This window comes from Streptomyces sp. NBRC 110028, assembly GCF_001417735.1.
GTDB lineage: Bacteria > Actinomycetota > Actinomycetes > Streptomycetales > Streptomycetaceae > Streptomyces.
Map to the genome: position 1 here is coordinate 1 of NZ_BBUZ01000027.1, position 57,671 is coordinate 57,671.

The following is a 57,671-nucleotide window of genomic DNA, read 5'->3' on the forward strand; positions in this document are numbered from 1 at the left end:
GCCTCGGTGAGCAGTCGCACATGGCCGGTGGTCCAGTCGATGTGCGGGCTGGGCTCGTCGACGTGGAGTGTTTTGGGCAGGGTGGCGTGGCGCATGGCCTGGATCATTTGATGACGCCGCCGATGCCGGCGGCGGCCTGTGCGTGGCCGATGTTGGACTTGAGGGAGCCCAGCCACAGTGGTTCGTCGCGGTTCTGTCCGTAGGTGGCGAGCAGGGCTTGTGCCTCGATGGGGTCGCCGAGGGTGGTGCCGGTGCCGTGGCCCTCCACCGCGTCCACCTGGTCCGGCGTCAGCCCGGCGTTCGCCAGGGCGGCGTTGATGACGCGTTGCTGCGACGGTCCGTTCGGCGCGGTCAGGCCGTTGGACGCGCCGTCCTGGTTGACGGCCGAGCCTCGGATGACGGCCAGGACGGGGTGGCCGTTGGCCCGGGCGTCCGACAGGCGTTCCAGCAGGACCATGCCCGCGCCCTCGGCCCAGATGGTGCCGTCGGCACCGGCCGCGAACGACTTGCACCGGCCGTCCGCGGCCAGCCCGCGCTGCTGCCCGAACTCCACGAACATGCCCGGGGTCGCCATCACCGTGACGCCACCCGCCACCGCCAGCCCACAGTCCCCGACGCGCAGCGCCTGCACCGCCTGGTGCATCGCGACGAGCGACGACGAGCAGGCCGTGTCGATCGTCACCGCCGGGCCCTCCAGACCGAAGGTGTAGGCCAGCCGTCCCGACGCGACGCTCGCGGTGTTGCCGGTGAGCAGATAACCCCCCAGCCCGTCGTCGCCCTCGTGCAGCCGCGGGCCGTACTCCTGCGACATCGCGCCCACGAACACCCCGGTGCCGCTGCCGCGCAGCGTGCCCGGATCGATCCCGGCGCGTTCGAACGCCTCCCAGGTGACCTGCAGCAACACCCGCTGCTGCGGGTCCATCGCGGTGGCCTCGCGCGGGCTGATGCCGAAGAACTCCGCGTCGAACCCGGCGGCGTCGTCCAGGAACCCGCCGTGCCGGGTGTAGGTCTTGCCCCGCACCCCCGGCTCCGGGTCGTACAGGGCGTCCAGGTCCCAGCCCCGGTCGGTGGGGAAGCCCGAGATGGCGTCCACACCGCCGTCGACCAGCCGCCACAGCTCCTCGGGCGAACCGGCGCCACCGGGGAAGCGGCAGGCCATGCCGACGACCACGATCGGGTCGTCGGCGTCCACCGCGCGCGGCGCGGACGTGGCGGGGGAGATGTCCTCGCCCAGGGCCAGTTCGCACAGCTTCCGCGCCAGCCGGGACGGGCTCGGATGGTCGAAGACGACGGTCTCCGGCAGCGTCAGCCCGGTGGCGTCCACCAGGTTCTGCCGCAGCTGGACCGCCATCGTGGAGTCCATGCCCAGCTCACGGAACGCCCGCTCGACATCGACGGTGTCCGTGCTCAGGTGGCCGAGCACGATGGCCGTGCGCAGCCGCACCAGCTCCAGCGCCGCACGGTGCCGCTCGTCCTCCGGCAGCCCGGCGATCCGCTCCGGCCACGTCGTCGTTCCGGAGCCGGATACCGGGGCCTGCGCGCGCTCGGCCTCTTCGCGCGGGGCCGTGGGCTCGTACGCGGCGGACACCTCCGGCCAGTGGCGCTCGCGCTGGAAGGCGTACGTGGGCAGCGCCACGCGGCGCGGCGTCCGCCCCGCGAACACGGCCGGCCAGTCCACGGACAGGCCGCGCACATGAAGCTCCGCCAGGGAGGTCAGCAGCGGCGGCCACGGCGCCTCGTTGCGCCGCAGCGACCCCACGACCAGCGCCTCCGGCAGCGTCTCGCGCAGTCCGAGGGTGAGGACGGGATGCGGGCTCGACTCGAGATAGGTGCCGAAGCCCGCCTCCGCCATGGCCCGGAGCGTCGCCTCGAAGAGGACGGGCTGACGGAGATTGGTGTACCAGTACCCGGCGTCCAGCCCGGCCGTGTCGATGGCGCCCGCCGTGACCGTCGAGTAGAACGCGATGTCACACGAGCGCGGCCGCACCCCCGCGAGCTGCTCCAGCAACCGCTCCCTGATGGCCTCCATATGCGGTGAGTGCGAGGCGAAGTCCACGGCGGGGACGGCCTTCGCCCGGATCCCGTCCGCCTCGCAGCGGGCCAGCAGCGCGGCCACCACCTCGGGGGCCCCGGACACCACCGTGGTGCCGGGGCCGTTGACCGCGGCGATGCTCAGGCCCTCGCCGAAGCCGGCGATGTAGTCCGCGACCCGGTCGACCGGGAGCGGCACCGACGCCATGGCCCCGGTGCCCGCCAGCGTCATGATGGTCCGGCTGCGCAGCGCCACCACCCGGGCGGCGTCCTCCAGGGTGAGCGCTCCCGCGATGTGCGCCGCGGCCACCTCGCCCTGCGAATGCCCCACCACCGCGTCCGGCCGCACGCCCAGCGACTCCCACACCCGGGCGAGCGACACCATCACCGCGAACAGCACGGGCTGCACGACATCCGCGCGGTCGAGGGACGGCGCGCCGGTCCGGGCGGTCAGCGTGTCCAGCAGCGACCAGCCGACGTACGGGGCGAGCGCCGCGTCGCACGCCTCGATCGAGGCGCGGAAGACCGCCGACGTACGCAGCAACTCGCGCGCCATGCCCTCCCACTGCGACCCCTGCCCCGGGAACACCAGCGCCACCTTGCCGTGGTCGCCCGTGACACCCGTGACCAGCCCCGGCACCTCGGCCCCGGTCCGCAACGCCTCCAGCTGCGCGTCGTGGTCGAGCCCGAGGGCCACGGCACGGTGCTCGAAGTGGGTGCGGGTGCGGGCCAGCGACCAGCCGACGTCGTACGGATCCGAGCCGCCGTCAGGGGTACGCCGCTCCAGCAGCCGCCCGGCCTGGGCGCGCAACGCCGCCTCCGTACGCCCCGACACCGGCCACGGCGCCAGCGGGATCACCGGCTCGCCGCTCCCCGAAGCGTCCTGCACGGCCCGCTCCGGCCCCTCGCCCAGCACGACGTGGCAGTTCGTCCCGCCCACGCCGAAGGAGCTCACCCCGGCCAGCAGTGGCCCGTCCGGCCACGGGCTGCACACGGTCTGGACGCGCAGGTTCAGCGCCTCGGGGTCGATGCGCGGATGCGGCGCCTCGTAGTTCAGGCTCGCCGGAATCTCCCGGTGCCGGATGCTCAGCGCCGTCTTGATCAGCCCGACGATCCCCGCCGCGCCCTCCAGATGCCCGACGTTGGTCTTGGCCGAGCCGACGAGAACGGGCGAGCCCGCGGGCCGCGCGCTGCCGTACGCGGCGCCCACGCCCTCCGCCTCCAGCGGATCGCCCGTCGGCGTGCCCGTCCCGTGCAACTCCACATAGCGCACCCGCGCCGGATCCACCCGCGCGTCCTCGCACGCCCGCCGCGCCACCGCCGCCTGGGCCTCGGCGCTGGGCACGGTGAGCCCGGCGGTGGCGCCGTCGTTGTTGACCGCGCTGCCGAGGATCACCCCGTACACCGTGTCCCCGTCGCGGACCGCGTCCGCCAGCGGTTTCAGCACGACGACCCCGCCGCCCTCGCCGCGTACGTAGCCGTTGGCCCGCGCGTCGAAGGTGAAGCAGCGCCCGTCCGGCGACAGTCCGCCGAACCGCCCGGCGACCTCGGCGCTCTCCGGCGCGAAGTTGAGCGCCACCCCGCCCGCCAGCGCCAGGGTGCACTCGCCCTTGCGCAGGCTCTCCACCGCGAGGTGCACCGCCACCAGCGACGACGACTGCGCGGTGTCCACCGCCAGGCTCGGGCCGCGCAGACCCAGCGCGTAGGAGACCCGGTTGGCGATGACCCCGCGGTTCAGCCCGGGCAGCGAGTGCTGGGTGATCGCGCCGCCGCGCTGTGCCAGCGCCGCGTAGTCACTGGCGATCGCCCCGACCATGACGCCCGTCGCCGTGGAGCGCAGCGTCTCCGGGACGATGCCCGCGTCCTCCAGCGCCTCCCAGGCGAGTTCGGCGAACAGCCGCTGCTGCGGGTCGATCGCCACCGCCTCGCGCGGCGAGATGCCGAAGAACGCCGCGTCGAACGCGTCCACCCGGTCGAGGAACCCTCCGTGGCGCAGCCCGGCCCGATGCCGTTCCCCCTCGTCCGGCAGCACCGCGTCCGGGTCCCAGCGGTCCGGCGGCACCTCGGTGATCGCACTGCGGCCCGCGCGCAGCAACTCCCAGAAGGTGCCGGGGTCGGGCGCCTGGGGGAGGCGGCACGACACGCCGGTGATTGCGATGGCATCAGTACCGTGAACAAGATCACTCGTCATGGTGGCGAGTGCCTCCCTCATCGCGCGCTGTCGAAAACGCCGGGCTGGCGTTCGTCCTGAGGCACGATCGTCGGCTTCGCCACCCGCCCCTAGCTACCCGTAGAGCCCCCTAGGGGGTGTCTTTCGGATCAGGCCCGCGAGCCCGGCATGATCCGCAAGACACCCCCTGGGAGACCGTGTCCCATACGGCGAGGGGGCCGCCGGAAACAGCGCGTCCGCCCGCCCGTCGGAAAACGGGACGGGCGGACGACACCCCCTCGCCGAGGCACGGCGGAACGGGTCAGGCGGACTCGTAGCTGACGGCGTGGGCCCCCTGCAGCAGCTGCTCGCGGTTTCTGATGCCCATCTTGCGGTAGACCCGCGTCAGATGCTGCTCCACGGTGCTGACCGTGATGAACAGCCGGTCGGCGATCTCCCGGTTGGCGTACCCCTGGACGGCCAGCATGGCGACGCGCCGCTCGGATTCGCTCAGCCCGCCGAAGCTGTCGTGGTCGGCGCGGTCGCCACCGCGGGATTCCGCGCTCCCCCGGGGGCCGATGCTCCGCGGCGTGGACGTCGGGAGCAACTCCTGGCACAGGGGTTCCGCCTGGCAGCTCTTGGCGAGCCGCCACGCCCGCCGCGCCGTCGGCCGGGCCCGCTTGTCGCCCAGCTGCTGGTACGCGCGGCTGAGATCGGCCAGCACGGCGGCCGCCTCGTACCGAGCGCCACTGCCCTCCAGCAGGCGGAACGCGTCCCGCAGGATGGGCGGTTGCTGGGTGACCGGCTGCACCAGGGCCAGGCCGTGCAGCGCCATGCCACGCGACCGGGGGAGCCCGGAGTCGGGCCTGGCGAGCTGCTTCTCCACGAGCCGGACCGCCCGCTCCCGGTCGCCCAGCCGCAGCCACGCCTCCGCCTCGCCCAGCCGCCACGGCGCCACGGCGGGCGTGTCGACCTTCCAGCGCCGCATCAGGCTGCCGCACCCCTGGAAGTCGGACAGCGCCAGATACGTGTTGCCCGTGGCCAGATGGTGGCGCCCGCGCGCGTACAGATAGTGCAGCCCGGCGCGGGTGAGGAACAGCTCGGGCGGCGGCTCCGGCGTCAGGTACCCGGCCGCGGCCTGGTGGTCGCCCATCGCGGTGTGCGCCTCGATCAGTATGGCGAGCGCCAGCGCGCTGCTGACGTTCCACCGCGGCCCGGACAGCCGGGCGTACGCCGTCTCCGCCTGACGCACGGCGTCGGCCAGCCGTCCGCGGCGCAGCGAGACGAGTGCGCCGACGCAGGCGATCTGCGCCCGCCAGCCCGGGGCGTCATGGCGTCCCGCGTCGCCCGCCAGAAGGTCGTGCCACGTGGCGGCGGCGTCGATCCGATCCGCGTAGCACAGGGCGAGCAGCGCCTTCGGCAGGCTGCTGAGCTGCGAGGTCGCCGCGTTCTCACGGCTCTGGAGCACCTGCTCGGCCAGGGCGATGGCGTACTCGTCGGCGCCCCGCTCCAGGACCAGGGCGAGCGCGTGCCGGGCCCGCAGCTCGGAGTGGGACGTGGCCGGGGCGGCGGAGGCCGGCAGCGGACGGCTCAGCCGGTCGAGCACGCCGGGGACCTCCGAGGCCATCAGCATCCGCGTGCCGTGCAGCGCGGTCGCCATCTCCTCGTCGTCGCCGTTGAGCTGGTCGACGGCCTCCAGCGCCTCGTCGAAGCCGAGGTGGAACAGCATGCCCTCGGCGGCCCACAGCGCGTCGACACCGGTCAGCTTGCCTTCGACGATGGGCCCCTTGAGCGCGAGAAAGTGCGGGGCCGAGTCGGCGGGCCGCAACTGCCACTGCCCGCAGGCGAACTGCGACTTCACCGACAGGCGCTGCGTCTCGTCCACGCAGCATTCGCGGGCCAGCTCCAGGCACCGGATGCCGCGCTGGACGTCCCCGTCGTCCAGGGCCCGGCAGGCGGCCTCGCGCAGCACGCCCAGCACCCAGTCCTCGTGCAGCGGACCGACGCCGAGCAGATGCGCGGCGACCGCCTGCGGCGGCGCCCCGCTGTCGTACAGCAGACGGGCGGCGCGATACCGCAGCTGCGTGGCCTCCTCGTGCGGCATCTCGCCGAGGACCGCCTGCCGTACGCCCGCGTGCCGCAGCCGCGCCCCGCCCAGCACGCCGATGCCGGTGAGCAACCGGAGATAGCGTTTCAGCAGTTCGGTGTCGATGCCGCTCAACCGGCTCAGCAGCAGCGGCGTGGCCGCCTCGTCCAGCAGCGCGACACACCGGGCGAGCAGCACCGCGCGCGGGCCGATCCGGTGCAGATAGGCGAGGACCGCCTGATGGAAGACCGGCCCGATCGCCACCCCGCCCTCGGGGAGCGGCGCGGCCCCGTCGCCGTCCGACGCGGCCGCCCCGGTGGCGGATTCGGGCGCGGCGCGCAGCCTGTGCTCCTCGATGAGCGCCTGGGCCAGCAGCGGATTGCCGCCGCTCAGGGTGTGGACCTCGGTGAGGAACCGGTCCGACGGAGAGGACGAGGGCAGGTTCGCGGCCAGCTCCCTCATGCCCACCCGCGAGAGTGGCCCCAGGTGGAAACGGCGCACGCTCGTCCGGTACAGCAGGTCGTGGAGGATGCGCGGCGGCTGCTCCTCCACGGAGACACCGCGCGTGAAGACCAGCGCGAGGGGGAGCCGGTTCAGCCGCTGCGCCAGGTAGCGCAGGCAGGAGAGGCTGGCCGTGTCGGTGTGCTGGATGTCGTCCACCGCGATCAGCAGCGGATGCCGGGCCGCCAGGTCGGCGATGATCTGGTACGTCTGCCGCGCGACGGCCACGGAGTCGTCCTCCGCCACGGGCGGGACCGGCGTGGCGGCTCCGTCGGCCCCATCCGGCCGCGGGCCCCGCACCGCGTGCACCGCGTGCAGGAGCTGGGCGAGCGCGCTGTACGGGACGTCGCGCTCGTGGGGCGAACTCACCACGGCGAGCACGGTGCTGCCCGCCGCGGTGGCCCGCTCCGCCAGCGCGTTGAGCACCGTGGTCTTGCCCATCGCCGTCGAACCGCTGACCGCCGCGACGGCCCCCCTGCCGCGCGCGGAGTGCGTGAGTAGATCATCGAGCTGTTCCAGTAATTTTCTTCGTTCCACCAACACTGCTGAGCTTCCCCCTGTCGGCATCTTTGATCGCGAAGCCGGTTCCGATTTCCAGCACGCCCGGAACGGAACAGATCCGTCTTGCTGGAAGTTCGCGGCCTTCATTCGGCCACTGTCCGGGCGGTAGGATATTCGGCGCGACGCCGCGGAACACCCCTTGGGGGTGTTCCTAGGGGAATCTTAGTCCGCGGTCCCACGGTTTCCGGGAAGGAGACTCGGCCGGGTCTTTCCGGAGCGATGAATTCCTTGTGTGCGCCGTGAGTCATGCAAATACCAAAGCCGTAGAGAAACAGGGTATTTTGTTGTAGACACCTGTCACGCATCGATACCAGAAGGCATGGTCACGGACAGGGACGCGGCACAGTGAAAGGCGGACGGCGTGTCGTCGCCCCTGCCGTCGTATACGTAGTCGTTGCCGACCGCGGGCTTCCCGGCGTTCTCCCGAAAGGCACCGGACGGCAACCCCGCCAGGCGGGCCGCCGGACCGGTCAGAGATGGAGAAGCGCGATCGCCGGGGGGCGAGACATACTGCTCGAAGCCGGTCGGGCCGAGCCAGGCGACGCCGACGCGGGACCGCGACGGCGGGCCCCTCGCCTACCAGGGAGACAGGATGAGCATGACCATGAACACAGGCACGCAGTCGCCTGCGCCGCACGTCGCCGACAGCCATGACCTGATCCGCGTGCACGGCGCGCGCGAGAACAATCTCAAGGACGTCAGCATCGAGATCCCCAAGCGCAGGCTGACGGTGTTCACCGGTGTCTCCGGCTCGGGCAAGAGCTCGCTGGTGTTCGACACGATCGCCGCCGAGTCCCAGCGGATGATCAACGAGACCTACAGCACCTTCGTGCAGGGCTTCATGCCGACACTGGCCCGGCCCGAAGTCGACGTGCTCGACGGGCTGACGACCGCGATCATCGTCGACCAGCAGCGCATGGGCGCCGACCCCCGCTCCACGGTCGGCACCGCCACCGACGCCAACGCGATGCTGCGCATCCTCTTCAGCCGGCTCGGGCAGCCCCACTTCGGCCCGCCCAGCGCGTTCGCCTTCAACGTCCCCTCGGTCCGGGCGAGCGGCGCGATCACCGTAGAGCGCGGCAACAGCAAGACCGTGAAGGCGACCTTCAGCCGCACCGGCGGCATGTGCCCGCGCTGCGAGGGCCGGGGCACGGTCTCCGACATCGACCTCACCCAGCTCTACGACGACTCCAAGTCGATCGCCGGGGGCGCGTTCACCATCCCCGGCTGGAAGTCCGACAACGTGTGGACCGTAGGGCTCTACGCCCAGTCGGGCTTCCTCGACCCGGACAAGCCGATCCGGGAGTACACCAAGAAGGAAATGCGGGACTTCCTCTACGGCGAGCCGACCAAGGTGAAGGTCAACGGCGTCAACCTCACCTACGAGGGGCTGATCCCCAAGATCCAGAAGTCGTTCCTCGCCAAGGACCGGGAGGCGATGCAGCCGCACATCCGGGCGTTCGTGGACCGGGCCGTCACCTTCACCGTCTGCCCCGAGTGCGACGGCACCCGGCTCACCGAGGGCGCCCGGTCCTCCCGCATCGGCGGGATCAGCATCGCCGACGCCTGCGCGATGCAGATCAGCGACCTGGCCGCCTGGGTTCGCGGCCTGGCCGAGCCGTCGGTGGCGCCGCTGCTCGCCGCGCTGCGGCACACCCTCGACTCGTTCGTGGAGATCGGACTCGGCTATCTCGCGCTCGACCGGCCGTCGGGCACGCTGTCGGGCGGCGAGGCGCAGCGCGTCAAGATGATCCGCCACCTCGGCTCCTCGCTCACCGACGTCACGTACGTCTTCGACGAGCCCACCATCGGGCTGCACCCCCATGACATCCAGCGGATGAACAACCTGCTGCTGCGGCTGCGGGACAAGGGCAACACGGTGCTGGTGGTGGAGCACAAGCCGGAGACGATCGCGATCGCCGACCATGTCGTCGACCTCGGCCCCGGCGCCGGTACGGCGGGCGGCGGCGTCTGCTTCGAGGGCACCGTCGAGGGGCTGCGGACCGGCGGCACCATCACCGGCCGCCACTTCGACGACCGGGCCGCGCTCAAGGAGACGGTACGGAAGCCCACCGGCACGCTGCCGATCCGCGGCGCGACGGCGCACAACCTGCGCGATGTCGACGTCGACATCCCGCTCGGGGTGCTGGTCGCCGTCACCGGCGTGGCCGGTTCCGGCAAGAGCTCGCTCCTGCACGGCTCGCTGGTGGGCCGTCCGGATGCCGTCGAGGCGGGTGTGGTGGCGGTCGACCAGAGCGCGATCCGCGGCTCCCGGCGGAGCAACCCGGCGACGTACACCGGACTGCTCGACCCGATCCGCAAGGCGTTCGCCAAGGCCAACGGCGTGAAGCCGGCGCTGTTCAGCGCCAACTCCGAGGGCGCCTGCCCCCACTGCAACGGCGCCGGTGTCATCTTCACCGACCTGGCGATGATGGCCGGGGTCTCCACCACCTGCGAGGAGTGCGACGGGAAGCGGTTCCAGCCCTCGGTGCTGGACCACCGCCTCGGCGGCCGCGACATCAGCGAGGTGCTGGCGATGCCGGTGGCCGAGGCCGAGGAGTTCTTCGGCGCCGGAGAGGCGCGCACCCCGGCGGCGCACCGCATCCTCGGCCGGCTCGCCGACGTCGGGCTCGGCTACCTCGGCCTGGGCCAGCCGCTCACCACCCTGTCCGGCGGCGAGCGGCAGCGGCTCAAGCTGGCCACGCACATGGGAGAGAAGGGCGGCGTCTACGTCCTCGACGAGCCGACGACCGGTCTGCACCTCGCCGATGTCGAGCATCTGCTCGGCCTGCTCGACCGGCTCGTCGACTCCGGCAAGTCGGTCATCGTCATCGAGCACCACCAGGCGGTCATGGCGCATGCCGACTGGATCATCGACCTCGGTCCCGGCGCCGGCCACGACGGCGGGCGGATCGTCTTCGAGGGCACCCCCGCCGACCTCGTCGCCGCCCGTTCCACCCTCACCGGCGAACACCTGGCGGCCTACGTCGGCGCCTGACCGGCGTCGCTCCGGGAGAACCGGGCGCGCAGCTCCGCCTCGAGCACTTCGAGCGTGCGCCCCCGGGTCTCGGGGACGCAGGCCTTCACGAACGCGAGCGCGCAGACGCCCGCGCCCACGAAGAGGAAGAAGGTGGTGGAGATCCCCATCGCGGACACCAGCGACGGGAAGACCAGGCCGATCAGGAAGTTGGTCAGCCACAGCACCACGGCCGCGATGCCCATCCCGAACCCGCGCATGCGGGTCGGGAAGATCTCGGAAAGCATCAGCCAGGTGACCGGCGGCCCGGACTCGCCGGCCGCCGATCTGGACGCGCTGGGGCGGCGCACGGTCGCCGTCTCCGTCGGCCGCCGCGTGCCGGGCGCCCGGGTCGACACCGTCCACACCTCGGAGGGCAAGGGCGTCCGGCAGGCCATGGACCATCTGGTAGCGCTCGGCCACCGCCACATCGTGCACATCGACGGCGGCCGCGGGCCGGGCTCGGCGGAACGCCGCCGCGCCTACCGCGCCGCGATGCGCCGCCCCGGCCTCGCGGCCGGGGCGCGGGTGATCCCCGGCACCCACACGGAGGAGTCGGGCTCCGCGGCGGGCCACCTGCTGGTGGCCGAGCGCGACCGCGGCCACCCCCTGCCGACAGCGGTGCTCGCGGGCAACGACCGGTGTGCGATGGGCCTGTTGATGACGCTGGCGCGGGCGGGCGCCGACGTCCCCGGCGAGGTGTCGGTGGTGGGCTACGACGACAGCCATCTGTCGCATGTGATGCCGGTGGGCCTGACGACGGTCCGTCAGGACGCGGTGCGCATGGCCGAGTACGCGGTGGGGTTCGCCGTGCGGCGACTGGAGGACGATGCGGCGGAGCCGCGGGAAGCGGTGCTGGAACCGGAGCTGGTGGTGCGGGACACCAGCGCACCACCCCGGTCGCAGGACACCCCTCAGCGCTCCGTCAGGGCGGTGACCAGCCCGTCCAGCCCGCCGAACTGCCCGTCGAAGACATCGGAGCCGGTCGGCGGATCGCCGACCGGCCGTCGGACGTAGGCGGTGCGCATGCCTGTCGCCTGGGCGCCGCGGAGGCCCCGGGCGTGGGCGGCCACCATGAGCACGCGCTCCGGCGGACATCCGGCGGCGTCGAGGGCGAGCCGACAGGCGCTGACCCGCCGTGGCCCCGGCCACGGCCGAGTTCGGGATGCGGCTCCGGCAGCCGTACCACTCCGGGCTCCACCGGCCGCGTTCCGCCGGACAGCCGCAGGACGTCGGCGTAGCCGCGCGGCACCATGGGGGCGGCGACGTCGCGCTCGGCGCAGACGGCGGCTCCGGCGGCCCGCGAATACCCCTGAGCTGCGACCAGTTGATTCCCTACACCTGCGCGGATCGGGGCCCCCGAGGGGAGTTCGCCCTGCACCCAGTGAGACGATGCGCCCGCCGAAACGATGTTTTACCGAAACGGAGGGCGAATGCATAAACGTCGTGGAACCGTGACCCGCCGCTGGAAGGTGGCGGCGGTCGCGTCCACGGTGGCCGTGGCGATCGTGGTCCCGGTGGCGGTGGCTCAGGCCTCGCCCGAACCACCGGAGGTCAACGCCAAGGGCGCGTACCTGCTCGACACCGGCTCCGACGAGGAGCTGATGGCCAAGGACGCCGACACCAAGCGTCCGATGGCGAGCACTACGAAGATCATGGCCGCGCTCGTGGTACTCGAGTCCGAGAACGTGGATCTCGACAAGCAGATCACCGTCAAGCAGGACTACCGTGACTACGTCACCAAGACGGAAGCCAGCACGGCGGACCTGCAGACCGGCGACAAGCTGACCGTCAACCAGCTGCTGTACGGCATGATGCTCCCGTCGGGCTGTGACGCTGCGATGGCGCTGGCCGACACGTTCGGCACCGGCGACACCGTGGCCGACCGTACCAAGTCGTTCGTCTCCAAGATGAACGCCAAGGCGAAGGACCTGGGCCTCACCAACACCCACTACGAATCCTTCGACGGTGTCTCGGCGAGCAGCGACAACTACTCGACGCCCCGTGACATCGCCGAGCTGACGCAGCGGGCGATGGAGAACTCCACCTTCCGGACCGTCGTCGAGTCGGTGTCCACCAAGCAGGAGGCACCGGCGGCCAACGGCCGCACCCGGTACTACTCCTGGGACAACACCAACCGTCTCCTGGGCTCCTACAAGGGCGCCATCGGAGTCAAGACCGGGACCACCACCCCCGCCGGTCCCTGTCTGGTGTTCGCCGCCGAGCGCGATGGCCGTACGGTCGTGGGAGTCGTCCTGAACGACGCGACGGACCGTTACCCGGACGCGCAGAAGATGCTCGACTTCGCGTACGACACCGACACCCAGGTGAAGTGGCGCAAGCTTCCCAAGGACGCTCAGCGGGACTGACCCGTGGAGCCCCTTCGGGGTGAGAGCGCGGTGCCCCGGCCGGAGACGATCCCGGCCGGGGCACCGGTGTTTTCGGGCAGGCGCTACGACGACGTCGTGGCCGCGTCCTTCCGGGACGCGTCCGGCGCCGCCGCCTCGCCGTCCCGCTCCTCCGGCAGTTTCAGCAGCAGCGTCAGCACGAAGGCCACCAGGTACAGGGCGAGGAAGACGAGCGTGACGCCACCCGCGCCGACCAGGGGGAAGAAGAGGCTGGCGAGCGCCGGGCCGACGAAGGCGGCGTCGAAGACGGCCCAGGTCACCAGGCCCGTCCACATCACCCGGCGCGGCCCCCACACCTGGCAGAGCGCGCCGGAGAACCAGGACGCCAGCATGACGGCGATGCCGTACACCGTGATGACATACCCGGCCCGTACGTCCGTCGCGGCGCCGTGGTCGGCCATGTACGGGGCGATGAAGCCGGATTCGACACCATCGCCGATCATGAACAGGAGCACGCCCACGTAGCCCAGGACCAAGGCTTTCGGCATCGCTGCCTCCACTTCGAGGTGTGCCTGCGGTGTGACGGAGTACGACCGCAGATACTCAAACGCGCCGAGAGAAATATCAATAGTCTTGGTAAAGCTAACGAGGTCGGATGTTAACTATTCCGCGTCGACCACCCGCACATCCGTCTGCTCCCGCATCTCCCGCAGCAGTTCCTCGTCCACCGGGCCGGTCAGCAGCACATGGTCGAAGGAGTCCACGCTCTCCAGCCGGTGCAGCGCCCGGCGGCCCACCTTGCTGTGGTCCATGAGCAGCACGCTCGTCGCGCCCGCCTGCCGGGCCGCCCGCTTGATGCTGACGATCTCCTGCTCCTGATGGAACGTCATGTCCGCGGTCATCCCGGAGGTGGACAGCACGGTCAGGTCGACGGAGACGCCGCTGATCATGTCGATCGCCGGCAGCCCGATCCACGAGTCGTGGGTGCGCGAGTACTCGCCGCCCACGCAGATCAGCCGGATGCCCTCGACGCCCCGCAGCTCCTCCGTGATCAGCCGGTAGTTCGTCACCACGGTCAGCGGCCCGACCTCGGGCAACAGCCGCGCCAGGGCCAGCGCCGAGGTCGAGTCGTCCAGCATCACCGACATCCCCGGCGCCACGAACGCCAGCGCGGCACGGGCCAGCGCCCGCTTCTCCTCGGTGTGCGCGTGCAGCCGGAAGTCCGAACTGGACTCGAAGACCATCGAGGGCTGCGCGGAGACCCCGCCGTGGTACTTGCGCAGGATGCCGCGGTCCGCCAGTTCGGCGATGTCCCGGTGGACCGTCATCAGGCTGACGCCGGTCAGCTCGGCCAGCTCGGCCACGGTGGCGTCCCCCCGGGCCAGGACGTGGTCGACGATCAGTTGGTGTCGCTGCTGCCGCGCACCGCGCGAAGACGGGAGAGTCATGGCTCCATCCTGCCGTGCCAATTTCTCACATGTAACCGGTGACAACTCACAGTGTTGCTATTAATTTCGCTGGGACGGAATCACCAGCCAGCAGATCAGGGGTACGCATGGCCGACGCAGTGGTCTTCGACATGGACGGCGTACTGGTGGAGAGCGAGCATCTGTGGGAGGAGCTGTGGACCGCGTACGCCGCCGCGCACAGCCGTTCCTGGGGCCCGGAACAGATCCGTGAGGTGCAGGGGATGAGCGCCCCCGAGTGGGCCGCGTACCTCACCCGGTTCTGCGGGGCGGGCGGCTCCGCCGAGGACACCGAGCGGACCGTCGTCGACGGCATGGTCCGGGCACTGGCCGACGGGCGCATCGAGCTGCTGCCCGGCGCCCGCGAGATGATCACCGCCACCGCCGAGCGCGGACCCGTCGCGCTCGCCTCCTCCGCGCCGCGCCGCGTCGTCGACGCCGTCCTCGTCCACCACGGCGTCGACCACCACTTCAAGGCGACCGTCTCCAGTGCGGAAGTGGAGCGCGGCAAGCCCAGCCCGGATGTCTATCTCGCCGCCGCGAGTGCCCTCGGCGTGGCCCCGGAGCGCTGTCTGGCGGTCGAGGACTCCAGCAACGGACTGCGCGCCGCCGCGGCCGCCGGGATGACGGTCGTGGCCATCCCCAATCCGCAGTACCCACCCGCCGAGGACGCCCTCGCGGCCGCCGCCTTCCGTTCCCCGGACCACGGCGCCGTGACCGACTTCCTGCTGGGGCGGCTCGACGCCCGAGGGGAGTGACCGACATGACCACGGTCCTGGTAGCCGGCGACGACTTCATCGCGCCCGAACTCTTCTCCACCGCCCTCGCCGACGCCCTGCCCTCCGCGGGGCTGACCTTCCGCACCCTGCGCACCCGCTGGCCGAACGAGCCCTTCGGCCCGGTCGGGGCCGACGAGCGGGGCAACGGCGGCGTCAAGGAGGCCAGCGGCACCGAGGAACAGGTGCTGGAGGCCCTCGGTGACGCGAGCGTCGCCCTCACCCAGATGGCCCCCTTCACCGCCCGGGTCATCCGCGAGGCACCGCGGCTGAGGTTCATCGGCGTGGCCCGCGGCGGCCCGGTCAACGTGGACGTGGCCGCCGCCACCGCCGCCGGGATCCCCGTCACGTTCACCCCCGGGCGCAACGCCGCCGCGGCCGCCGAGTTCGCCGTCGGCCTGATCCTCGCCGCCCTGCGCCGCATCACCTTCGCCGACGCCGCCCTCAAGGAGGGCGTGTGGCGCGGCGACTACTACGCCTACGAGAACGCCGGGCTCGAACTCGACGGCGCCACCGTCGGCCTCGTCGGATACGGCGCCATCGGCGCGATCGTCGCCCGCGTGCTGCGCGCCTTCGGCGCCCACGTCCTCGTGTCCGACCCGTACGCGGACCCGGACCGGACGAAGGCCGACGGCGTCGAACTCACCGCCCTGGAGGACCTGTTGCGGCGCAGCTCGGTGGTGAGCCTGCACGCCCGGGTCACCCCCGAGACACGGCATCTGCTCAACGCCGGCAACCTCGCCCTGCTGCCCGAGGGCGCCGTTCTCGTCAACTCCGCCCGCGGCGACCTGCTCGACTACGCCCCGCTGCCCGGGCTGCTGGAGTCCGGCCGGCTCGGCGCGCTCGCCCTCGACGTCTACGACGTCGAACCGCCCCCGGCCGACTGGCCGCTGCACCACGCCCCCAACGTCATCACCACGCCCCATCTTGCGGGCGCCACCCGGCAGACCGCCGACCGGGCCGCCGCGATCACCGCAGCCGAGGCCGCCCGCTTCCTGCGCGGCGAACCACCGCGGCACATCGCCAACCCGGAGGTGCTGACCGGAGGCCGATCATGATCGTCGGAGTGGACATCGGTACGTCGGTCACCAAGGCCCAGCTGATATCCCGCGACGGCCGCACCACCCCCGCCCACGAGGCCCGCAGCACCGTCTACACCCTCCCCGGACAGCGCGTCGAACAGGACCTGGACGATGTCGTGGGCACCGTGGAGACCGTCGTACGGGCCGCCCTCGCCGACGCCGCGGACCTGGACGGCGAACCGGTCGAGGCCCTGGCCCTCACCGGACAGGGCGACGGGCTGTGGCTGCGCGACGCCACCGGCGCCCCCGTCGGCCGCGCGCTGTCCTGGATGGACGGCCGGGCCGCGGACCGGCTCGACAAGTGGACCGCCGACGGCACCCTGCGCGCCCTGCACCGGCGCACCGGCGTCGGCCTGTTCCCCGGCTCCGCCGCCCCCCTGCTGGCCCACCTCGCCGAGCACGAGCCGGAGCGGCTGGCGGCGGCCCACGTCGCCGGGTACTGCGTGGACGCCGTCGTGCAGCGGCTGACCGGCGCCGTGACCGTCGACGCCTCCGACGCCTCGCAGCCGTTCCTCGACGTCGCCACCCGCCGTTACGACGAGACCGCCCTCGACCTGTGCGGACTGACCGACCACCGCGGGCTGCTGCCGGACCCGGCGCCGCCCGGCGCCCGCGCGCTCACCGACGACTGGCTCGCGCAGCGGTTCGACGAGACCTCCCCCTCGGCGGAGAAGGTCGCCGCCATTCGCGGTTACGAGAACTGATGCGTGCCCAGGGGGTGACCGACGGCACAGAGCGCGGCGCCCGCCAGGCGCGCGGCCACTGCTCCACCGTGCCTTTCGCGCCGCCGTCGCCACGCTGTGGCTCACTCCACAGCCCGGCCGGTGACCTGCCGTTCCGGATGGTTGCCGGGGGAACGTATCCTCGAAGGCATGTCCGCACCCGCCCGTCTGCTGTGTCTCGCGCTGTTCGCGAACTCGGCTTGGTGCGTCGACGACGGCCTCTGTCGCCGCTGAGCCGGAACCGGCCGGTCCCCGGCGCGCCGCCGCGCCCCGGCCGGAGGCGCCCGCCGAGCCGCCGGTGCGCCGGGTGCCGCTCGCCGTGTCCGGGACCTCCGCCTGGCGGCAGTCGGTGGCCGTCGGCAACGGCACCGGGCTGCGCGCCCACACCCTGCTGCTCGGCACCACGGCCACCCTGTTCGCCCTGCTCATCGGCACGGGCACCGGGCTGCCCGGGTCCGTTCCGGCGCCCTCGGCCGGACCGCTCGGCCTGGGACTGCTGATCGGCTCGTTCGGTCGGGCTGCCGCCGGACCTGTTCGCCGAGGCTCTTCAAGCTCGCCGAGGCGTCGATCGGCGAGCCCGAGGGCACGGTCCGCGAGGTCGTCTACCCGGCGGTGTACGGCGGTGAGCAGACGCTGCGGGAGCTGGTGCACGAGTTCAAGACCCGCGGCCCGGTCTACCGGCGCACGGTGCAGACGACGCTGAAGGCGTCATACGCCAACCACTACCGGCGCGGGCTGATCAAGCTGCTGGACGTGCTGGAGTTCCGCTCGTCCCACCACACCCACCGGCCGGTGACCGAGGCCCTGGCGCTGGTGGCCCGGTACGCGGCGGCGGGCAACACCACGTACTACCCGCTGGGCGAGACCGTGCCCGTGCACAAGGCGATGGCGGGGACTGGGCCGAGGTCGTCCACCGCACCGACAAGCGGGGCCGGCGCCGGGTGGTGCGTATGGTCTACGAGGTCCTCCACTTCCAGGCCCTGCGCGACCAGCTCAAGTGCCAGGAGATCTGGGGCGTCGGCGCCGACAAGTGGCGCAACCCGGACGAGGACCTGCCCCAGGACTTCGCCGAGCGCCGCACGGCGAACTGCCGCGAGCTACGCAAACCGCTGGACGCTGCCGACTTCGTCGACGAGCTGCGCGAGCAGATGACCACCGAACTGACGCTGCTGAACGACCGGATGCCGCGCTTGAGCCGGCTGGACATCGCCGAGCGAAAGTCCGGGGCGATCCGGCTGACCCCGGCCGAGGCCCAGCCCGAGCCGAAAAACTTGCGCCGGACCAAGGCCGGGGTACAGCGCCGGTGGGGCGTCGGCCCCTCATCGACATGCTGAAAGAAGCCGTCCTGCGCACGGCTGCCTGGACGCGGTCACCTCGGTCTCCGACGGCGGCTCCCTCTCGGCAGAGGTCCTGGCCGAGCGCCTGCTCCTGGTCATCGAACCCGAATGGACAGGCCTCCTCCCCCTACCGACCGGCGCGGCCTGACGCCGCTGTTCTGGTCCCACATCCGCCCGTACGGGGAGGTCAACCTCGGCATGGGCGCTCGCCTCGACCTCGCTGCGGTCACCGTTCCGGGCCCCCGGCCCGGACAGGCAGAGAACGGAGAAGTCCCTTCAATGTGTTCAGAGAGTCGATGATCATGATCGGATGCCGATTGGAGGAGGAGGCCTTCAACCGGTGAACCCACCGAATCATCTGGTGAAGAGAGGCTCTCAGTGGTGCGAGTCTGGTGCTAACACTGGCCGACTCAGATCGTGTCGCGTCACCCGAGCAGAGAATGTGAGCATCTATCAGTGAAACTCCCCATATCGCAGCGCGTGGCCTGCCTTTCCGCGACCACCGTCGCACTGGCCGCCCTCGCCACGGCCCCGGCCCATGCTGACGGCTCGTGGCAGAAGGTCGGCAGCGACGCCCGCACTGGCGTCAGCGGCCTCGCCTACGAGGGCCGCACCGAAGACGGGACCGCGGTTCGCGCGCTGGTCGTGCACGACAACAAGCTGGCCGGGCAGCAGCGCCTGTCCCGGATCACCCACCGGGAAGGCTCCGACGATGTCTCCCTGCTCACCTGGGACGGAGCCGAGCCCGTCGACCTGGAGGCGATCGAAGCCGTCCCCGGGGCACGGGGAGAGTTCATGGCGCTCGCCAGCCGGGGCATCGTCTACCACCTGAAGGTCACTGGGTCCACGGCGACGGTCATCGACTATTCCCCCCTGCCGAGGATCGGCGCGGGCGACAACTTCGAGAGCTTCGCGCTCGTCTCGCAGAACGGCAAGCTCGCCGCTCTGTGGGCGGACCGAGGCGCGGGCGCGGCTCGTCCCTCCGCCGTCTACGCGGCGCCCATGACTTTCACCCCGTGGGGCCAGCCGGAGTTCGGCGCCGTGACGCGCAAGTCCTACCAGGCGGCGTACCCCACCGACGGGGCCACCCGCCACATCTCCGACATCTCGGTGACCGAGTCCGGCAAGGTCACCGTGAGCTCGGCGGCGGACGCTGGTGACGATGGGCCGTTCGACTCCGCGGTGAGCCAGGCGGGCACCGTGACCGTGACGGCCACCGGGAAGGTGCGGCTCGTTCTCGCGGCAACTCCGATCGTGATCGGGAAGTTCCCGCAGCACAAGGTCGAGGGCGTCGAGTGCCTGCCCGGCTCCTCCGAGGCGCTGCTCGGCACCGACGACGAGAACCTCGGCGGGTACCTGCGGACCGCCTCCCTCTGCTGAGTTTGTGATCCTCATATCCTTCCCGCCTGCCGCATAGGCCAGGCGGGAAGCTCGATCCTGGCTGCCCGGATCGGTACGCCAGGCCCTCCCCGCGTAATCGACTTCCGCACGGGCCTCGGAGGCGTGGGGGCGGGGCGTGCGGTCCGTCATCGTGGTTTCTCACCCGTCGTCGAAGGAGGAAAGCCGGAGGAGCGGCCCGGGCCACCGCTGCCTGGAGGAATGCGTAGCGGCGGCCCGGGGAGAGGGGTCAGCCCGCTGCCAGCGCGGTGTTGATCGCGTCGGCCATCGGGGTGCTGGAAGCCGGGTTCTGGCCGGTGAAGAGATTGGCGTCCTGGATGGTGAACGCCTGGTAGGCGTCGCCCTGCTCGTGCCGGGCGCCCATCTCGCGCAGACGGCTCGCCAGCAGCCATGGAGCGTTGTCGGCGGTGCCGAACTTGCGCTCCTCCTCATCGGTGAACGCGGCCATCCGCCGGCCGGAGAAGATCCACTTGCCCTGCTCGTCGACCGCGGACAGCAACGCGGCCGGACCGTGGCAGACCGCACCGATGATCTTGCCGGCGCGATCGGCCTCGACCAGCAGCCGGCCCAGGTTCGCGTCCTGGAAGAGGTCGACCACGGGGCCGTGCCCGCCCGGCAGCACCACGGCGTCGTAATCGGCGGCCGAGACCTCCTCCAGCTTCAGCAGCGGCCCGAAGTCGCTGAGCGCCTTCTGGGCGTGGGCCACGTGCCGGGCACAGTCCGCACCGGCGATCGCCGGGTCGGCGCTGTGCTTGTCCAGCGGCTGCAGCACACCCCCGGGGGAGGCGAAGTCGACGGTGTGGCCGGCGCCGACGAACGCCTCGTGCGGCGCAGCCAGCTCCTCCGCCCAGTAGCCCGTGGGGTACTGCGAGCCGTCGGTGCGCTCCCACACGGCGGCTGCGGACATGACGATCAGAATGCGGCTCATGACTTCTTCCTCAGCTTCTCGCAACCAGCCGGTCACCTGCGGGACCGGCGCTGTCGGATCGGCTGATCCGGCAGCGCCTCCACTGTCCCCCGCCCCGGACGCCTGAACGCGGCCATCACCGGCCCTGAGCTGCCTCGGTCCGCACTGCCTAGGACGGACAGTCCTCGTCAAGGCGGCCGTGACCGCGGCGAATCGGCCACACTGAGCCCATGGCCACCTCGAACCGCGAACTCGCCGATTTCCTGCGCCGGGCCCGTGACCAGTGCGATCCGGCGCGTGCAGGACTGCCGCCGGACGCCCGCGTACGCCGCGTACCAGGCCTGCGACGCGAAGAGGTGGCACGACTGGCCGGTGTCTCCACCGACTACTACGCCCGCCTCGAACAGGGACGCCACATCACCCCCTCACCCGCAGTGGTCGAAGCACTGGCACAGGCGCTGGAACTCGACGCCGCCGGACGTGCCCACCTCAACGACCTCATTGGCGCCACCGCCGCGGCCCCCCGACGCCGGCGCCCGCCGACCGTCCAGCGCTTGCGCCCTGGCCTCCACCAACTGTTGGACTCCATGGAGCGCACCCCCGCCCTGGTCCTGGGACGCCGAGCGGACGTTTTGGGCGCCAACCCGATAGCCAAGGCGCTGTTCACCGACTTCGACGCCCTGCCGCCAGCTCAACGCAACTACACACGGTGGCTCCTCCTCGACCCGGCAGCCCGTACCCTCTTCGTCGACTGGGACCTGCAAGCCCGCGCAGCCGTGGAGAACCTTCGCCTCGATGCCGGCCGTACCCCTGACGACCAGCCCACCCAGGACCTCATCACCGAGCTGAAGGAAAACAGCGCAGAGTTCGGGCGCTGGTGGCAGCAGCACCGTGTCCACCAGCGCACCCATGGAGCCAAACGACTGCTCCACCCGCTCGTCGGCGAGGTCACCGTGCAGTACGAAACCTTCACTCTCCCAGGGGACCCCGAAGCAGCCGTCTTTCTCTACAGAGCCGAAGCCGGTTCCCCGTCCCGCCGGGCACTCGACCTCCTCATCTCCTGGACACTCTCCCCCACTGTCCCTCGCAGCGAGCCCTGAACTCCGCGACCCTCGGTCACCTAGCGTTACTACCGTGGCATCACGGTTGTTCAGGGCCCGGTGCAGCTGCTCCAGCACGCACACCACGTACGCGTCCTGGTCCACCGCGCCCTGCGGCAGATCAGGGCTGGCGTATCCGCCTTGCGCCACTCCGGCGGCACGAACTTGCCGTCCACCCCGCGCGGCAGCAGCGGCTGTCGGCCGTCCTGGCCAGGCAGTACAGGAAGAGGACCACCGCGGCGACGGACAGCAGCCGCAGGGCCTGCCGCACCGAGACCTTGTCGGCCATCCGCGCATAGGGGCCGCACTGCCGGTAGATGGTCACGCACACAGGTGAGGACCAGTGGCCGGTCGCTGCCGCTGTTGAAGTCCGACGCAGGGCGCCGGGGTCCGTCGGCGATGAAGAACAGCGCACTCAGTAACGCGGTGAGGGCGACGCCCGCCATCAGCCAGTAGCGGGCCTTCCGTGCCGCCTCCTCGTCGGCGGCCGACCAGCGCAACAGGATTGCTCTGCGCGCTCACGCCGCTGCCGACCGCCGACAGACGCATCACCAGGATGGCGAGGTTGCCGACGCCCAGGAAGCTCCCGCTCTCCATGATGAGGACGCCCATCGTGAAGGTGAGGCACTGGAGCAGCAGCGTGACGACCAGGACGGGGTGGACGTCGTCCCGCCGGCTCCGCCTGACCTGGCACACCGGTAGATGAGCGCGGCATACGACGCGAGCGCCGCGATGACGAACCAGAGCGTGTTGATGGCGTTCTCCCCGGTGTCCCTCATGCCGGAAACGTCCATGGCCGCACGATACCTGTCGGCTACAACGGTCATCGGGAAGTCGCCGGAGCCGTGCGGGCGCGCGACGTGATCCCGGTCACATATCAGCCGAAGGTGCGGCGGTAGGTATGCGGGCTGACGCCGGTGGTCCGCTTGAAGCGGTCGCGGAAGGCGGTGGGGGAGCCGAACCCGACCTGGGCGCCGATGCGTTCGACGGAGTGGGGTGTGGTCTCCAGAAGGTGCTGGGCCTGGCGGACGCGGGCGCGGTGCAGCCACTGGAGCGGGGTGGTGCCGGTCTGCTCGCGGAAGCGGCGTATCAGGGTCCGGGTGCTGGTCCCGGCGTGGGCGGCGATGTCGGCGAGGGTGAGGTCGCGGCCCAGATTGTCCTGCAGCCACGCGAGCAGGGGTTCGAGGACCGAGCCCTGAGGGGCGGGCGGGTAGTCGTGGACGATGAACTGCGCCTGCCCGCCTTCGCGTTCCAGCGGCATGACGGACAGCCGGGCGGCGTGGGCGGCGACGGCCGAGCCGTAGTCGCGGCGGATCATGTGCAGGCACAGGTCCAGGCCCGCGGCGGCGCCCGCGGAGGTGAGGAACTGGCCGTTGTCCACGTACAGGACGTCCGGGTCCACCTCGATGTCCGGGTAGGCCGCGGCCAGGAGACCGGCCGCGATCCAGTGGGTGGTGGCCCGCAGCCCGTCGAGCAGACCGGTGGCGGCCAGGACGAAGGTGCCCGAACAGATGGAGGCGATCCGTGTGCCGTCCGCGGCCGCCGCCCGCAGGGCGTCGCGGACAGCGGGCGCGAGCGGGACCGAGGGATCGGCGGTACCGGGCACGATGACGGTGTCCGCCCCGCTCAGCCCGTCGAGGCCCCAGGGGGCTCGCAGGGCGAAGGTCCCGGCGTCGATGTCCTGGCGCTCGCCGCACACCCGGATCTGGTAGCCGGGGCGCCCGTCCGGCAGGCGGGTGCGGCTGAAGACCTCGATCGGCGTGGACAGGTCGAACGGGATCACCTGGTCCAGGGCGAGTACGGCGATGGTGTGCATGGCCGGAAGATGCCCCCTCGCCGGATGGCCCGAAGCGGCCCGGAGCGCCGAGTCCTCTCCTTCGCCGCAGTTCAGGAGCGCTCTCGCCGAAGGTGGCACTATCCCGTTGAAAGGTGGCACTCATGCCACTGGGAGGAGGAGCGGCAGCCGGTTAGCTTCGGGGGCGTTCCCGGCGCAGGCCGGACTTCCCGCCACCGCGAGCCTGGTGAAAGAGGGCCCTCCATGCATGTCCAGGTTGTTCTGTTCGACGGCTTCGACCCGCTCGACGTCATCGCCCCCTACGAGGTGCTGTACGCCGGTGGCGCCGCCTCGGCGGGCGCGGTGAGCGTGGAACTGGTGTCCGCCGAAGGACCTCGCGAGGTGCCCAGCGGCGCCGGGAGCCTGACCCTGCGGGCCACCGCCGCCCTCGACCCCGAGCGCGCCGGTGTGATCCTGGTCCCCGGCGCCGCGGGCCGCCTCGGCGAGCCCGGCGAGGTGCCCGGGGAGGGGGTGGGGGAGGGGACGTGGCGGCCGGATGAGTTCATCTCCGTCATTCTGGGGCGCGCCGCGGCCACCGGGCTGCCCGCGCTGGTGAAGGCGGCGATGGAGAACCCGGAGGCGACGGTCGCCACGGTGTGCGGCGGGTCGCTCCTCCTGGCCATGGCCGGGCTGCTGGAAGGGCGCCACGCCACCACCCACCACACGGGTCTGGACGCGCTCGGCGCGAGCGGCGCCCACGCGGTGAGCGCCCGCGTCGTCGACGACGGCGACCTCGTCACCGGCGCCGGTGTCGCCTCCGGGCTCGACCTGGGCCTGTATCTGCTGGAGCGCGAGGTGGGCCCGCGGATCGCGCACGCCGTCGAAGAGCTGTTCGCCCATGAGCGCCGCGGCATCGTCTGGCGCGATCGGGGCCTGGCGCCCGCCGGCTTCTGACCACCCACCACGAACCACTGGACCATGACGAAACTCTTCCTCTGCCTCCACGTACTGGCCGCCGTGGTGGCCATCGGCCCGGTCACCGTCGCCGCGAGCATGTTCCCGCCCGCCCTGCGCCGCGCCCACAGCGACCCGGATGACCACGAGGCGTTCGCCACGCTGCGGACGCTGCACCGCGTCTGCCGCGTCTACGCCGCCGTCGGCATCGCCGTACCGCTCTTCGGGTTCGCCACCGCAAGCAGCCTCGGCGTCCTCGGCAGCGCATGGCTGATCGCCTCGATCGTCCTGACCGCCGCGGCCGCCGCGGTCCTGGCCCTGCTGATCCTGCCCGCCCAGGAGGGGGCGCTCACCGCGGCCGGGGCTCCCGGCGCCGCCGCCCTGGCCCCTGGCCGCCTCGCCATGCTCACCGGCGTCTTCAACCTGCTGTGGGCCACGGTCACCATCCTGATGATCATCCGCCCCGGCTCCACCACGGGGGTATGACCGTGCACGTGCGGTCCTTGCGTATCGCGGCACACGCCGAACTCGTCTCACTGATCATCATGCTGGCCAACCTCGCCACCGCCCATCTGGGGCCCATCTCCTCCCTGATGGGCCCCACCCACGGCTGCGCCTATCTGTTCGTCGTCGGCGCGACCTGGCGCCTTCGGCAGGCCACGAACACCACCAAGGCCATTGCCGTCATCCCCGGTGTCGGCGGCCTCCTCGCACTGCGGCGGCTCAGCCGCGCCGGAACAGCCCTTCCGCGCCCCGGACACCCCGAAAGGGCAACGCAGCCATGATGACCTACCTCGCGCCGATCCTGGTCGGCGTCGTCTACGCCCTGGTGATGTCGCTGATCCGCGAACCGCACCGACGCCGCTTCAACGCGATCATGGTGGCGGGCGCGGGAGCGGCCTACCTCAGTGGCGGTGGCTTGGGCGGCTGGGAATTCCTCGCCACCGCCGCCATCACCTACGTCGCCTACCTCGGACTGGAGTCCTGGACGTTCATCGGCATCGCGTGGCTCATGCACACCGCCTGGGACGTGGTGCACCATGCCAAAGGCAACCCGATCATCCCCTTCGCCCATGACTCCTCCCTCGGCTGCGCCATCTGCGACCCCGTCATCGCCCTGTGGTGTTTCCGGGGCGGCCCCTCGCTGATCGACTTCGTCCGCGGCCGGGTCGGGCCCACCCGATCGGAGCGGGCACAGGATGTCGGGTCCGGCAGGGTGCGGTCTTCCTAACGTGAGGGTCGTAAGGGAAGGAGACCGAGGTGCTGGAGCGGCTGAACGAGGCCCTGGACCACATCGAGTCGCATCTCGATCAGCGGATCGAGGTGACCGAGCTGGCGCGGATCGCGGTGACGTCGGAGTACCACTTCCGCCGGATGTTCTCCGCGCTGGCGGGGATCTCGCTGTCGGAGTACATCCGGCGCAGACGGCTCACCGTCGCCGGGGCCGAGGTGCTCGCCGGAGAGCGGACGCTGCTGGAGATCGCGGTGCGCTACGGCTACGGCTCGGGGGAGGCGTTCGCACGGGCGTTCCGCACCCTGCACGGCGTGGGCCCGGGCGAGGCCCGGCGCGGCGGTGCCGCGCTGAACTCCCAGCCACGGATGTCCTTCCGCCTTGTCGTCGAAGGGAGTAGCACCATGCGATACTGGGTCGTGGAGAGGGAACGGTTCCATGTGGTCGGCAAGAAGGCCCGGGTTCCGCTCGTTCATGTGGGGGTGAACCCGGCGATCGCCGAGTTCATCCGCGGCATCGACGCGGAGACGACGCGGCGCGTCGCCGCACTGTCCGACCAGGAACCGGAGGGGATCGTCGGGGTCAGTGACAACCTCGACCCGAGCCGGGCGGAGGGAACCGAACTCGACTACTACCACGGCGTGGTGACCGGATCCGCAGGTCCGAAGGACCTGGACACGCTCACCGTCCCGGCGGGGACCTGGGCCGTCTTCGAGAACTCCGGCCCGTTCCCGCACGCGCTCCAGTACCTGTGGCGCGATGTGTTCACGCAGTGGTTCCCGTCCAATCCGTACCGGAGCAGGCCGGGGCCGGAGATCCTGCGCACCCGGCTGTCGCAGGACGGGGCGGAGGCGGACGCGGAGTTGTGGATCCCGGTGGAGCGGACCGCGGTCTGAGCGGTGACGGGCGGTGGTTGAGCGTCACGCGCCCGGACGGTGGGCGAACACCCACCGGTTGGCGGCCAGGGCGTCGTACGGCTCGGGGCGCGGGCCGCGTCCGTAGCGGCGGGTGAAGTCGAACGGGGTACGGACCGTCGTGGACCAGCCCCGCGCGGTCAGGTCCGCGGCGGAGTCGGGCCGCGGCTCGCCGTCGAACAGGGTGAGCAGGTCGACGCCGATCCGGTGCCGTGCCGCGGAGTAGACCGGGCTGTCGCGGATCGCCGCCGACTCCGTGCCGAGCTTCACCTCGTACGCGAGGGCGCTGCCCGCCGCGCTCAGCCCGTCCACCGTGTCGATGAGTCCCTGCTCGGCGGTGCGGGGCAGATAGAGCAGGAGCCCCTCCGCCAGCCAGGCGGTCGGCTGGGCCGGATCGAAGCCCCCGGCGGTGAGCGCCCCGGCCCAGTCGAGCCGCAGATCGGCCGTGATCGTGACCCGCTCCGCCCGGTGCGCGGCGCCCAGCCCGTCGAGGACGCCGCGCTTGAACGCGAGGACCGGACCCTGGTCGATCTCGAAGACCGTGCGGCCGGGCGGCCAGTCGAGCCGGTACGCCCGGGTATCGAGACCCGCCCCGAGCAGGACCACCTGGCGGGTGCCCGCGCGCGCCCGGGCCAGGAGGAAGTCGTCGAGGGCGCGGGTCCGCAGGCCGAAGTAGCGCCCCAGCCGCCCCCAGAGGGGATCGGCGTCCCCGCCGGGCACCTGCTCGGGCCGCACCGGCCAGTGTGCGGCCGCCCGCCCCGCGGCGCGTACGAAGTGCTCCGCGTACGGGTCCCGCGCGAGCGCGTCGGGGCGGTGGGCCTCGATCGCCCGCGCCGCGGCCACCATGAGAGCGGTCCGCCCGACGCCCCCTGCCACTCCTTCCCCGGTGTTCTCCCGGGCCGCCTCGGCCATCTCTCCTCCTCCCCGGGGCGTTGCGGCCACGTGGCCGCCGTGACCGGTGGTCAGGCCGCCGTGCCCGCGACCAGATGGTCGCCGGGGATGCCGGCCTTGCCCGGGGCGTAGTAGTCCTTGATCCCCTCGACCCAGGTCGCCGCCCGGATCCGGTCCGCGCCGGAGGGACCGAAGGCGTCGAAGAGGGCGTCGATGTTCGCGCGCTCGAAGCCGATCGCCGTCATCAGCGCCACGAACCTGGGGCGTTCGACCGTCCCGTCGCCGTCCTGGTCCCCGAGCGCGGCCAGCGCCTGGGCGAACGCGTCGATCGTCGCGTCGAATCGCTCGGGCGAGAGCACGCAGCCGCTGTACTCCTCGAAGGTGATCTCACCGTCTCCGTCGGCGTCCGCTTCCCCGCGCAGGGTCGTCCAGTACTGACGGAAGGCCGCGCGCATGGCGTCCTTGGCCGCCTCGTCCGCGTCGGGCGCCGCCTCGACGACGCGGCCCGCCATGAGTTCGAAGTCCTCGGCTTCCAGGACGCCGTTTCCATCGGCGTCGAGCAGGGAGAAGACGAGCGCGACCCGCTGGGTGGCCTCTGTGCGCATCAACCGTGTCCCTTCCGGTCCATGGCCGGCAAGCTTCGTGTCCGGCCGCCGGCTCACTATCCGGTCGCCGCCCCGCGCATGCGGCAGCAACCGAGCGCCGTTCACTCGAAGGAATGGAATTGTGCGGATAGAGCATCCGTCAGGTCGTGGTTGTGCAGGCCCGATAGCCACGGGATCTCACCGGAATCTTCATGCCTTGTTTGCATCGGCCTGATCGGGCAATTCGTACACCATGGCTAACGCAGGAGCGAACAACGAATCGACCGACCGCGCCACCAAGGCCACGAAGGCGGCAGCCGGCAAGGCCAAGGAGACCTCCGCGAAGGCGGCGGAGAAGACGGCGTCGAAGGCGGAGTCCGCAGGCCAGGCGACCGCCAATGCCGCCAAGTCCGCGGGCGCCGGCGCGGCGCGCACCGCGGCCGGCGTGGGCAGTGCCGTCGGCAGCGCCGTGACGTCGGCGGGGGCCACGGCGGGCAAGGCGGCCGAGTCCGCCGGTACCGCCATGACGGCGACGCTGAAGGGGGTGACCTCGGCGGCCGGGCAGATGACCTCTGCCGCGGCGACCGCCTGGACCGTGCTGAAGAATCGCAAGCTCATCGCGGCCGGTGCCGCGGCCGGTGTCACCGCCCTCACCGCGGCCTCCTACGCCGTGGGCCGCCATGCGGAGCGCAGCGGCCATGGTCCCGTCACGCGGATGACGGGCGGCCGTATCTGACCGGCCCGCCCGCCCGAACCGCCCTGACCACTCGAACCACCCGAACCGCCCGACCTGTCCACCGCCCGCCGAAGACCGCCTGATGCGGTCTTCGGCGGGCGGCTTCGTGCGTGCCCGCCCCGCGCCGCGTTTGCGGACGGGACGGGTGTGCCGGTGGTGTTCCCGGGGGCGTGAGCCGCCTCGGTCCGCCATGTCCCGGCTGGTTCCGCCGCGTTGTGGCGCGCTCGACGATGCGAAGTGATGATCCTGTTCATTGCCATCTCTTTGCGATGCCTTTGCTGGCCTGTTAGTCTTCCGGTGAACCGGACAAGATCGGACCACCGCCGAGCGGCCCCGTGCCCGCACACACCGACGACTGACGCACATCGCCCTGCGAAGCCACTTCTACGTTGAGGTCGTCCACATGGCGGCCGGGCGGGAACCTCATGGCCCTGGACGAAACCGGCACCGAACTCCCCCTTTCCGAGGCGCAGTCGGGCGTGTGGCTGGCCGAGCGGTCCCGGCCCGACCTGACCTCGCCCTACCTCTGGGGCGAGTACACCGACATCACCGGCCCGCTCGACACCGACGTCCTCGTGGCCGCCGTGCGGCAGGCCGTGCGCGAGACCGAGGCCCTCCACGTCCGCTTCACCGAGGCGCCGGACGGGCGGCCCATCCAGCGCGTGGCGCGCCCGCGCTCCGTCCCCTTTCCGGTGCGTGACCTGCGGCACGAGCCCGACCCGTGCGCGACGGCCCTCGACTGGATGCGCGAGGCGCTGTCCCGGCCCGTCGACCTGGCCGAGGGGGAGCTGTTCGACGGCGCGGTCCTGCGCGTCGGCGACCACCGGCATCTGCTGTTCACTCGGGTGCACCACATCGTCCTCGACGGCTTCGGCATGACGCTCTTCTCGCGCCGCGTCGCCGACCTCTACGGCAGCCTGCTCGACGGCGGCCCGATACCAGGGACCGGCTGGAGTCCGCTCCGGGCCGTCCTCGACGAGGACCGCGCCTACCGCGCCTCACCGCACTGGAAGGCCGACCGGCGGTGGTGGCTCGACCATATGGAAGGCCATCCGGGGTTCCTCAGCCTGGCCCCGCGCCCCGCCCCGGTACCGGCCGCCTCGCTGCGGCTGACCAGCACCCTGACCGAAGCGGAGTTCGCCCGACTGCGCTCGGCCGCCCGGGACATGGGGCAGCGCTGGTCGCGGCTCGTCATCGCGGCGACCGCCGTCTTCGTCCACGCGATGACCGGCAGCCGGGACATCGTCCTCAGCCTGCCGGTCACCGGGCGGGTCAGCGAGCGGAGCCGACAGGTGCCCGGCATGGCGGCCAACGTGCTGCCGCTGCGCCTGTCCGTCGACCCCGCCGCCCCCTTCACGGAGCTGGCGGCCCGGGCCGACGAGGCGATCGCCCGCGTCCAGCGGCACCAGCGCTACCGGGGCGAGCAACTGCGCCGCGACCTGGGCTACCCCCAGGACGGGCGGCGCTTCTTCGGGCCCGTCCTCAACATCCAGCGCTTCGCCTACGGGCTGCGCTTCGGGCCGGCCACCGCCACCGTGCACAACGTCCAGGCGCCGCCCTCGGAGGACCTGTCCCTCGTGGCGTACGACCGTGGCGACGGCCCGCTCACCATCGACGCCGACGCCAACCCGGCCAACCACTCCCCGGAGCTGCTGCGCGACGCCGCCGACCGCTTCCTGCGCGTGCTGCGCCAGGCCGCTGCCCGCCCGGGCCGGACCCCGGTGGCGCGTTACGCCGTCACCTCGGCCGCCGAGCGCGACCGGATCGGGGCGGCGGGCAGCGGGCGGCCACAGCGGCACACCGGACCGTCGCGCACGGCGCTCGCGCGGTTCCAGGACCATGCCGCCGCCACCCCCGAGGCGTTCGCCGTGCGCTCGGCCGCCACCGGCGAGCGGCTCACCTACCGTCAGCTCGACGCCCGCGCCACCGCCCTCGCGGCCCGGCTGACCGCGGCCGGCGTCACCGCCGAGACGCCGGTGGGCCTCCTCCTCGAGCGCTCGCCCGACCTCGTCGTCGCCGTACTGGGCGTGGTCAAGGCGGGCGCCGCGTATCTGCCGCTGCACCGCGCGGACGGCCCCGGCCGCCTGGCCGCGATCGCCGCCGGAGCCGGGGCGCGGTTCCTGATCACCGACACCACGACCCGGGACGACGGCATCGCCGCGTGGTTCCGCGACCGGGGGCACCACACCCTCGTCGTCGGCGACGAGCCGTCCACCCCGCCGTATCAGCCGCCGACCGTCCACCCGGACCACCTCGCGTGCGTGATGTACACCTCGGGCTCGACCGGCGCCCCGAAGGGCGTCGCGATCACCCATGGCAACCTCGTACGGCTCGCCTCCGACCGCTGGTGGAGCGAAGGCGGCGCGGAGCGGGTGCTGCTGCACTCCCCGCACGCCTTCGACGCGCTCACCCTGGAACTGTGGGTGCCGCTGCTCACCGGCGGAGAGATCGTCATCGCCCCACCGGGCCGTATGGACCTCGGCGTGCTGCGCGAGGTCATCGCCGCGCACCGCGTCACCGGACTGTGGCTGACGGCGGGCCTGTTCGCGGCCGCCGCCGAAGAAGATCCCGGCTGCCTGGCCGGTGTCCGCCAGGTGTGGACCGGCGGCGACGTGGTCGCGCCCGAGGCCGTGCGGCGCGTCCGCGCCGCACACCGGGCCCCCGCCGTCGTCAACGGCTACGGACCCACCGAGACCACCGTCTTCGCCACCCGGCACCCGGTGGACCGCCTCCCCGACCACACCGCGTCGGTGCCCATCGGCGGCCCGCTCGACGGCACTGGGGTGCACCTCCTCGACGACGCGCTGCGCCCCGTCCCGCCCGGCGTCACCGGCGAGGTCTACCTCTCCGGCACCGGGCTCGCCCGGGGCTATCTCGGCGCGCCGGGCCGTACGGCGGAGCGCTTCGTGGCCTGCCCGTTCGGCCCGCCCGGCGCCCGGATGTACCGCACCGGAGACCTCGCCCGCTGGAACCAGGACCGGACCCTCGACTTCGCGGGCCGCGCCGACAGCCAGGTCAAACTGCGCGGCTACCGCGTCGAACCCGGCGAGATCGACGCCGCGTTGTGCCGCCACCCCGACGTGACCCGGGCCGCCACCGTGCTCCGCGAGGACCGGCCCGGCGAGCGCGGGCTCGTGTCGTACGTCGTCACCCATGACGTCGGCGTGGAGGAGCTGAAGCGCCACGCCGCCGAGCACCTTCCGGCGTTCATGGTGCCCTCGGCGATCGTCCCCGTCGAACGGCTCCCCCTCACCCGCAACGGCAAGCTCGACCGCGCCGCGCTGCCCCCGCTGCCCACCCCGCGACGCGACGGCGCGCACGGCGAGGATGCGGACCGGCGGCCCCGCACACCCGCCGAGGAAGCGCTCACCGCGCTGTTCCGCGAGGTGCTGGGCGAGCAGGACATCCCGCCGGAGACCGGCTTCTTCACCCTGGGTGGCGACAGCATCCTGGCGATCCACCTGGTCAGCCGGGCCAGGCGGGCAGGGCTCCCACTCACCTCCCAGGACGTCTTCCGCCACCCCACGGTCACCGCCCTGGCCGCGACCCTCGCCGACCGGTCCGGCCCACCCAGCGGCACCGACGCCGATGCGGACCCGACGGTGGAGCCGACTCCGGTGATGCACTGGCTGCGCGAACGCGGCGGCCCCGTCGCCGGGTTCGCGCAGTCCATGACCTTGCGCACGCCCGCCGGACTGGACACGCCGAGGCTGCGCCACCTCCTCGACGCGCTCCTCGACCGCCACGCCATGCTGCGCCTCCGGCTGTCCACCCGCGACTCCGGCTGGGAGCTGCGCACCGACCCCCACGGGCGGCCCGGCTTGGTCCGGCACGACGCGGGCCGGCTGGACGGGGACGCGCTGCGCGCCGCCGTACGGGAGCGCGCCGCGCGGGCCCGGGAGCGGCTGGACCCCACGGTGGGGCGCGTGGTGCACGCGGAGTGGTTCGACGCCGGAGCGGACCGGCCCGGCACCCTCGTCCTCGCCGTGCACCACCTCGCCGTCGACGGCGTGTCATGGCGCGTGCTCCTCGACGACCTGCGGGAGGCCTGGCCCGCGGTACGGGACGGCCGGGCCCCCGCGGCGCCACCGGACGGTACGTCCTTCGCGGCGTGGAGCCGCGCGCTCGCGGCCCACGCACGGGACGCCCCGGTGCTGGCCGAATTCCCCTACTGGACCCGGATCGCCGACGCGGCGGGCCGCTTCGCGGCGGATCTGCGGCTGGATCCGGCGCGGGACACCGAGGCCACGCGACGGCGGCACACCCGCACCCTCCCGGCCGCCGTCACCGAGGCCCTGACCGAGCGGGCCCCCGCCGCCTTCGGCGCCTCGCGGGGCGACCTGCTGCTCACCGCGTTCGTCCGGGCCGTCGCGGAGTGGCGGGGGAGCGGTGAGTCGGCCGTCGGGCTGGAGGTGGAGGGCCACGGCCGGGAGGAGTTCGCCGACAACCTCGAACTGTCCCGTACGGTCGGCTGGTTCACCACCCTCCACCCGGCCCTGCTCGACGCCGGTGGCGAGGACACGCCCTGGGACCGCGCCGTGGCCCGGATCCGTACGGCCCTGCGCGCGGTACCGGCCCACGGCCTCGGCCACGGCCTGCTGCGCCACCTCAACCCGGACACCGCCGCCCGGCTGGCCGCCCCCGCCCCACCACGGATCGCCTTCAACTACCTCGGCCGCTTCGACGCGGACGGCGAACGGGACTGGAGCCCGCAGGACAGCGTCCTCGCCTCCAGTGCCCCGCGCGACCTGCCGCTGGCGCACGCCATCGAACTCGACGCGGTGATAGCCGACCACCCCGAAGGCCCCCGCCTGACCGCCATGTGGTCCTGGGCCGGAAAGCTGCTGGACGACACCCGTCTGACCGCCCTGGCCGACCGCTGGTTCACCCACCTCGCCGCGCTCGCCGCCCGAGCGGCCGACCGCTCGGGCGCGGTGTTGCCGCTGCCACCGCTCGCCCAGGGGCTGTTGTTCCACTCGCGGTACGAGCACGGCGAGAGCGGCGGCGCCGACCCGTATCTGGTCCAGTTCGTCTTCGAGCTGACCGGCGCGCTCGACGTCACCGCCCTGCGGGAGGCCGTGCACGCGCTGCTGCGCAGGCATCCGAATCTGGCCGCCGGGTTCCGGCCGGACGCCGACGGACGGCCCGTGCAGGTGTGGCCGGAGCGGATCGACGTCGCGTGGCGGGAGGAACGGGCGGCGTCGGCCCGGGAAGAGGCGGACTTCCTCGACCGGGACCGGCGGCTGCGGTTCGACCTGGCCCGGCCCCCGGCGCTGCGCGCGGCCCTGCTGCGCACCGCCACACCCCGGCGGCACGTGCTCGTGCTGACGGCACACCACATCCTGCTGGACGGCTGGTCCTGGCCCATCGCCGTACGGGAGCTGTTCACCCTCTACGCGGGCGGGACGCCGCCCGCCGTCACCCCGTACCGCGCCTTCCTCGACTGGCTCGGCGACCGCGACGCCGAGGCCGACGAGGCCGCGTGGCGAACCGTGCTGTCCGGCCTGGACGGCCCCACACTGATCGCCGGGGACCGGAGCCGGACCGCCGACCGGGACACCACCGGCACCACCGACACCACCGGCCACGCCCGCCTCCACGCCGCGCTGGACGCCGACGCGACGGGCGCGCTGCGGCGGGCGGCCCGCGCGCACGGGCTGACCGTCAGCACGCTCGTGCGGCTGGGCTGGGCGATGCTGCTGGGTGCCCACACCGGCCGCGACGACGTGGTGTTCGGGACCACCGTCTCGGGCCGCCCGCCCGAGCTGCCCGGTGTGGAGAACATCGTCGGCCTGCTGATCAACACCATCCCGGTCCGGGTCCGCCTCGACCCCTCCCGCACTGTCGAGGAGACGCTGCGCGCGCTGCGCGACCAGCAGCTCGCCGTCGTCGAGCACCAGCACGCCGACCTCACCCGGCTGCAGCGCCTCGCGGGGCACGGGGAACTGTTCGACACCCTGGTCGTGTTCGAGAACTACCCCCTCGACGCCGACGCCCTGCGGGATGTCGCGCCCGGTATCGAGATCACCGGGCTGCGGGTGCTGGACAGCACGCACTACCCGCTGACCCTCGCCGTCCTGCCCGGTGACCAGGAGCGGCTGCGGCTGCAGCTCGACCACCACACCACGGTGCTGGACCCGGACGACGCCCGGCGGCTCCTCGACCGGTTCGGGGCGCTGCTGCGCCGTATCGCCGCCGCGCCCGGCGCCCGGCTCGCCGACATCGGCCTGCTCCTGCCGGACGAGCGGACGCCCCCGCTCCCGGCCGTCGAGCGGACACCGGGCCGCCCGACCCTGCCCGTGCTGTTCGAGACGCGGGCGGCGGCCCGACCCGACGCCCCCGCGCTGACCGACGGCGAACACACCCTCACCTACCGGCAGGTGAACGAGCGGGCGAACCGCCTCGCGCGGCTGCTCATGGCCCGTGGCGCGGACCCGGGCCGACTCGTCGCCCTCGCCCTGCCGCGCGGCGCCGACCTGGTGACCGCGGTCCTCGCCGTGCTCAAGTCCGGCGCGGGCTATCTGCCGCTGGACCCGGCCACCCCGCCCGAGCGCGTCCGCCAGGTGCTCGACGAGGCGGACCCGCCCCTGGCCGTCGCCACGGCCGGCACCGCGGCCCTGCTGCCGCCCGGCCGGGACCGGTTGCTGCTGGACGATCCGGAAGTGGCCGCCGCCCTGGCCACGGGCCCGGCCGGTGACCCCGGCCGGTGCACCGACCCGCGCACCACCGCGTACGTGATCCACACCTCCGGTTCGACCGGCACCCCCAAGGGCGTCGTCGTCACGCACGACAACGTCGTACGGCTGCTGGACACCACCGATGAGCGGTTCGGCTTCGGGCCGGGCGATGTGCACGCCCTGTTCCACTCGTACGCCTTCGACGTGTCCGTATGGGAGCTGTGGGCGGCCCTCGGCCGTGGCGGGCGGCTCGTCATCGTGCCGCATACGGTCAGCCGGTCGCCGCGCGACCTGTGGCGGCTGCTGGTCCGCGAGCGGGTCACCGCCCTGTGCCAGACGCCGTCGGCGTTCTACCAACTCGCCGAGGCGGCGGCCGGCATGGAACGGGAGACCCGCGCACCGCTGGGGCACGCGCTGCGCGTCGTGGTCTTCGCCGGAGAGGCCCTGGACCCGCGCCGCGTCCGCGCCTGGTATCCCGAGGGCCCCGGCGCGCCCGGCAGCCCGCGGCTGGTGAACATGTACGGCATCACCGAGACCACCGTGCACTCCACGTACGCCGAGCTGACCGACCCGGCCGACACCCGCAGCGCCATCGGGGCACCACTCGCCGACCTGCGGCTTCATCTGCTCGACCACGCGCTGCGGCCCGTACCGCCCGGCTGCCCCGGCGAGATCCACCTCTCCGGCCCCGGCGTGGCGCGCGGCTACCTCGGCCGCCCGGCGCTGACCGCGACCCGCTTCGTGGCCGACCCCTTCGGCCCGCCCGGCGCCCGGATGTACCGTTCGGGAGATCTGGCGCGGCGGTGGCCGGACGGCACGCTGGAGTACCTGGGCCGCACCGACCACCAGGTGAAGATCCGCGGTTTCCGGATCGAACCGGGCGAGATCGAGGCCGTCCTGGAGCGCCACCCCGATGTCGCCCGGGCCGCCGTCCTCGCCCTGCCCGCCGAGAACAGTGGCGCCCGGCTCGTGGCGTACGCCGTGCCGGCGGCGGAGGACACCCCGCTCGACCCCGCCGCGCTGCGCCACCACGTGGCCGCCCACCTGCCCGGTCACATGGTGCCCGGCTTCGTGGTGCCGATCGCCCGGCTGCCGCTGACCCGCAACGGCAAACTCGACCGGCACGCCCTGCCCGCCCCCACCGAGGGCCTGCGGGCCGGGGCCGGGCGGGCGCCCGCCACCGACGTGGAGCGGTTCCTGTGCCGCGCCTTCGCCGACACGCTCGGCGTGCCCGAAGTCGGCGTGGACGACGGCTTCTTCGACCTCGGCGGCCACTCGCTGCTGGCCACCCAGCTCATCAACAAGATCCGCGCGGGTCTCGGCGCCGACCTCGGCATCCGCACGCTGTTCGACGCGCCCACCGTCGCCGCGCTCGCCCCGCGCGTCGCCCCCTCGCCCGGGGCGGCCCGGCCGCCGCTGCGCCCCGGCCCGCGCCCGGACCGCGTGCCGCTGTCGTACGCCCAGGCCCGCCTGTGGTTCCTCCACCAGTTCGAGGACGCGGGCCCGACGTACCACATGCCCTTCGCCGTGGCGCTCGACGGACCGCTGGACACCGGGGCGCTGCGCGCCGCCCTCCTGGACGTGATGACGCGGCACGAGAGCCTGCGCACCGTCGTGGACGTCCACGACGGCGAACCCCGGCAGCGCCCGACGACCCCCGCCGCGCCGCCCTTGGAGACGGCGGAGCTGGACGAGGCAGCCGAGGCGGACCTGGCCGGGCGGCTCGCCGCCGACGCCGCCCGCCCCTTCGACCTGACCGCCGGACCGCCCCTGCGGGCCACGCTGTACGGGCTGGGGCCCCACCGCCACGTCCTGATGCTGCTGCTCCACCACATCGCGGCCGACGGCTGGTCGCTGGCCCCGCTCACCCGCGACCTCTCGGCCGCCTACCGGGCCAGGGCCGCGGGGCACGCCCCGCGGTGGGAGCCGCTGCCCGCGCAGTACGCGGACTTCACCCTCTGGCAGCGGGACCTGCCCACCGACGACGACGTCGCGTACTGGACGCGCGCCCTGAGCGGCATCCCGCAGGTGCTGCCCCTGCCCGCCGACCATCCGCGCCCGCCCGCCCTCTCGCACCGCGGCGGCACCGTCCCGGTGTCCTTGGACGCCGCGCTGCACCGGGGGCTCGCCGACCTCGCCCACGCGCACGGCGCGAGCGTGTTCATGGTGCTGCACGCCGCGATCGCCGCCCTGCTGTCCGGGCTCGGCGCGGGCGAGGACATCCCGGTCGGCACGCCGGTCGCGGGCCGCCACGACGCGGCGCTGCACGACACCGTCGGCTGCTTCGTCAACACGCTGGTGCTGCGCACCGACCTGTCCGGCACGCCGGCCTTCACCGAGCTGCTGCGCCGGGTGCGCACGGCCGACCTGGACGCCTTCGACCACCAGGAGCTGCCGTTCGAGCGGCTGGTGGAGATCCTCAACCCGCCGCGGTCCACCGCCCACCACCCCCTCTTCCAGGTGATGCTGGCCTTCCAGGACACGCCTCCCGCCGGCCTCGACCTGCCCGGGATCACCGCGCGGCCGGTGCCGGTGCACGGCGACCGGGCCCGGCTGGACCTGCTGTGGAGCCTGCGGCAGGAGTACGACGCGACGGGCGCGCCCGCGGGCGTGGCCGGGGTGCTGGAGTTCAACGCCGACCTGTTCACCCCGAGCACGGCGGACGCGCTGAACGAGCGGCTGGCCCGGCTGCTGCGCGCCGCCGTGGCCGACCCCGGACGGGCCGTCGCGGACCTGCCGCTGCTCACGGAGGACGAGGAGCGGCGGACCGTCACCACCTGGAACGACACCGTGGAGGACGTATCAGGGGCGGGCGTGGCCGAGCTGTTCGCCGCCCGGGCCCGCCGTACCCCGCACGCGCCCGCCGTGATCGGGGCCACGGAGACGCTGGACTTCCGGCAGCTCGCCGAACGGGTCGCGGACCTGGCCCGGACGCTACGGGCGCGCGGCGCGGGCCCGGGCCGGCTGGTCGCCGTCGGCCTGCCGCGCGACACGGCCCTGATCACGGCGTGTCTGGCCGTGCTGTCCACCGGGGCCGCGTATCTGCCGTTCGACCCCGGGCTGCCGCCCGACCGGATCGCCGCCCTGCTCGCCGACGCCCGCCCCGCCCTCGTCCTGCGCGCCCCGGGCACCGGCGGCACCGGCGGTGAGCCGTGGACGCTCACCGCCGGACCGGCCGCCACCCCACCCGGTCCGGCCCTGCTGCCCGACGACGCCGCGTACGCGATCCACACCTCCGGCTCCACCGGCCACCCGAAGGCCGTCGTCGTCCCGCACGCCGCGCTGGCGAACCTGCTGGCGGCCATGCGCCACCGCCTCGGTGTCCACGAAGGCGACCGCGTCCTGGCCGCCGCGCCCGCCAACTTCGACATGTCGGTGCCCGAGCTGTTCCTCGGCCCCGTCACCGGCGCCGCCACGGTGGTCGCCGACGCCGCCACGCTCCGCGACCCGGACGCCCTGCTCGCCCTCCTGGCCCGGCACCGCGTCACCGTCATGCAGGCCACCCCCTCGCGCTGGCGGATCCTGGCCGACCGGCGGCCGGGTGTGCTGCGCGGCATGCGCGCGGTGATCGGCGGCGAGGCCGTCCCCGGCCCGCTCGCCGAAACCCTCACCGGCCTCGGCTGCCGCCTGTTCGCCTGTTACGGGCCCACCGAGACCACCGTCTGGTCCGCCTGCCACCTCGTCGACGGCCCACAGGAGCCCGGCGTGCCGCTGGGCCGGCCCGTCGCCAACACGCGCGCGTACGTCCTGGGCCCCCGGCTGCGGCCCGTGCCGCCCGGCGCCATCGGCGATCTGTATCTGGCGGGCGCGGGCGTCGCCCACGGCTATCTGCACCGCCCGTCGCTCACCGCGCGGCGCTTCGTCCCCGACCCCTTCGGCCCGCCCGGCGCCCTCATGTACCGCACCGGCGACCTGGCCTCGTGGCGGGCCGATGGCACGCTGCGCTTCCACGGCCGCGACGACGACCAGATCAAACTGCGCGGCCACCGCGTCGAACTCGGCGAGGTCGAAGCGGCGCTGGCCACGCATCCCCGGGTGCGGGCCGCCGCCGCGGCGGTGTGGGACACGGGCCCGGACGACCGTCGGCTGGTGGGGTACGTCGTAGGCCACCTGTCCCGGGCCGACCTCGACTCCGTACGGGACCACCTGGCCGCGCGGCTGCCCGGCTATATGCTCCCGGCCCGCCTCCACCCGCTCGACCGCCTCCCGCTGACCCGCAACGGCAAGGTGGACCGGCGTGCGCTGCCCGAGCCGGACTGGGGGAGCGGCACCGGGGGCCGGGCGCCGGGCACGCTGCGGGAGGAGACGCTGTGCCGGTTGTTCGCCGAGGTGCTGGGCGTGTCCCGGGTCGGTGCCACGGACAGCTTCTTCGCCCTGGGCGGCCACTCGCTGAGCGCCACCCGGCTCGCCACCCGCATCCGTGACGTACTGGGTCTGCGGCCCACCGTCCGCGACCTGTTCGAGGCGGCCACCCCGGCCACGCTCGCCGCGCGTCTCGACGACGGCACCCCCACCGCCCGGGGCCACCTCATCGCGTACCGTGCCACCGGCGAGGCGGCGCCGGTGTTCTGTGTGCACCCCCTGAGCGGCATCGGCTGGCTGTACGCCGGGCTGCTGCACCACCTCGACGGCGCCCATCCGCTCTACGCGTTCCGGGGCGAGGGCCCCGGTGGTGTCCGCGAACTGCCCTCCAGCATCGAGGAGATGGCCGCGCGGTACGTGGACGAGCTGCGGTCGGTACGCCCGCACGGCCCGTACCACCTGATCGGCTGGTCCTTCGGCGGGCTCGTCGCCCACGCCATGGCCGTGCGGCTGCGGGAGCTGGGCGTCGCACCGGGGCTGGTGTGCGTCGTCGACACCCTGCCACCCGGCGACGACGGGATCGACGGCGACGGAGCCGGTGAACACATCGACGAGGAACGGATCCACCGCATCCTGGTGACCGCCGCGGGACACGACGAGCGGCGCTTCCCGCCCGGCGGGCTGGACTTCGCCACCGTCACCGCCCTGCTCCGCACCGAGGGCAGCGCGCTGTCGACCCTCACCGAAGACGACATCGGCCGCATCGTCGCGGTGGCGAAGAACAACGCCCGCCTCCTGCGCGGCTACCGGCCCCCCGTCCTGGACGGCGACGCCGTCCACGTGGCCGGAGCCGGAAACCGCACGGCACTGGAGAAGGCGTGGCGCCCGCTGGTCACCGGCGCGCTCACGCTCCACGAAGTGGCCGGCGACCACGAGCGGATCATGCAGCGCCGGCACATCGGCGACTTCGGCCGGATCCTCACCGAAGAACTGCGGCGCCACGACCGCCACGACCGGACCACCCGCACCGCCCGAGGGACGGAGAACCCATGACATCCGTGGTGCGGCGCGCCCCGCTGGACACGACGGAACTGGCGCAACGCTTCCGCGCGGAGCTGCTGGGCCTGGACACCCTTCCGGCAGGCGCCCGCGTCGTCATCCGGCTCCCGCACGGCGCACCACTGGCCGGGGCCCTGCTCACCTGCTTCGACCTGCGGCTCGTCGCCGTACCACAACATCCGCGGACCACCGACGCGGAACTGGCGGCCACCGTACGGCGCGTGGACGCCTCGGCCGTCATCGACACCCCAGCCGACCACGCGCACCCGATCGGACTGCGGATCCTCCCCGGGGCGCCCGCCGAGCCCGACCCCGGCGCGGCGGAGCTGGCGTTCATCATGTTCACCTCCGGATCCACCGGCGTCCCCAAGGGCGTGATGCTCAGCCGCCGCGCCGTCCTCGGCAACGCCGCCAAGACGGCGCGGCTGCACCGCTTCGCCCCCGACCGCCCGCACGGCACCTGTCTGCCGCTGTACCACTGCAACGCGCTCGTGATGTCGCTCATCGGCGCCCACATCACGCACACCCCGCTGATCCTGCACACCGCCTTCGACCCCGAACGCTATCTGCGCGACCTCGCGGCGGGTGGCGCCCGCACCGCCTCGATCGTCCCCGCCCTGCTCACGGAGCTGGTGGAGGCCGCACCCGGCTGGCCGGACGGCCTGGACTACCTGATCACCGCGGCCGCCCCGCTCACCGGCGACCTCGCCCGGCGCTTCCACCAGCGCTACGGGCCCCGGCTCCGCCAGGGGTACGGGCTCACCGAGGCGGTCAACTTCAGCCTCACCATGCCCCAGCTGACCGGCGAGGACTTCACGGCGCAGTACCTCGACCGCTTCCCGCCGGTCGGCCTCCCGCTGCCCGACACCGAGGTGCGGCTCGAATCCGGCGAGGTGTGGATCAGAACGCCGGACATGATGAACGGCTACTGGCGCGACCCGGCCGCCACCGCCCAGGCCTTCGCCCCCGGCGGCTGGCTGCGCACCGGCGACCTCGGAGAGCTGCGCGACGGCCTGCTCGTGCTCAGGGGCCGCGCCAAGGAGCGCATCGACCGGGGCGGCGAGAAGCATTACCCGCTGGATGTGGAGCGCACCTGGCACGACGCGGGCCTGCGCGGCCGCTTCGCCGCCGTCCCCGTGGCCGAGGCCGCCCTCGGCCATGAGACCGGCCTCGTCACCGACGGCCCTCCCGCCGGCACCCTCGACGCGGTGCGCGCCGTGTGCGAGCGGGCCGCCGTGCGCCCCGCCGCCGTCCGGTGGGGCGGCTTCCTCGCCACCGCCACCGGCAAACCGCAGCGCACCGCGATGGGCCGCACCCTGGCCGTGCGGCGGATCTCCGCCGTCCGCTACGAACGGCTGCTGCGCTACGCCGCCGTCACCGCCCGTACCCTGCTCGGCACCGGCCCCGCACCCTCGCCGGGCCTGCCCTCGGGCGATCTGCACCGCGCGCTGCGCGCGATCGCGCCGTACGCCGTGTACGAGCCGGTCCCCACCGGTGAGGAGCCCGTCTTCGCCGCCTTCGACTTCCTGCGCGACCACATGCGCGCACACGGGTTGTGGGAGCCGCTTCCGGAAGCCGAGAAGGCGCGGTGGCGCGAGCGGCTGCGGTCCCAGTGGCCCCTGACGGAATACGCCGCCCTCGCCGCCGACATCTGCGCCACCGAAGGCATCGCACCCGAGATGTCCGACGCACCGCGGTTCGGCACGTGGTGGGAGTCCGGGGACGGCGGGCTGCGGCTGCTGCCCCACGCCCCGGCCGACGCCACCGACGGCGTGCCATGGGCGCTCGACTACCTGTGGCGCTGTCTCGCGGACGACCACGGGAGCGCCCGTGCCGACCGCTGGACCTGGGCGGGGCGGTCGCGCACCGGCCACCCGGCCGCGGTGGGCTTCTCCACGCTGCGATCCGGCCGCCACGACCTGGGCGGCGTCGTATGGGAATCACAACCGAGGGAGTGACATGCAGGAGCAGGACACCAAGTCCGCGCTGAACATCGCCACATGGGCGCGGAAGTCGATACGCCCCGACCACACCGGGCTGCACGTGGAGCACGCCCCGCTGCCGGTCCCGGTGCACGGCACGTCGAACGCCAGCGGGCGCGAACTGGTGACCAACGGAGCCATCGGCGCCGACCTGATCCGGCTGCCCGCGGGCGCCGGGTTCGTCCCGCACACCCACCCCGGCCACCACATCCTGACCGTGGTGGCCGGTATCGGCACCATCACCTACGACGGCCGCATCCATGAGACCCAGGCCGGGCAGACCCTGCTGATCGAAGGCGGCATCCCGCACGCGGTCGGCGCGATCACCGACCATCTGATCCTCGCCGTCGGCTCGCCGCACAAGCGGATCGGCGCGGACGACCGGATGACCCCGGTGGCGTACGAGGAAGTGGTCGCCGACGACGGCGAGCTGACCTGCATGATCTGCCTGTGTACGGCTGGTCCGCCGCGCTTCCTGCACTCGGTGGGCTGTCCGCACTGTCCCTGCCGGGCGTGCGCGGGCATGCCCGGCGAGGATGGCTAGGCGACCGGATGCGATCACCGATGATCGGGGCCCGCTCCGGCCTCATGCGTGGCGGAGGAAGCCGTCGTGCATGAGGCCGAAGCGGGCCAGGCCCGCCTCGTCGCGCTGGACCTACCGGACTGGTCAAAGGTGCAGGCGGTTACCATATGAGCACTGCCTAGCTCGAAAGATGAACTGTGACTGCCAACGAGGACTCGTTCACCAACTGGAACACCCGCGAGGAGATCGCGGAGTCGATGATCCCGATCATCGGGAAGCTGCACCGGGAGCGGGACGTCACCGTCCTGCTTCACAGCCGCTCCCTGGTGAACAAGTCGGTGGTCAGCATTCTCAAGACCCACCGGTTCGCCCGGCAGATCGCCGGCGACGAACTGTCGGTCACCGAGACACTGCCGTTCCTGCAGGCCCTCACCACGCTCGATCTCGGCCCGTCCCAGATCGACATCGGCATGCTCGCCGCCACGTACAGGACCGACGACCGCGGTCTGTCGGTGGAGGAGTTCACGGCCGAGGCCGTGGCCGGCGCCACCGGTGCCAACAAGATCGAGCGCCGCGAGGGGCGTGACGTCGTCCTCTACGGGTTCGGCCGCATCGGTCGGCTCGTGGCCCGTCTGCTCATCGAGAAGGCCGGGTCCGGCAACGGCCTGCGGCTGCGCGCCATCGTCGTCCGCGGAGGCGGCAGCCGGGCCGCCGACGATCTGGTCAAGCGCGCCTCGCTGCTGCGCCGTGACTCCATCCACGGCCAGTTCCAGGGCACGATCACCGTCGACGAGGCGAACAGCAAGATCGTCGCCAATGGCAACGAGATCAAGGTGATCTACGCCGACGATCCGACATCGGTGGACTACACGGCGTACGGCATCAAGGACGCCATCCTCATCGACAACACCGGCAAGTGGCGCGACCGCGAGGGCCTGTCCAAGCACCTGCGCCCCGGTGTTTCCAAGGTCGTCCTCACCGCGCCGGGCAAGGGTGACGTGCCCAACATCGTCCATGGCGTCAACCACGACACGATCAAGCCGGACGAGCAGATCCTGTCCTGCGCGTCCTGCACCACCAACGCCATCGTCCCGCCGCTGAAGGCGATGGAGGACGAGTACGGCGTCCTGCGCGGCCACGTGGAAACCGTCCACTCGTTCACCAACGACCAGAACCTGCTGGACAACCACCACAACTCCGACCGCCGTGGCCGCTCGGCGCCGCTCAACATGGTCATCACCGAGACCGGTGCCGCGTCCGCCGTCGCCAAGGCGCTGCCCGACCTGAAGGCGAAGATCACCGGCAGCTCGATCCGGGTCCCGGTGCCGAACGTCTCGATCGCGATCCTCAACCTCCAGCTCGCGCGCGAGACCACCCGCGAGGAGGTCCTCGACCACCTGCGCGATGTGTCGCTGACCTCGCCGCTCAAGCGCCAGATCGACTTCATCAGCGCCCCCGACGCGGTGTCGAGCGACTTCATCGGCTCACGCCACGCCTCGATCGTCGACGCCGGTGCCACCAAGGTCGACGGCGACAACGCGATCCTCTACCTCTGGTACGACAACGAGTTCGGCTACTCCTGCCAGGTCATCCGCGTCGTCCAGCATGTGTCCGGGGTGGAGTACCCGACCTACCCCGCCCCGGTGGTCTGACCGGCGAGCCGTCCGCGGTCCCGGGGTGTGGCTCACCAGGTCCACCTCCTTTGGACACGGACAACACGGCCGCGGCCGTGTTGTCCGCCGGGCCCCGTGAGAGCACGGGGCCCGGCGCACGTCCGCCTCAGCGGTGGCGGACCGGGTCGATCGACTCCAGCGTCGGCACCACCGGCTTGATCGTCCCGTCGGCCGCGAACTCCATGCGGTCGATGGTGGTTTCCCGGTGCGTACCGTCGCCGCCCGCCTTGCCGGGGCCGTTGACGGCGAACCGGTGGTAGGCGATGTACCACTCGTCCGTGCCGGGGACGTTCACCACCGAGTGGTGGCCGGGCCCCTTGATCCCGTAGCCGAGCCGCTTGGAGAGGATCGTGCCCCGCTTGGTCCACGGCCCCGTCGGGGACGCGCCGGTGGCGTAGGCGACGTGGTAGTTCTCGCTGCCGGTGTCGTCCTCGGACCACATCAGGTAGTAGGTGCCCTTGCGCTTGACCACGAAGGAGCCCTCCCGGAAGTTGTCCGGGGTGAACGTGCGCATCTTCGAGGAGTCGAAGGACGTCATGTCGTCGTTGAGCGGCACGCCGTACGCCTGGCCGTTGCCCCAGTACAGATAGGCCTGGCCGTCGTCGTCGGTGAACACCGACGGGTCGATCATCTGGCCTTCCAGCCGGCCCTTGGGCACCAGCGGCTTGCCCAGCGCGTCCTTGAAGGGGCCCGCGGGGGAGTCGGCGACCGCGACCCCGACCTGCTGTTCGGCGCAGAAGTAGAAGTAGTACTTGCCGTTCCGCTCGGCCATCGCGGGCGCCCAGGCGTACTTGTCGGCCCAGCTCACGTCCGGGCCGAGGTCCAGGATCACGCCGTGGTCCTTCCAGTGGACCAGGTCCTTCGAGGAGTACGCCGTGAACGTGGTCCCGCCCCAGCCGGGGAAGCCGTCCGTCGTGGGGTAGATCCAGTAGCGGCCGTCGGCGTAGCTGATGTCCGGGTCGGCGTTCAGCCCGGGCAGGATGGGGCTGCGCATCGGCACGGCCTCGACGGTCCACTCACGGGTCGTTCCGCCGGCGGACGTGAGCCGGTAGGTCCGGGGCTTGCGGAAGTCGCGCCGGGTGCCGGAGGGCGGGCTGATGGTGGCGCCCGCCGGCAGCGCGAAGCGGGGCGCGAGCCGCCGCAGATCCGCCTTCGGGTCCATCGGCAGCACGGCCTTGGCCGCCGCCTCGGTGACGAGCGCGTACCCCTTCTGGCCCTGAGCCGTGACATCGGCGGGCGCGGCCTGGGACGCGGGATACGTGCGCAGCAGCCGGTCGTACTCGGCCTGCGTCACGGGGAGCACCGTGCCGTGCCGGGGGCTGGCGGGCAGCTGGTAGTTCTGGGACGGGGTCCACTTCCCGGAGGCGAGGTCGGTGGTCTCGAAGGGGATGTAGCCACGGCCGCCGAACTCGTCGATGAACAGGTACCACTTGTTCTCGGTGTTCGACTTGAAGATGGTCGGGCCCTCGCCGCGGTCGATCGCTCCCTTGCCGATGCAGTCGGAGACGAAGTCGTACGAGGTGTCCGTCAGCGACGTGGACTTCTCGGCCGTGATGAACTTCGAGCAGGGCGTACCGGAGGACGGGTCGCGCTCGTCCTTGGTGAAGCGGTAGTAGGAGCCCTTCTCCTTGATGACGGTGGAGTCGATGACCGAGTAGCCGGGGTCGTTCCACACCTTGGGCTCGCTGAAGGTGCGGAAGTCCTTCGTCGTCGCGTACAGCATCTTGTTGTAGGTCGAGCCCGTGTGCTGCGGGTCGTCCTCGGCGTAGAGCTTCGAGGCCCAGAAGACGACGTACTCGCCGAGCTTCTCGTCGTAGTACGCCTCGGGCGCCCAGGTGTTGCCCGCGGTGTCCGGGGAGACCTTGACGAGGCGCTGGTCGGTCCAGTTGACGAGGTCCTTCGACTCCCACACCATGATCGACTTGCTGCCGGTGCGCTGCACCTGGTCCCAGGTGCCGCTGCTGTTCTTGTACATCCGCAGATCGGTCGCGATCAGATAGAACTTGTCGCCCTCGGGGGAGCGGATGACGAAGGGGTCGCGCAGGCCCTTCTCGCCGAGGCTGGAGGTGAGGACGGGCTTCCCGGCGTTCAACTCCCGCCAGTGCATGGGGTCGTTGCCCCGGCTGAGCGCCATCCGTATCTGTTCACCGTCGGCGGTGCCCTCACCGGTGAAGTAGGTGAAGAGATATCCGGCGTACTTCGTCTTGTGCGGGGCCGCGGACGGCGCTCCGCTCAGCGCGGGGCTGGGCGGAGCGGCGAAGACGCTCGTCACCAGCGTGAGCAGGGCGGCGAGCAGCGGCAGGAAGAGCATGCGGGTTGTGCGGGGACCCATGACACATCCTGTGGGAGTCTGGTGGGTTCTGTTGAGCTGGTCGCACCGGAGTGTGTCCAGTGGGGACCCGGTGCGTCAACGGTGTGTCGCCCCTCATGCCGGGCGAAAGTTTTCGACGGATCGGTGCGCGCTCCCGACGCCGCCGCCGCGAGACGAGGGAGCCTGAACGGCCTCCTGATGTCATGCTGTTCGCTTCTGTGGCCATCCTCCGCTTCGGCGGAGCCGAGGTGCTGGAGTACACCGAGGTCGATGCGTCAGAGCCCGGTCCCGGTCAGGTCGCCAAGGTCGTCCTGCGGGACGACCTCCCCGGGGCCGTGGCCGCCCTCACCGACGGGCGGGGCTTCGACGTGGCCATCGACCCGGCCGGCGGTGCGGCCCGCCGGGCGAGCCTCGACGCGCCGGCACGACGCGGGCGCCTGATCGCCATGGGCAACGCCTCGGGGGCGGACGACGTCCCGTCCCGCGCGAACGAGCTGTGGTTCGGCGGCGAGGGCGTCCTCGGCTTCAACCCCGGCGCGCTGAGCGGCGAGCGCCCCGAGGCCGTGTCCGGCGTGCTGCGGCAGGCCGTCGGCGCCGTCCTCGACGGCGAACTGCGCGTGGACGTCGGCGAGGTGCTGCCGCTGCGCGACACCGTCGAGGCCCACCGCCGCATCGAGGGCGGCCGCACCACGGGCAAGCTGGTGCCGGCGATGGAGCAGGAGTGACTTTCGGGGGACTGCGCGTACCGTTGGCTGCGTGACCACTGCTGATGCCGCCCCTCGGCCCCAGTCGCTGATGCTCACGTTCCTGGGGGACTGGGTGATGGGCCGGGACGTGTGCGTGTACTCGGGGAGCGTCATCGACCTCTTCGGCCGCGCCGGCGTCGGCGAGCACGCGACCCGCTCGACGCTCACCCGTATGGTGGGGCGCGGCCTGCTGCGGCGGCAGCGCGAGGGCCGGCGCATGTACTTCGGGCTCACCGAGCGCTCGGAGACGGTGCTGCGGGACGGCGAAAGCCGCATCTGGCAGACCGGAGCGGTCAACCGGAACTGGGACGGCACCTGGACCCTGCTCGGGTTCTCGCTGCCCGAGTCCTGGCAGCGCCAGCGCCACGACCTGCGCTCGCAGCTCACCTGGAGCGGCTTCGGGCCGCTGTTCAGCGGGTTGTGGATCGCGCAGGGCGAGGTCGAGGTGGGCCCGCTCCTCGCCGAGCTGGGCCTGGCCGCGCATGTGAAGGTGTTCCGCGCCCGCGCCGACGCGGGCATGGACATCGGCACGATGATCGAGGAGACCTGGGACCTGCCCGCGCTGGCCGGGCGGTACGAGGAGTTCGTACGCCGCTGGCAGCCCCAGGAGCACACGTCCGCCGGGGACGACGAAGCGCTGGTGGCGCGGCTGCGGCTGTCCACCGAGTGGCTGCGGATCATCCGGCAGGACCCGCGGCTCCCGGTGGAGCATCTGCCCGACGACTGGCCCGCCGAGCAGGCCGAGAAGACGTTCCGCACGGTCCACGAGCGCCTCGCGCCCGGCGCGCGGGCGGCCGCCGAGCGTCTGCTCGACCTGGTACCGGTGCGATAGCCGGGGCGGCCCCGCCCTGCCCTCTCTCCACGAACACGCCGCCGAGCCTGCCCGCTCTCCCGTCGCGCCACCCGTCGCGCCACCCGTCGCGCTGCCCATCGTGCTGTCCTCCTCCGCGCACAAATGTTGTGCAGAACATTGACCGCGGTCGGATATCTGCCTACCTTCGCGGGAACGACGGCACCACCTCGATGCCACCCCCGACGGCACCAGGGAGCCTCCCGTGCAGCCAGCCCCCGCCCCCGTCCCCCCGCCGCCCCCGGACGACCGGCAGCTCCGCCGCGTCGCACTGTCCGGACTGCTCGGCACCGCTGTCGAGTTCTACGACTTCCTCGTGTACGGCACGGTCGCCGCGCTCGTCTTCGGCGAGCTGTTCTTCCCCCGGGCCGACCCCGCGGTCGGCACCATCGCCGCCTTCGGCACCTTCGCCGCCGGATACCTGGCGCGGCCGCTCGGCGGCATCGTCTTCGGACACTTCGGCGACCGGCTCGGCCGCAAGTCGATGCTGCTGCTCACGATGGTCCTGATGGGCACGTGCAGCTTCCTCATCGGGCTCCTCCCGACCTACGACGCGATCGGCGTCTGGGCACCGGTGCTGCTGGTCGCCCTGCGCGTCGCGCAGGGCCTCGCGATCGGCGGCGAGTGGGGCGGCGCCATGCTCATGGTCGTCGAACACGCCGAGCGCACCGGCGGCGCCCGGCGGCGCCGCGGTCTGTGGTCGAGCTTCACCCAGCTCGGCGCCCCGCTCGGCTCGATGCTCTCCGCGGGCGTGGTCACGATCGTCTCGACACTGCCGGACGACGAGTTCCGGTCCTGGGGCTGGCGGGTGCCGTTCCTGCTGAGCGTGGTGCTGCTCGCCGTCGGGCTGTTCGTACGGCTGAGGGTGGCCGAGAGCCCGCTGTTCACCGAGACCCGGACACACGGGCCGGGCGAGCCCGCGCGGGACAAGCCGCCGCTCGCCGAGGTGCTGCGCCGCCCCGGACCGCTGCTGCTCGCCGGGTGCGTCGGCATCGGCGCGTTCACCGCGCAGGCGCTGCTGACCAGCTTCATGATCTCCTACGCCGTCGACCACGGGTACACCCGGCCGCAGGTGCTCACCGCCGTGACCGTCGCCTCCTGCGTGGCGCTCGCCGCGCTGCCCGCCGCCTCCGCGCTGTCGGACCGGGTGGGCCGCCGCCCGGTCGTGCTCGCCGGGGCCGTGGCGTCCGCCGCGCTGGCCTTCCCCGTCCTGGCGCTCGTCGACTCCGGATCGCCCGGGCTGCTGATCCTGGCCCTGGCACTGGGCCACGGCCTGGCGCAGTCCACCATGTACGGACCGCTCGGGGCCCTGCTCAGCGAGATGTTCGGCACCCGGGTCCGCTACACCGGCGCCTCCCTCGGCTACCAGCTCGCGACCCTGGTCGGGGCCGGTTTCTCGCCGATGATCGCGAGCAGTCTGCTGGCGGCCCACGGCGGCGGCAGCACCCCGCTCTCGCTGCTGCTGTGCGGCGGCGCGGCCATCACCGCGCTCACCGTGTGGCGGCTGCGCGAGACCCACACCGACACCCTCGACGCCCGCACCGCCACCACTCCCGCCGACGTTTCCGCCGCCGAAGGAGCCCGCCCGTGAAGCCCCGCGCCCGTGCCCGCACCCTCGCCGCGACCGCCGTGCTCGCCGCCACCGCCCTGCCCGTCCTGCCCGCGCAGGCCGCGAGCGCCGAGGGCGAGCACCTGGAAGGCCACTTGGCGTCCGGGGCCGCGTACATGATGGACATGCCCGCGCGGTGGAACGGCACCGTACTGCTCTTCAGTCACGGCTACGCCCCGCAGGGCGGCCCCAACCCCGCCCAGAACGCGCCGAGTCCACAGACCCGCGCCCGGCTGCTGGACCAGGGGTACGCGCTGATCGGCTCCTCCTACGCCACGACCGGCTGGGCCGTGACGGACGCGGTGCCCGACCAGCTGGCCACGCTGGACCTGTTCGGGCAGCGGTTCGGCGCGGCCCGGCGGACCCTCGCCTGGGGCCAGTCGTACGGAGGGTTCGTCACCACGGCGATCGCCGAACGGCACGCCGACCGCATCGACGGATCGCTGTCGATGTGCGGCCTCGTCCAGGGCGGGGTCGCCAACTGGAACAGCACCCTCGACTCCGTCTTCGCGCTGAGGACCCTCCTCGCGCCGGACTCCGGCATCCGCCTCACCGGCTTCACCGACCAGGCGGACGCCAAGAGCGCGGCGAGCGCCCTCACGGACAAGCTGACGGCGGCCCAGCGGACCCCACAGGGCCGGGCCCGGATCGCGCTCGCCGCCGCCCTGCACAACATCCCCGGCCACAACGACCCGTCACAGCCGAAGCCCGGCCCGGCCGACTGGGCCGGACAGCAGGCCAACCAGTACGCGGCGGTGGGCGGCCTGCTCCGGACCGCCGCGTTCTCCTGGCGGCAGGAGGCCGAATCCCGCGCGGGCGGCAACCCGTCCTGGAACACCGATGTCGACTACGCGGCGATGCTGCGGCACTCCTCGGTGTACAAGGAGGTCACCGCGCTGTACAAGGAGGCCGGGCTGACGCCGCGCGACGACCTCAGGGCCCTCGCCCGCGCTCCCCGCATCACCGCCGACCCGCGGGCCGTGGCCTGGACGCGGAACACCAGCGCCTTCACCGGCAGGCTGACCGACCCGCAGCTGAACATCCACACCACCGGCGACGGGCTGATTCCCGTGCAGTCCGAGAGCGCCTACCGCCGTGCCGCCACCGCCGGCGGATCGGCGGGGCTGCTGCGCCAGGCGTACGTCGACGGGCCCGGCCACTGCGCCTTCACCACCGGTGAACAACTCGCCGCCCTGCACACGCTGGAGCGGCGCCTGGCCACCGGCCGCTGGGACACCTCGCCGGAGGCACTCAACTCCGCGGCGAAGGCGGAGGACCCGGCGGCCGAGCCACGGTACGCCGACTACCGCCCCACCACCTACCCCCGCCCCTACGACCTGGCGCACCCGGACGGCCCGCGCCACCGCGGCTAGTGCCGCGTCAGCCAAGGTTCGCCCCGCTCGCCGCCCTGGCACGGCCATCTGCGGCGTTGCCGAATCGACCGAGTAGGCCCACTACGAGGCCGATCCGGCGCCTTGCATCTGACCGCACCAGGACGCCTCGCTACCGGGCAAACCCTGACTGACGCGGCACTAGAGCCTGCGAAGTCCGGTCAGCACGCGCTCCATCAGCGCGACGGTCGGGGCCTCGCCCTCGCTGGTCTCCGTCTGGTGGACGGCGATCAGCCCCCGGTCCGCCATGTCGCCGAGCAGCACCCTGACCACTCCCAGCGGCACCGAGAGCCGGGCCGCCACCTCGGCCACCGACGTCGGCTCCTGGCACAGCGAGATCACGGGAACGTGGTCGGCGTGGGTGAAGGCGGCGGACTGGTGCCCCAGATCGGTGGTCGTCACCAGGGTCTCCAGCTCGAAGTGATGCTGGGACCTGGTGCGGCCGCCGGTCCAGGTATAGGCCCGCACGAACGAGGGCGAGCCCTGCTGTTGCTGTTCGTGCCCGTCCTCCCACGCGGCGTGCTGCTCGTCCTGCTGCGGCGGGTACGCGTACTGCTCCGGGGAAGCGGGGGGCGGCGCTTCCCCGGGCTGCTGGTGTTCCGCGGACTCCGGCCGGGAGCCGGAGCCCGATTTCTTCCGCCCCCGCCGTGCCTTGCCGAAACTGAACGAGTTGAGCACGTCGGCGAAGGTCTGGTCGTCCTCCGCTCCCTGGTCTCTCCGAGTGTGCCCGGACGGGCCTTCACCGGTGCTCATGATCTCCTCATCCGGGCTAGTGGGCTGCCGTCTGCTGGATTTCCTGCAGCTCCGCGCGCAGTTCGGGGGTCAGCATCTCGCCGACCTGGTCCACGAGCACGGTCATCTCATAGGCCACCTGACCGATCTCGCAGTCCGGCGCGGCCAGGGTCACCAGGCACGAACCGTCCTTAATCGACATCAGCAGCATATGTCCGTACTCCATCTGGATCACCGTGCTCTTCACCTCACCGGTGTCCAGACACCGGGCCGCGCCCTGGATCAAGCTGATGGCCCCTGCGGCGATGGTGGCGAGGTGTTCGGCGTAGTCGTCCGCCAGCCGGTTGGAGGCGGTGAGCAAAATCCCGTCGGCTGATACCACCACGGCGTGGGCCACATTGGGAACACGTTCGGTGAAGTTGGTGACCAGCCATCCGAACTGGCTCACCTCCCGCGGGTGGGGTGAGGTCATGGCTTCTTTCCTGCCCGTTCGTCGATGGGATCTTATCGCTCGTCGGGACGGGCCCGACGGATGCCTGACTGGTAGTTGCTGAGGAAGCTGTGCGTACGGCCCGCGTCCTGGGCCGGCTTCGCCTTGCCGGGGGCCGTGCGCGGCTCGGCACGCTCACCGGGCCGGGGCGTACGCGGAGTCCGCTTCGGCAGCCCGGACTGGGTGCGGGCGGCGCCCTCCGGGGCGTCCGAGGGTTCGGCGGCACCGACCGGGCGGCGGTCCGCCCCGTCCTCCCCGGCACGGGGCCCGGCAGGGCCCGGCAGGGGCTCCGTCTGCTGCCCGGGCGGGGTGAAGAGGCGCGGGGAGCCCTGGGGCCGGGAACTCGCCGACGGGGGACGGGGAGCCGCCGACGTCGACGCCGCGTCATCCGAGGCGGGCGGCTCGAACCACGACGAGCGGGGCGCGCGGGGGGCGTTCGCCCCGGGTTCGCGCTGCTGCTCCGGTCCGGACCGCTGCGGCGGCACCAGGCCGGGCCCGGAGGGACGGGCCCCTAGGGCGTCCTGGGCGTCCCGTCCGTCCGCCGGCGCCCGGTTGGGCCCGGACGGCCCCGGCGCTCCGTTGCGGGACTCCTCCGGTGCGCCCTTGGCACCCGGTCCCGGGCGGCTGATCCCGTTCGCCCCGGGCCCGTTCGTCCCTGGCCCGTTCGTCCCCTCGGCCCCGGCGGGGTTCCGTCGCGGCAGCCGTCGCGGCAGCGGCGAGTCCGCGCCGCTCCCGGCGGAGTCGGGGCGGCCCAACTCGGCGGCGCCCCGGCCCGGGAGCCGCGTACCGGAGTCGGCGGCGGCCGCCGGACGGGCCCCGTTGAGGGACTTGCGCACGGCGGGGGCCGCCGTGGCGGGGCCCGACTCCTGCCGTGGCCGGGCCGGTTCGAACGCCTTGGCGGCGATCGCCGTCGGCGCGGGGCGCCGGGGCGCGTTCCCCCGGGGAGCCTCGCCGGGCCGGTTCGACGGCACCAGGTTGGCCGGGACGAGCACACCGGCCCGCAGGCCCGCGCCCCACTCCGAGCTGAGGTTCACCGAGATGCCGTGCCGGTTGGCCAGACGGCCGACGACGAACAGCCCCATCTGGCGGGAGGACGAGGCCTCCTCGGAGGAGGTCGCCTCCAGGCGCCGGTGCGCCTTGGCCAGTTCGGCGCCGCTCATCCCGATGCCCTGGTCGCGCACCTCGATCAGGGCGGAGCCGTCGCGGCGCGGAGTGGTGCTGATGAACACCTGGGTCTCGGGCGGGGAGAACGCGGTGGCGTTGTCGAGCAGTTCGGCGATGATCCGCGCCAGGTCACCGGCGACGTAGCCGGTCACCTCCACGGAGGCGGAGGGCTGCACCTCGGCGCGCTGGTAGTGCTCGATCTCGGACACCGCGGCCCGCAGGACGTCCTCCAGCGGCACGCGATGACCGTGGGTGCGGACGAGCGTGCTGCCGCAGAGAACCATCAGGTTCTCGTTGTTGCGCCGCATCCGGGTCGCCAGGTGGTCCATCTGGAAGAGGTTCGCGAGCTGGTCCGGGTCCTCTTCGTGGCGTTCGAGCTGCTCCATCAGGCGCAGCAGCCGGTCCACCAGGGTCTGGCTGCGCCGGGAGAGGTTGACCAGGGTGTCCCTCAGGTCGCCGCGCAGCGCGGCCTGCTCCGACGCCAGGCGCACGGCCTGTCCGTGCACCGCGTCGAAGGCCCGGGCGAGCTGCCCGAACTCCTCCGTGGTGTGCACCGGCACGGCACTGACCGAGGTGTCCGCCTTCTCGCCCTCGCGGATGCTGGAGACGGCGGCCGGGAGCCGGTGCTCGGCCACGTCGAGCGCGGTGGAGCGGAGGAGGGTCAGCGAGCGCAGCAGGTACCGGCCGATGGCGAAGCCGATGGAGAGGGCGATCAGCAGCACCGCGAGCAGGGCCACGGAGTACGCGCCGGCCCGGTTGCTGGTGTCGTCCTGCAACTGGGCGGAGTTCACGCGCAGCTTGTCGGCGAGGTTCGTCTCGACCTTCCCGAGGAGCTTCGCGGTCGTTTCCGAGCTGCGGTTCCACTGGGAAGCGGGGATCGGCGGCGCGGTGGCACCCTGCTGGACGCCGGCACCCTGTGCCTGGGACAGCGCGGTACGCACCATTTTCGCGCGCCGGGTCACCAGGTCGCCGGTGACCGTGCGCTGGTAGAGCCGCTGCTCCGCGAGGGTGGCCACGGCCCGGAAGTCGCCGAGCTTGTCCTTCAGGCGGATGTCGGACTCCTCCAGCGCCCGGACGATCTCGGTGTCCACGGGCCGGCCGGGCTTCATCGCCTCCAGGAGGGTCACATGCTGGAGATGGACCTCCTCCTGGGCCGCCTCGAGGTCGTACAGCGCGGACGCCGGGCCGGACAGCTTGGGTTCACCGAACCGGCTGCCCAGGGCCTGGTCCAGGTCGAGCAGGCTGTTGATGACGGTGCGGTACTTGTTCACCGCGTCCCAGGAACCGATGTCGCCGGAGGTCACCTGATCGCGCAGGACGGTTAGCCCGCCCAGGGCCTTGACCGCGTCCTGGTAGCGGTTCCGCGCGGCGCCGTCGAGCTGGGGCGCCCGCTTCGTGCTGCCCGTGAGGACGGTCCGGGCGCGGTCGGTGGACCGGGCCTGCCGCCGCATGGCGGAGTCGCCGTCCGCCGCACCCCGCAGCTGTTCGGCGGCCATGGTCCGCTCCATCTGCAGGCTACCGAGCAGTGGCATCAGCCCGGAGCGCAGCTTGACCAGCCGCTGCATGTCCGCGTACGAGTTCGCGCGTTCGACTTCGCGTTGGATCTGTACGACGCCCAGGGCGACGGCCAGCAGCGCGGGCACCACCAGCACGGCGCCCAGCTTCACCGGCAGCCGCCAGTTTCGCCATTGCACGATGGTGGCCCACAGCCCCGGGCCGCGTGCAACTTCGGCCGCATGCCTTCCCGGGGTCACGAGACGCGCTCCGCGCCCGGAGCGGCTTGGCCACAGCGATGTATCACGATGCGCTTTCTCCTGGGATTTCTCCTGAAGAGGAAGTCGAACGACCGGCGGCACACCGGCCTGGCCGGGGGCGGCGGAAACGCCCACGGCCGGACTGGTGATGTGCCGGCTCGCCCACCTCTACTCGAACAGCTTTCGGCTCGTCATGGCGAGCTCATAGAGGCCGTACGCGAAGGGAATGGCCACCCACAGCCACGCCACGGCCAGCAGAACGGGCGAGGACTTCACGGCCGCGCTCTGCGAAGGTTCGTCCTGGTGAGCCATCAGTTGCCCCTCTCGGCCGGGATGCGGTCGGTGCCGCCCTCTTCCTCCTGCTCGCCCTGCTGGTCCTGGGCGGTCCGGTCGCCCGCGGCCACCGGCTCCGGCTCGTGGAACTTCGGGTTCACCGGGCGCACCAGCTCGTTCGCGACGAAGCCGATGACCAGAAGCGCGATCATGAGGTAGAAGGAGACCGCGTAGAGGCCGGGTCCGGAGTCCCCGGACTTCTTCCCCGAGTCCGCGACGGCGTCCACGATGATAGGCCCGGCGACTCCGGCGACCGACCAGGCGGTCAGCAGCCGGCCGTGGATCGCGCCGACCTCATAGGTGCCGAACAGGTCCTTCAGATAGGCCGGTACGGTCGCGAACCCGCCGCCGTAGAACGACAGGATCACCATCGCCGCGACCACGAACAGCACGGTGCTGCTGTTCTTCCCGAGCAGGATGGTCAGGTAGAGCAGAGCACCCGCGCCCAGGTAGAGGCGGTAGATGTTCTTCCTGCCGATCGCGTCGGAGACCGACGACCACACGAAGCGGCCGGTCATGTTGGCCAGCGACAGCAGGGCGACGAACCCGGCGGCGGCGGTCGCGCTCACCGGGGCGTCGGTGTCCTGGAAGAAGTCCTGGATCATCGGGGCGGCCTTCTGGAGGATCCCGATGCCTGCGGTGACGTTCATGCACAGCACGATCCACAGCAGCCAGAACTGCGGTGTCTTCACCGCGTTCTTCGCCGACACGTTCGCGGTCGTGACGAGCTGCTTGCCGGTCTCCTCGCGGGGAACCCAGCCGGCCGGGCGCCAGCCCTCGGCCGGAACCCGGATGAGCAGCACGCCCAGCGTCATGAACGCGGCGTAGGCGAGGCCGTGCACCAGGAAGGTCCGGGCGATGCCACTGGTGTCGCTGCCGAAGGAGGACAGCATCTGCGAGGACCAGGGGGAGGCGATCAGCGCGCCGCCGCCGAAGCCCATGATGGCGGTGCCGGTGGCCATGCCCGGGCGATCCGGGAACCACTTCATCAGGGTGGACACCGGCGAGATGTAGCCGATGCCGAGGCCGACTCCGCCGACGACGCCGTATCCGAAGATGACCAGCCAGTACTGGCTCGTGGCCACACCCAGCGAGGCGATCAGGAAGCCCGAGGAGAAGGTCACGAGCGACACGAACATCGCCCACCGCGGCCCCTTGCGCTCCACGAGCGTGCCACCGAAGGCGGCGGAGAGGCCGAGGACGAGAATGGCGATCTGGAAGGGCAGCGCGCTGGCCGTACCCGAGATGTCAAGGGCTTTTTCCAGCGGCGTCTTGAAGACGCTCCAGGCGTATGCCTGGCCGATGGAGAAGTGAATCGCCAGTGCCGCCGGAGGAATCAGCCATCGATTCCACCCAGGTCCTGCGATAATGCGAGAGCGGTCGAGAAAACCCACCGATTACCTACCTCCGTCCTCGGGAACCCATTGCCGCAGGCTCTATTTCTGGAGACGCCAAACGTCTCGGGCGGTGGTGAGTGTAGAGCACCTGATCAGCGGCAACAACGACCGGAG

Annotated in this window: 35 protein-coding genes and 6 pseudogenes; 24 read left to right on the forward strand and 17 right to left on the reverse strand. The window is 72.5% G+C overall.

The genetic code is table 11. The features are described 5' to 3' along the window. Together ASC60_RS43880 and ASC60_RS17310 are read right to left on the reverse strand one after the other, a co-directional pair. Nucleotides 1–4,222 (reverse strand): annotated as a pseudogene (locus ASC60_RS43880) (type I polyketide synthase); the annotation flags it as partial. Between the two features lie 280 nt (nt 4,223–4,502). Then, nucleotides 4,503–7,334 (reverse strand): AAA family ATPase, encoded by a 2,832-nt coding sequence (locus ASC60_RS17310; protein ID WP_055551873.1) that lies wholly within the window; start codon nt 7,332–7,334, stop codon nt 4,503–4,505. Nucleotides 7,335–7,926: 592 nt separating this feature from the next. Between ASC60_RS17310 and ASC60_RS17315 the strand changes: the two genes are divergently transcribed. Then, entirely contained in the window at nt 7,927–10,326 is a 2,400-nt protein-coding gene (locus ASC60_RS17315) for an ATP-binding cassette domain-containing protein (RefSeq protein ID WP_370592927.1), read from the forward strand. Here ASC60_RS17315 and ASC60_RS17320 read toward each other — a convergent pair. After that, nucleotides 10,311–10,607: pseudogene (locus tag ASC60_RS17320) on the reverse strand (MFS transporter); the annotation flags it as partial. The gene ASC60_RS17315 and the pseudogene ASC60_RS17320 sit on opposite strands and share 16 nt — an antisense overlap. A gap of 1 nt (nt 10,608) precedes the next feature. Here ASC60_RS17320 and ASC60_RS17325 point away from each other — a divergent pair. Continuing rightward, nucleotides 10,609–11,244: pseudogene (locus ASC60_RS17325) on the forward strand (LacI family DNA-binding transcriptional regulator); the annotation flags it as partial. 14 nt (nt 11,245–11,258) lie between these two features. On the opposite strand, the pseudogene ASC60_RS42920 reads toward ASC60_RS17325, so the two are convergent. Continuing rightward, nucleotides 11,259–11,465, reverse strand: a pseudogene (locus ASC60_RS42920) (haloacid dehalogenase type II); the annotation flags it as partial. A gap of 312 nt (nt 11,466–11,777) precedes the next feature. Here ASC60_RS42920 and ASC60_RS17330 point away from each other — a divergent pair. After that, entirely contained in the window at nt 11,778–12,713 is a 936-nt protein-coding gene (locus tag ASC60_RS17330) for a D-alanyl-D-alanine carboxypeptidase family protein (RefSeq protein ID WP_055551877.1), read from the forward strand. 268 nt (nt 12,714–12,981) lie between these two features. Here the strand turns inward: ASC60_RS17330 and ASC60_RS39290 are convergent. Together ASC60_RS39290 and ASC60_RS17340 are read right to left on the reverse strand one after the other, a co-directional pair. Beyond that, nucleotides 12,982–13,240: pseudogene (locus ASC60_RS39290) on the reverse strand (MFS transporter); the annotation flags it as partial. Nucleotides 13,241–13,354: 114 nt separating this feature from the next. Next, on the reverse strand, nt 13,355–14,140 hold the full coding sequence (locus tag ASC60_RS17340; protein ID WP_055551881.1) for a DeoR/GlpR family DNA-binding transcription regulator: 786 nt from the start codon (nt 14,138–14,140) through the stop codon (nt 13,355–13,357). Nucleotides 14,141–14,247: 107 nt separating this feature from the next. On the opposite strand from ASC60_RS17340, the gene ASC60_RS17345 reads away from it, so the two are divergent. The 6 genes and pseudogenes from ASC60_RS17345 (at nt 14,248) to ASC60_RS17365 (ending at nt 19,455) form a co-directional block, all read left to right on the forward strand. Beyond that, nucleotides 14,248–14,916 carry an HAD family phosphatase gene (locus ASC60_RS17345; protein ID WP_079038451.1) on the forward strand — a complete coding sequence of 223 codons (669 nt, stop codon included), beginning with the start codon at nt 14,248–14,250 and terminating at the stop codon, nt 14,914–14,916. A gap of 5 nt (nt 14,917–14,921) precedes the next feature. After that, a complete protein-coding gene (locus ASC60_RS17350) occupies nt 14,922–15,992 on the forward strand; it encodes a 2-hydroxyacid dehydrogenase (protein ID WP_055551883.1) in 1,071 nt (356 codons plus the stop codon). Beyond that, a complete protein-coding gene (locus ASC60_RS17355) occupies nt 15,989–16,720 on the forward strand; it encodes an FGGY family carbohydrate kinase (protein WP_370592928.1) in 732 nt (243 codons plus the stop codon). The genes ASC60_RS17350 and ASC60_RS17355 overlap by 4 nt, the downstream gene beginning before the upstream one ends. Nucleotides 16,721–16,949: 229 nt before the next feature. Next, a pseudogene (locus ASC60_RS42925) lies at nt 16,950–17,249 on the forward strand (YeeE/YedE family protein); the annotation flags it as partial. 439 nt (nt 17,250–17,688) lie between these two features. Continuing rightward, nucleotides 17,689–18,072 carry a hypothetical protein gene (locus ASC60_RS17360; RefSeq protein WP_234356992.1) on the forward strand — a complete coding sequence of 128 codons (384 nt, stop codon included), beginning with the start codon at nt 17,689–17,691 and terminating at the stop codon, nt 18,070–18,072. Nucleotides 18,073–18,531: 459 nt separating this feature from the next. Further along, a complete protein-coding gene (locus ASC60_RS17365; RefSeq protein WP_055551885.1) occupies nt 18,532–19,455 on the forward strand; it encodes a hypothetical protein in 924 nt (307 codons plus the stop codon). Nucleotides 19,456–19,702: 247 nt separating this feature from the next. Here the strand turns inward: ASC60_RS17365 and ASC60_RS17370 are convergent, their stop codons facing one another. Beyond that, nucleotides 19,703–20,401 carry a type 1 glutamine amidotransferase domain-containing protein gene (locus ASC60_RS17370; protein WP_055551889.1) on the reverse strand — a complete coding sequence of 233 codons (699 nt, stop codon included), beginning with the start codon at nt 20,399–20,401 and terminating at the stop codon, nt 19,703–19,705. 209 nt (nt 20,402–20,610) lie between these two features. Here ASC60_RS17370 and ASC60_RS17375 point away from each other — a divergent pair, with 209 nt between their 5' ends. After that, on the forward strand, nt 20,611–21,480 hold the full coding sequence (locus ASC60_RS17375) for a helix-turn-helix transcriptional regulator (RefSeq protein ID WP_055551891.1): 870 nt from the start codon (nt 20,611–20,613) through the stop codon (nt 21,478–21,480). 121 nt (nt 21,481–21,601) lie between these two features. On the opposite strand, the gene ASC60_RS42930 is transcribed toward ASC60_RS17375, so the two are convergent. Both ASC60_RS42930 and ASC60_RS17390 read right to left on the reverse strand, forming a co-directional pair. Continuing rightward, the gene (locus ASC60_RS42930; RefSeq protein ID WP_234356993.1) at nt 21,602–21,805 is read right to left on the reverse strand and encodes a hypothetical protein; all 204 of its coding nucleotides are present in this window, start codon (nt 21,803–21,805) and stop codon (nt 21,602–21,604) included. A gap of 552 nt (nt 21,806–22,357) precedes the next feature. Continuing rightward, the gene (locus tag ASC60_RS17390; RefSeq protein ID WP_055551896.1) at nt 22,358–23,296 is read right to left on the reverse strand and encodes a GlxA family transcriptional regulator; all 939 of its coding nucleotides are present in this window, start codon (nt 23,294–23,296) and stop codon (nt 22,358–22,360) included. A gap of 222 nt (nt 23,297–23,518) precedes the next feature. On the opposite strand from ASC60_RS17390, the gene ASC60_RS17395 reads away from it, so the two are divergent. From ASC60_RS17395 to ASC60_RS17415, 5 genes are read left to right on the forward strand one after another with little or no spacing between them, the layout of a single operon-like run. Next, nucleotides 23,519–24,208 carry a DJ-1/PfpI family protein gene (locus ASC60_RS17395; protein WP_055551898.1) on the forward strand — a complete coding sequence of 230 codons (690 nt, stop codon included), beginning with the start codon at nt 23,519–23,521 and terminating at the stop codon, nt 24,206–24,208. 24 nt (nt 24,209–24,232) lie between these two features. Further along, nucleotides 24,233–24,694, forward strand: a complete 462-nt coding sequence (locus ASC60_RS17400; protein ID WP_055551900.1) for a hypothetical protein — start codon at nt 24,233–24,235, stop codon at nt 24,692–24,694. Next, nucleotides 24,691–24,993, forward strand: coding sequence for a hypothetical protein (locus ASC60_RS17405; protein WP_199830979.1), 303 nt, complete (start codon nt 24,691–24,693; stop codon nt 24,991–24,993). The genes ASC60_RS17400 and ASC60_RS17405 overlap by 4 nt, the downstream gene beginning before the upstream one ends. Next, a complete protein-coding gene (locus tag ASC60_RS17410) occupies nt 24,993–25,439 on the forward strand; it encodes a DUF6010 family protein (protein ID WP_055551901.1) in 447 nt (148 codons plus the stop codon). Before ASC60_RS17405 ends, ASC60_RS17410 begins: the two co-directional genes overlap by 1 nt. A 29-nt stretch (nt 25,440–25,468) precedes the next feature. Then, nucleotides 25,469–26,335, forward strand: coding sequence for an AraC family transcriptional regulator (locus ASC60_RS17415; protein ID WP_055551902.1), 867 nt, complete (start codon nt 25,469–25,471; stop codon nt 26,333–26,335). A gap of 24 nt (nt 26,336–26,359) precedes the next feature. On the opposite strand, the gene ASC60_RS17420 is transcribed toward ASC60_RS17415, so the two are convergent. After that, the gene (locus ASC60_RS17420; RefSeq protein WP_055551903.1) at nt 26,360–27,265 is read right to left on the reverse strand and encodes a class I SAM-dependent methyltransferase; all 906 of its coding nucleotides are present in this window, start codon (nt 27,263–27,265) and stop codon (nt 26,360–26,362) included. A gap of 50 nt (nt 27,266–27,315) precedes the next feature. After that, the gene (locus ASC60_RS17425; protein ID WP_055551905.1) at nt 27,316–27,849 is read right to left on the reverse strand and encodes an EF-hand domain-containing protein; all 534 of its coding nucleotides are present in this window, start codon (nt 27,847–27,849) and stop codon (nt 27,316–27,318) included. Between the two features lie 232 nt (nt 27,850–28,081). On the opposite strand from ASC60_RS17425, the gene ASC60_RS17430 reads away from it, so the two are divergent. The 5 genes from ASC60_RS17430 (at nt 28,082) to ASC60_RS17450 (ending at nt 44,759) form a co-directional block, all read left to right on the forward strand. Beyond that, the gene (locus tag ASC60_RS17430; protein WP_055551907.1) at nt 28,082–28,564 is read left to right on the forward strand and encodes a hypothetical protein; all 483 of its coding nucleotides are present in this window, start codon (nt 28,082–28,084) and stop codon (nt 28,562–28,564) included. A 425-nt stretch (nt 28,565–28,989) separates the two neighbouring features. Further along, nucleotides 28,990–40,596, forward strand: a complete 11,607-nt coding sequence (locus ASC60_RS17435; protein ID WP_055551908.1) for an amino acid adenylation domain-containing protein — start codon at nt 28,990–28,992, stop codon at nt 40,594–40,596. Continuing rightward, nucleotides 40,593–42,560, forward strand: coding sequence for a class I adenylate-forming enzyme family protein (locus ASC60_RS17440; protein ID WP_055551910.1), 1,968 nt, complete (start codon nt 40,593–40,595; stop codon nt 42,558–42,560). The genes ASC60_RS17435 and ASC60_RS17440 overlap by 4 nt, the downstream gene beginning before the upstream one ends. Nucleotide 42,561: 1 nt before the next feature. After that, nucleotides 42,562–43,128 (forward strand): cupin domain-containing protein, encoded by a 567-nt coding sequence (locus ASC60_RS17445; RefSeq protein ID WP_055551912.1) that lies wholly within the window; start codon nt 42,562–42,564, stop codon nt 43,126–43,128. Nucleotides 43,129–43,304: 176 nt separating this feature from the next. After that, on the forward strand, nt 43,305–44,759 hold the full coding sequence (locus ASC60_RS17450; RefSeq protein ID WP_055551914.1) for a glyceraldehyde-3-phosphate dehydrogenase: 1,455 nt from the start codon (nt 43,305–43,307) through the stop codon (nt 44,757–44,759). Nucleotides 44,760–44,886: 127 nt separating this feature from the next. Here ASC60_RS17450 and ASC60_RS17455 read toward each other — a convergent pair whose 3' ends face one another. Beyond that, the gene (locus tag ASC60_RS17455) at nt 44,887–47,112 is read right to left on the reverse strand and encodes a family 43 glycosylhydrolase (RefSeq protein WP_055551919.1); all 2,226 of its coding nucleotides are present in this window, start codon (nt 47,110–47,112) and stop codon (nt 44,887–44,889) included. Between the two features lie 182 nt (nt 47,113–47,294). Between ASC60_RS17455 and ASC60_RS17460 the strand changes: the two genes are divergently transcribed. From ASC60_RS17460 to ASC60_RS17475, 4 genes are all read left to right on the forward strand, one after another. Further along, nucleotides 47,295–47,816: a zinc-binding dehydrogenase gene (locus tag ASC60_RS17460; protein ID WP_234356994.1), complete on the forward strand. Its 522-nt coding sequence runs from the start codon at nt 47,295–47,297 to the stop codon at nt 47,814–47,816. Between the two features lie 70 nt (nt 47,817–47,886). Next, the gene (locus tag ASC60_RS17465; protein ID WP_055551921.1) at nt 47,887–48,669 is read left to right on the forward strand and encodes a PaaX family transcriptional regulator C-terminal domain-containing protein; all 783 of its coding nucleotides are present in this window, start codon (nt 47,887–47,889) and stop codon (nt 48,667–48,669) included. Between the two features lie 223 nt (nt 48,670–48,892). Beyond that, complete coding sequence (locus tag ASC60_RS17470) at nt 48,893–50,278, forward strand: MFS transporter (RefSeq protein WP_055551923.1); 1,386 nt, start codon at nt 48,893–48,895, stop codon at nt 50,276–50,278. Next, nucleotides 50,275–51,669 (forward strand): S9 family peptidase, encoded by a 1,395-nt coding sequence (locus tag ASC60_RS17475; protein ID WP_055551924.1) that lies wholly within the window; start codon nt 50,275–50,277, stop codon nt 51,667–51,669. The genes ASC60_RS17470 and ASC60_RS17475 overlap by 4 nt, the downstream gene beginning before the upstream one ends. A 159-nt stretch (nt 51,670–51,828) precedes the next feature. On the opposite strand, the gene ASC60_RS17480 is transcribed toward ASC60_RS17475, so the two are convergent. From ASC60_RS17480 to ASC60_RS17495, 5 genes are all read right to left on the reverse strand, one after another. Further along, on the reverse strand, nt 51,829–52,440 hold the full coding sequence (locus ASC60_RS17480) for a DUF742 domain-containing protein (protein WP_055551926.1): 612 nt from the start codon (nt 52,438–52,440) through the stop codon (nt 51,829–51,831). Nucleotides 52,441–52,456: 16 nt separating this feature from the next. Continuing rightward, complete coding sequence (locus ASC60_RS17485) at nt 52,457–52,891, reverse strand: roadblock/LC7 domain-containing protein (protein ID WP_055551928.1); 435 nt, start codon at nt 52,889–52,891, stop codon at nt 52,457–52,459. A 32-nt stretch (nt 52,892–52,923) separates the two neighbouring features. Then, nucleotides 52,924–55,767, reverse strand: a complete 2,844-nt coding sequence (locus tag ASC60_RS17490; RefSeq protein WP_159043279.1) for a nitrate- and nitrite sensing domain-containing protein — start codon at nt 55,765–55,767, stop codon at nt 52,924–52,926. A 228-nt stretch (nt 55,768–55,995) separates the two neighbouring features. Beyond that, nucleotides 55,996–56,139, reverse strand: a complete 144-nt coding sequence (locus ASC60_RS42245) for a hypothetical protein (RefSeq protein WP_199830980.1) — start codon at nt 56,137–56,139, stop codon at nt 55,996–55,998. Further along, nucleotides 56,139–57,554: an OFA family MFS transporter gene (locus ASC60_RS17495; RefSeq protein WP_055551932.1), complete on the reverse strand. Its 1,416-nt coding sequence runs from the start codon at nt 57,552–57,554 to the stop codon at nt 56,139–56,141. The genes ASC60_RS42245 and ASC60_RS17495 overlap by 1 nt, the downstream gene beginning before the upstream one ends. Nucleotides 57,555–57,671: the final 117 nt, after the last annotated feature.

Excerpts from the sequence above, each read along its gene's own strand:
- ASC60_RS17310 (WP_055551873.1), bottom strand. The coding sequence starts at position 7,334 with ATGCCGACAGGGGGAAGCTCAGCAGTGTTGGTGGAACGAAGAAAATTA.
- ASC60_RS17315 (WP_370592927.1), top strand. The coding sequence starts at position 7,927 with ATGACCATGAACACAGGCACGCAGTCGCCTGCGCCGCACGTCGCCGAC.
- ASC60_RS17330 (WP_055551877.1), top strand. The coding sequence starts at position 11,778 with ATGCATAAACGTCGTGGAACCGTGACCCGCCGCTGGAAGGTGGCGGCG.
- ASC60_RS17340 (WP_055551881.1), bottom strand. The coding sequence starts at position 14,140 with ATGACTCTCCCGTCTTCGCGCGGTGCGCGGCAGCAGCGACACCAACTG.
- ASC60_RS17345 (WP_079038451.1), top strand. The coding sequence starts at position 14,248 with ATGGCCGACGCAGTGGTCTTCGACATGGACGGCGTACTGGTGGAGAGC.
- ASC60_RS17350 (WP_055551883.1), top strand. The coding sequence starts at position 14,922 with ATGACCACGGTCCTGGTAGCCGGCGACGACTTCATCGCGCCCGAACTC.
- ASC60_RS17355 (WP_370592928.1), top strand. The coding sequence starts at position 15,989 with ATGATCGTCGGAGTGGACATCGGTACGTCGGTCACCAAGGCCCAGCTG.
- ASC60_RS17360 (WP_234356992.1), top strand. The coding sequence starts at position 17,689 with ATGGTCTACGAGGTCCTCCACTTCCAGGCCCTGCGCGACCAGCTCAAG.
- ASC60_RS17370 (WP_055551889.1), bottom strand. The coding sequence starts at position 20,401 with ATGAGCCGCATTCTGATCGTCATGTCCGCAGCCGCCGTGTGGGAGCGC.
- ASC60_RS17375 (WP_055551891.1), top strand. The coding sequence starts at position 20,611 with ATGGCCACCTCGAACCGCGAACTCGCCGATTTCCTGCGCCGGGCCCGT.
- ASC60_RS17390 (WP_055551896.1), bottom strand. The coding sequence starts at position 23,296 with ATGCACACCATCGCCGTACTCGCCCTGGACCAGGTGATCCCGTTCGAC.
- ASC60_RS17395 (WP_055551898.1), top strand. The coding sequence starts at position 23,519 with ATGCATGTCCAGGTTGTTCTGTTCGACGGCTTCGACCCGCTCGACGTC.
- ASC60_RS17400 (WP_055551900.1), top strand. The coding sequence starts at position 24,233 with ATGACGAAACTCTTCCTCTGCCTCCACGTACTGGCCGCCGTGGTGGCC.
- ASC60_RS17405 (WP_199830979.1), top strand. The coding sequence starts at position 24,691 with ATGACCGTGCACGTGCGGTCCTTGCGTATCGCGGCACACGCCGAACTC.
- ASC60_RS17410 (WP_055551901.1), top strand. The coding sequence starts at position 24,993 with ATGACCTACCTCGCGCCGATCCTGGTCGGCGTCGTCTACGCCCTGGTG.
- ASC60_RS17420 (WP_055551903.1), bottom strand. The coding sequence starts at position 27,265 with ATGGCCGAGGCGGCCCGGGAGAACACCGGGGAAGGAGTGGCAGGGGGC.
- ASC60_RS17425 (WP_055551905.1), bottom strand. The coding sequence starts at position 27,849 with ATGCGCACAGAGGCCACCCAGCGGGTCGCGCTCGTCTTCTCCCTGCTC.
- ASC60_RS17430 (WP_055551907.1), top strand. The coding sequence starts at position 28,082 with ATGGCTAACGCAGGAGCGAACAACGAATCGACCGACCGCGCCACCAAG.
- ASC60_RS17435 (WP_055551908.1), top strand. The coding sequence starts at position 28,990 with ATGGCCCTGGACGAAACCGGCACCGAACTCCCCCTTTCCGAGGCGCAG.
- ASC60_RS17440 (WP_055551910.1), top strand. The coding sequence starts at position 40,593 with ATGACATCCGTGGTGCGGCGCGCCCCGCTGGACACGACGGAACTGGCG.
- ASC60_RS17445 (WP_055551912.1), top strand. The coding sequence starts at position 42,562 with ATGCAGGAGCAGGACACCAAGTCCGCGCTGAACATCGCCACATGGGCG.
- ASC60_RS17455 (WP_055551919.1), bottom strand. The coding sequence starts at position 47,112 with ATGGGTCCCCGCACAACCCGCATGCTCTTCCTGCCGCTGCTCGCCGCC.
- ASC60_RS17460 (WP_234356994.1), top strand. The coding sequence starts at position 47,295 with ATGCTGTTCGCTTCTGTGGCCATCCTCCGCTTCGGCGGAGCCGAGGTG.
- ASC60_RS17465 (WP_055551921.1), top strand. The coding sequence starts at position 47,887 with ATGCTCACGTTCCTGGGGGACTGGGTGATGGGCCGGGACGTGTGCGTG.
- ASC60_RS17480 (WP_055551926.1), bottom strand. The coding sequence starts at position 52,440 with ATGAGCACCGGTGAAGGCCCGTCCGGGCACACTCGGAGAGACCAGGGA.
- ASC60_RS17485 (WP_055551928.1), bottom strand. The coding sequence starts at position 52,891 with ATGACCTCACCCCACCCGCGGGAGGTGAGCCAGTTCGGATGGCTGGTC.
- ASC60_RS42245 (WP_199830980.1), bottom strand. The coding sequence starts at position 56,139 with ATGGCTCACCAGGACGAACCTTCGCAGAGCGCGGCCGTGAAGTCCTCG.